43 protein-coding genes (1 of these 43 running past the window's edge) are annotated in these 57,671 nt (G+C 71.8%); 22 read left to right on the top strand and 21 right to left on the bottom strand.

The features are described 5' to 3' along the window. The 4 genes from VQ03_RS05970 to VQ03_RS05955 all read right to left on the bottom strand — a co-directional run. Positions 1 to 248: the start of an ABC transporter permease gene (locus VQ03_RS05970; RefSeq protein ID WP_048449949.1), read on the bottom strand. The gene continues 664 nt to the left of window position 1, outside the view; only the first 248 of its 912 coding nucleotides appear in the window; the start codon lies at positions 246 to 248; its stop codon lies off the left edge, out of view. Further along, positions 245 to 1,339: an ABC transporter ATP-binding protein gene (locus tag VQ03_RS05965; RefSeq protein WP_245291982.1), complete on the bottom strand. Its 1,095-nt coding sequence runs from the start codon at positions 1,337 to 1,339 to the stop codon at positions 245 to 247. The genes VQ03_RS05970 and VQ03_RS05965 overlap by 4 nt, the downstream gene beginning before the upstream one ends. Positions 1,340 to 1,710: 371 nt before the next feature. After that, positions 1,711 to 3,273 (bottom strand): DHA2 family efflux MFS transporter permease subunit, encoded by a 1,563-nt coding sequence (locus VQ03_RS05960; protein WP_048449947.1) that lies wholly within the window; start codon positions 3,271 to 3,273, stop codon positions 1,711 to 1,713. 344 nt (positions 3,274 to 3,617) lie between these two features. After that, positions 3,618 to 4,883: an HlyD family secretion protein gene (locus tag VQ03_RS05955; protein WP_048449946.1), complete on the bottom strand. Its 1,266-nt coding sequence runs from the start codon at positions 4,881 to 4,883 to the stop codon at positions 3,618 to 3,620. 199 nt (positions 4,884 to 5,082) lie between these two features. Here VQ03_RS05955 and VQ03_RS05950 point away from each other — a divergent pair, with 199 nt between their 5' ends. Next, a complete protein-coding gene (locus tag VQ03_RS05950; protein WP_048449964.1) occupies positions 5,083 to 5,715 on the top strand; it encodes a TetR/AcrR family transcriptional regulator in 633 nt (210 codons plus the stop codon). A 244-nt stretch (positions 5,716 to 5,959) separates the two neighbouring features. After that, entirely contained in the window at positions 5,960 to 6,697 is a 738-nt protein-coding gene (locus VQ03_RS31605) for an RDD family protein (RefSeq protein ID WP_083467804.1), read from the top strand. A 32-nt stretch (positions 6,698 to 6,729) separates the two neighbouring features. Here VQ03_RS31605 and VQ03_RS05945 read toward each other — a convergent pair whose 3' ends face one another. Continuing rightward, a complete protein-coding gene (locus tag VQ03_RS05945) occupies positions 6,730 to 7,647 on the bottom strand; it encodes a Rossmann-fold NAD(P)-binding domain-containing protein (protein ID WP_245291981.1) in 918 nt (305 codons plus the stop codon). A gap of 20 nt (positions 7,648 to 7,667) precedes the next feature. Further along, positions 7,668 to 8,123 carry an Lrp/AsnC family transcriptional regulator gene (locus tag VQ03_RS05940; RefSeq protein WP_048449945.1) on the bottom strand — a complete coding sequence of 152 codons (456 nt, stop codon included), beginning with the start codon at positions 8,121 to 8,123 and terminating at the stop codon, positions 7,668 to 7,670. An 84-nt stretch (positions 8,124 to 8,207) separates the two neighbouring features. Between VQ03_RS05940 and VQ03_RS05935 the strand changes: the two genes are divergently transcribed. The 4 genes from VQ03_RS05935 to VQ03_RS05920 all read left to right on the top strand — a co-directional run bounded on the left by VQ03_RS05935 (position 8,208) and on the right by VQ03_RS05920 (position 13,082). Further along, positions 8,208 to 9,284 (top strand): pyridoxal-phosphate dependent enzyme, encoded by a 1,077-nt coding sequence (locus VQ03_RS05935; protein WP_048449944.1) that lies wholly within the window; start codon positions 8,208 to 8,210, stop codon positions 9,282 to 9,284. Further along, the gene (locus VQ03_RS05930; protein WP_048449943.1) at positions 9,281 to 10,462 is read left to right on the top strand and encodes an amidohydrolase; all 1,182 of its coding nucleotides are present in this window, start codon (positions 9,281 to 9,283) and stop codon (positions 10,460 to 10,462) included. Before VQ03_RS05935 ends, VQ03_RS05930 begins: the two co-directional genes overlap by 4 nt. A 12-nt stretch (positions 10,463 to 10,474) precedes the next feature. Then, a complete protein-coding gene (locus VQ03_RS05925) occupies positions 10,475 to 11,701 on the top strand; it encodes a Zn-dependent hydrolase (protein WP_048449942.1) in 1,227 nt (408 codons plus the stop codon). Between the two features lie 163 nt (positions 11,702 to 11,864). Beyond that, positions 11,865 to 13,082: a CoA transferase gene (locus VQ03_RS05920; RefSeq protein ID WP_048449941.1), complete on the top strand. Its 1,218-nt coding sequence runs from the start codon at positions 11,865 to 11,867 to the stop codon at positions 13,080 to 13,082. A gap of 75 nt (positions 13,083 to 13,157) precedes the next feature. On the opposite strand, the gene VQ03_RS05915 is transcribed toward VQ03_RS05920, so the two are convergent. After that, complete coding sequence (locus VQ03_RS05915) at positions 13,158 to 13,844, bottom strand: Crp/Fnr family transcriptional regulator (RefSeq protein WP_048449940.1); 687 nt, start codon at positions 13,842 to 13,844, stop codon at positions 13,158 to 13,160. 128 nt (positions 13,845 to 13,972) lie between these two features. After that, complete coding sequence (locus VQ03_RS05910; RefSeq protein ID WP_048449939.1) at positions 13,973 to 15,316, bottom strand: nucleotide sugar dehydrogenase; 1,344 nt, start codon at positions 15,314 to 15,316, stop codon at positions 13,973 to 13,975. 151 nt (positions 15,317 to 15,467) lie between these two features. Between VQ03_RS05910 and VQ03_RS05905 the strand changes: the two genes are divergently transcribed. The 3 genes from VQ03_RS05905 (at position 15,468) to purU (ending at position 18,902) form a co-directional block, all read left to right on the top strand. After that, positions 15,468 to 17,336 carry an ABC-F family ATP-binding cassette domain-containing protein gene (locus VQ03_RS05905; protein ID WP_048449938.1) on the top strand — a complete coding sequence of 623 codons (1,869 nt, stop codon included), beginning with the start codon at positions 15,468 to 15,470 and terminating at the stop codon, positions 17,334 to 17,336. Then, positions 17,333 to 17,977: a class I SAM-dependent methyltransferase gene (locus VQ03_RS05900; RefSeq protein WP_048449937.1), complete on the top strand. Its 645-nt coding sequence runs from the start codon at positions 17,333 to 17,335 to the stop codon at positions 17,975 to 17,977. The genes VQ03_RS05905 and VQ03_RS05900 overlap by 4 nt, the downstream gene beginning before the upstream one ends. A gap of 61 nt (positions 17,978 to 18,038) precedes the next feature. After that, on the top strand, positions 18,039 to 18,902 hold the full coding sequence (gene purU, locus VQ03_RS05895) for a formyltetrahydrofolate deformylase (protein ID WP_048449936.1): 864 nt from the start codon (positions 18,039 to 18,041) through the stop codon (positions 18,900 to 18,902). Here purU and VQ03_RS33675 read toward each other — a convergent pair. Together VQ03_RS33675 and VQ03_RS33670 are read right to left on the bottom strand one after the other, a co-directional pair. Continuing rightward, the gene (locus VQ03_RS33675) at positions 18,892 to 19,836 is read right to left on the bottom strand and encodes an alginate O-acetyltransferase AlgX-related protein (RefSeq protein ID WP_053078421.1); all 945 of its coding nucleotides are present in this window, start codon (positions 19,834 to 19,836) and stop codon (positions 18,892 to 18,894) included. The two genes, purU and VQ03_RS33675, sit on opposite strands and share 11 nt — an antisense overlap. A 98-nt stretch (positions 19,837 to 19,934) precedes the next feature. Continuing rightward, positions 19,935 to 20,720, bottom strand: a complete 786-nt coding sequence (locus tag VQ03_RS33670) for a class I SAM-dependent methyltransferase (protein ID WP_053078420.1) — start codon at positions 20,718 to 20,720, stop codon at positions 19,935 to 19,937. 191 nt (positions 20,721 to 20,911) lie between these two features. Here VQ03_RS33670 and VQ03_RS05880 point away from each other — a divergent pair, with 191 nt between their 5' ends. The 8 genes from VQ03_RS05880 to VQ03_RS05845 all read left to right on the top strand — a co-directional run bounded on the left by VQ03_RS05880 (position 20,912) and on the right by VQ03_RS05845 (position 31,131). After that, a complete protein-coding gene (locus VQ03_RS05880) occupies positions 20,912 to 21,346 on the top strand; it encodes a GlcG/HbpS family heme-binding protein (RefSeq protein ID WP_048449934.1) in 435 nt (144 codons plus the stop codon). A gap of 8 nt (positions 21,347 to 21,354) precedes the next feature. Then, on the top strand, positions 21,355 to 22,941 hold the full coding sequence (locus tag VQ03_RS05875; protein ID WP_048449933.1) for a peptide ABC transporter substrate-binding protein: 1,587 nt from the start codon (positions 21,355 to 21,357) through the stop codon (positions 22,939 to 22,941). Positions 22,942 to 23,671: 730 nt separating this feature from the next. Beyond that, positions 23,672 to 25,762 carry a methyl-accepting chemotaxis protein gene (locus VQ03_RS05870; RefSeq protein WP_048449932.1) on the top strand — a complete coding sequence of 697 codons (2,091 nt, stop codon included), beginning with the start codon at positions 23,672 to 23,674 and terminating at the stop codon, positions 25,760 to 25,762. A 131-nt stretch (positions 25,763 to 25,893) separates the two neighbouring features. Continuing rightward, positions 25,894 to 26,817, top strand: a complete 924-nt coding sequence (locus VQ03_RS05865) for an ABC transporter permease (protein ID WP_048449962.1) — start codon at positions 25,894 to 25,896, stop codon at positions 26,815 to 26,817. 2 nt (positions 26,818 to 26,819) lie between these two features. Next, positions 26,820 to 27,941, top strand: a complete 1,122-nt coding sequence (locus tag VQ03_RS05860) for an ABC transporter permease (protein WP_048449931.1) — start codon at positions 26,820 to 26,822, stop codon at positions 27,939 to 27,941. Beyond that, a complete protein-coding gene (locus tag VQ03_RS05855; RefSeq protein WP_083467802.1) occupies positions 27,938 to 29,596 on the top strand; it encodes an ABC transporter ATP-binding protein in 1,659 nt (552 codons plus the stop codon). Before VQ03_RS05860 ends, VQ03_RS05855 begins: the two co-directional genes overlap by 4 nt. A gap of 82 nt (positions 29,597 to 29,678) precedes the next feature. Continuing rightward, positions 29,679 to 30,167, top strand: a complete 489-nt coding sequence (locus VQ03_RS05850; protein WP_048449930.1) for a hypothetical protein — start codon at positions 29,679 to 29,681, stop codon at positions 30,165 to 30,167. Between the two features lie 247 nt (positions 30,168 to 30,414). Further along, positions 30,415 to 31,131, top strand: coding sequence for a ribonuclease activity regulator RraA (locus VQ03_RS05845; RefSeq protein WP_157063973.1), 717 nt, complete (start codon positions 30,415 to 30,417; stop codon positions 31,129 to 31,131). Position 31,132: 1 nt separating this feature from the next. On the opposite strand, the gene VQ03_RS05840 is transcribed toward VQ03_RS05845, so the two are convergent. Continuing rightward, a complete protein-coding gene (locus tag VQ03_RS05840) occupies positions 31,133 to 31,348 on the bottom strand; it encodes a hypothetical protein (RefSeq protein WP_053078418.1) in 216 nt (71 codons plus the stop codon). 351 nt (positions 31,349 to 31,699) lie between these two features. Beyond that, a complete protein-coding gene (gene ada / locus VQ03_RS05835) occupies positions 31,700 to 32,794 on the bottom strand; it encodes a bifunctional DNA-binding transcriptional regulator/O6-methylguanine-DNA methyltransferase Ada (RefSeq protein ID WP_048449928.1) in 1,095 nt (364 codons plus the stop codon). A 463-nt stretch (positions 32,795 to 33,257) separates the two neighbouring features. Between ada and VQ03_RS05830 the strand changes: the two genes are divergently transcribed. The 3 genes from VQ03_RS05830 (at position 33,258) to VQ03_RS05820 (ending at position 36,800) form a co-directional block, all read left to right on the top strand. After that, a complete protein-coding gene (locus VQ03_RS05830; protein ID WP_048449927.1) occupies positions 33,258 to 34,151 on the top strand; it encodes a 3'-5' exonuclease in 894 nt (297 codons plus the stop codon). Positions 34,152 to 34,675: 524 nt separating this feature from the next. Continuing rightward, positions 34,676 to 35,719 (top strand): hypothetical protein, encoded by a 1,044-nt coding sequence (locus tag VQ03_RS05825; RefSeq protein WP_053078417.1) that lies wholly within the window; start codon positions 34,676 to 34,678, stop codon positions 35,717 to 35,719. 325 nt (positions 35,720 to 36,044) lie between these two features. Continuing rightward, positions 36,045 to 36,800, top strand: a complete 756-nt coding sequence (locus VQ03_RS05820; protein ID WP_048449926.1) for a phosphorylase — start codon at positions 36,045 to 36,047, stop codon at positions 36,798 to 36,800. Here VQ03_RS05820 and hpnH read toward each other — a convergent pair. Together hpnH and ispH are read right to left on the bottom strand one after the other, a co-directional pair. Next, a complete protein-coding gene (gene hpnH, locus VQ03_RS05815; protein WP_048449925.1) occupies positions 36,723 to 37,877 on the bottom strand; it encodes an adenosyl-hopene transferase HpnH in 1,155 nt (384 codons plus the stop codon). The genes VQ03_RS05820 and hpnH overlap by 78 nt on opposite strands. Positions 37,878 to 37,999: 122 nt before the next feature. Next, positions 38,000 to 38,956, bottom strand: a complete 957-nt coding sequence (ispH, locus tag VQ03_RS05810) for a 4-hydroxy-3-methylbut-2-enyl diphosphate reductase (protein WP_425350036.1) — start codon at positions 38,954 to 38,956, stop codon at positions 38,000 to 38,002. Between the two features lie 393 nt (positions 38,957 to 39,349). Between ispH and VQ03_RS05805 the strand changes: the two genes are divergently transcribed. Together VQ03_RS05805 and VQ03_RS05800 are read left to right on the top strand one after the other, a co-directional pair. Then, positions 39,350 to 41,992 carry an MMPL family transporter gene (locus VQ03_RS05805; RefSeq protein ID WP_048449924.1) on the top strand — a complete coding sequence of 881 codons (2,643 nt, stop codon included), beginning with the start codon at positions 39,350 to 39,352 and terminating at the stop codon, positions 41,990 to 41,992. Between the two features lie 524 nt (positions 41,993 to 42,516). Continuing rightward, positions 42,517 to 43,992, top strand: coding sequence for a SulP family inorganic anion transporter (locus VQ03_RS05800; RefSeq protein WP_048449923.1), 1,476 nt, complete (start codon positions 42,517 to 42,519; stop codon positions 43,990 to 43,992). A 4-nt stretch (positions 43,993 to 43,996) separates the two neighbouring features. Here the strand turns inward: VQ03_RS05800 and VQ03_RS05795 are convergent, their stop codons facing one another. The 7 genes from VQ03_RS05795 to VQ03_RS05765 all read right to left on the bottom strand — a co-directional run bounded on the left by VQ03_RS05795 (position 43,997) and on the right by VQ03_RS05765 (position 57,569). Beyond that, positions 43,997 to 44,638: a TetR/AcrR family transcriptional regulator gene (locus VQ03_RS05795; RefSeq protein WP_048449957.1), complete on the bottom strand. Its 642-nt coding sequence runs from the start codon at positions 44,636 to 44,638 to the stop codon at positions 43,997 to 43,999. Positions 44,639 to 44,715: 77 nt separating this feature from the next. After that, positions 44,716 to 46,098, bottom strand: coding sequence for a cytochrome P450 (locus VQ03_RS05790; protein ID WP_053078416.1), 1,383 nt, complete (start codon positions 46,096 to 46,098; stop codon positions 44,716 to 44,718). 40 nt (positions 46,099 to 46,138) lie between these two features. Beyond that, on the bottom strand, positions 46,139 to 47,362 hold the full coding sequence (locus VQ03_RS05785; protein WP_048449922.1) for a phosphopentomutase: 1,224 nt from the start codon (positions 47,360 to 47,362) through the stop codon (positions 46,139 to 46,141). Further along, on the bottom strand, positions 47,359 to 48,990 hold the full coding sequence (locus VQ03_RS05780) for an ABC transporter ATP-binding protein (protein WP_048449921.1): 1,632 nt from the start codon (positions 48,988 to 48,990) through the stop codon (positions 47,359 to 47,361). Before VQ03_RS05780 ends, VQ03_RS05785 begins: the two co-directional genes overlap by 4 nt. A gap of 194 nt (positions 48,991 to 49,184) precedes the next feature. Beyond that, positions 49,185 to 50,633 (bottom strand): efflux transporter outer membrane subunit, encoded by a 1,449-nt coding sequence (locus VQ03_RS05775; protein ID WP_048449955.1) that lies wholly within the window; start codon positions 50,631 to 50,633, stop codon positions 49,185 to 49,187. Positions 50,634 to 50,941: 308 nt separating this feature from the next. After that, positions 50,942 to 54,226 (bottom strand): efflux RND transporter permease subunit, encoded by a 3,285-nt coding sequence (locus VQ03_RS05770; protein WP_048449920.1) that lies wholly within the window; start codon positions 54,224 to 54,226, stop codon positions 50,942 to 50,944. A gap of 223 nt (positions 54,227 to 54,449) precedes the next feature. Continuing rightward, complete coding sequence (locus VQ03_RS05765; protein ID WP_048449919.1) at positions 54,450 to 57,569, bottom strand: MdtB/MuxB family multidrug efflux RND transporter permease subunit; 3,120 nt, start codon at positions 57,567 to 57,569, stop codon at positions 54,450 to 54,452. Between the last annotated feature and the right edge of the window lie 102 nt (positions 57,570 to 57,671).

Genomic DNA, 57,671 nt, shown 5'->3' with positions numbered 1-57,671 from the left:
AGATAGAGCGGGTCGGCGATCAGCGTGCGATAATTCTCGAAATCGAGGGCGGCGAGCACGTCGGCCCAAGCAGCGAGCCCGGCATCCCAGTCGAGCACCGGGGTATAGGGCGGCAGGGCCGTCGCCGGGTCCGACAGGCTGATCTTGACGACGACCAGGAACGGCAGGCCGAAGAAGGCGACGAGCCAGAGGAGCGGGACCGCCGGCAGGCGTAGGGACCGCAGGGCTTCGCGAGACGGCGCCCTCATGCGGAAGCCGCCGGCAGCAGCGAGGCGGCCTCTGGCGCGAAGGCGAGATGCACCGGAGTGCCGACGGCCGGGCCCGCCCCGGGGGCGCCAGCGGCGCGTAAGCTCCGCCCATCCGCCATCCCGACCCGGTAGAGGATTTTTTCCCCGAGATAGGTCGCGTCGAGGAGCGTGCCCGGCAGGCCTTCCCCGGCGAGGGTCAGGCGCTCGGGCCGCAGGGCGAGGAGGCCGGCTGCCCCGGCAGGACCGGCGCCGTGATGGTCGAGAGCCTTCAGAAGGCCGAGCGGCGTGTCGAGGCTCCGCATGGCTCCGGCACCACCCTCCCCGAGCCGGCCCTCGATCAGGTTCACGTCGCCGAGCAATCCCGCGACGTAGCGGGTGGCCGGGCGCTCGTAGAGCTCGGCCGCCGGCCCGACCTGGACCAGCCGGCCCGCCGCCATCACGCCGATGCGGTCGGCGAGCACCATCGCCTCGGCGGGGTCGTGGGTGACGACCATGAAGGTGGTACCGAGCCGGCGCTGCAAGGCCCGCAACTCGGCTTGCGTCTCCTCCCGCAAGGCACGGTCGAGGGCGCCGAGCGGCTCGTCGAGCAGCAGCACCCGGGGTCTCTTGGCGAGCGCCCGGGCCAGCGCCACCCGCTGGCGCTGGCCGCCGGAGAGCTGGTCGGGCCGGTGGTTGCCCAAGGGGTCGAGCTGGACCAGGCGCAGCATCTCGGCGACCCGGGCGGCGATCTCGGGTTTGCGCAGGCCCTCCCGCTCCAGCCCGTAGGCGACGTTCCCCGCCACGTCCCGGTGCGGGAACAGGGCGTAGGACTGGAACATCATGTTGACCGGCCGGCGGTGCGGCGGCACCCCGGCGAGGTTCTGCCCGTCGAGGAGGATCGTGCCGGCGCTCGGCTCCTCGAAGCCCGCGATCATGCGCAGCAGCGTGGACTTGCCGCAGCCGGACGGCCCGAGCAGGCAGAAGACCGCCCCGGGCTCAAGGTCGAGGTCGACGCCGTCGACCGCGAGATGGGAGCCGAAGCGCTTCGACACCGCCTCGAAGCGGAGGCGGCCGGTGGCGGGCGAGGTCGTGGAGGGGGCAGGTGTCGTCAAGTCGTCCGGGCGGCGCGGGCGGGGAGAGCCCGACATCTAGCCCGGGAAGGCCACCCTCGGGAAGGGCCTCTCCGGGGCGGGGCTGCGCGCCGGGCGAAGCCGGCCCGGCCGGGGCCGGATCGCGATCAGGACAATTATCTTAACGAAGGTGACCTGTTCGCCCGCAAGTCGTCATTGTACCAACGTCGATGACGCAGGGTCTTGTAAGCTATCGCCGATCACGTGTATTGTCCACGATGACACGCGTTGATTCCGTTCGCTGCGTCCTCGACCCGGACGGCATCCGCATCTCCTCCCGAGACGTGTCACAGACTTGGCGCCTCCCTCCGTCCGGGGGGAGGCGCTTTTCTCTCCGGCGGGCGCCACCGCCCTCAATGCGCATCTGCTCCCGCCCCGCCCGGGCGCGGCCGGCGGATCATCGGCGTGGCGCAGGCCATCAGCACGAACAGCACCGTCAGCATCAGGAACACGTCGGAGAAGCTCATCAGGAGCCCCTGCATCCTGACGGTGTTCATCATCGCCTTCAGCGCCATGGCGTCCGGGTTGCCGGCAAGCCCCGCAAAGCCCTTGGCCATGCTGTCGAGGCGTTCCAGCACCATCGGGTTGGTCCAGGTGAAGCGCTCGTGCAGGCGGGCGAGGTGCAGGTCCCAGCGGTCGTTGAGCGCGGTGTTGATGAGGGCCAGCCCGACCGCGCCGCCGAGGTTGCGGGTGAGGTTGTAGAGGCCCGACGCGTTCTTCATCCGGGCCGGCGGCAGGGTGCCGAGCGCGATGTTGTTGATCGGGATCATGCACAGCATCAGCGAGCAGCCGCGCAAAATCTGCGGCCACAGCAACTCGTAAAAGTCCCAGTCCTTGGTGATGCCGGTGACGATCCAGGTGCCGGCGGCGAACCCCGTGAACCCGATCGCCATCATGATCCGCGGATCGACCTTGGCCGAGAGGCGCCCGGCGATGGGAGCGGTGGCGAACATGCACAGGCCTGAGACGAACATCGTCTCGCCGATCTGGAGCGCCGAGTAGCCGCGCACCCGGCCGAGATAGACCGGATACAGGTAGGTCAGGCCGTAGAGGCCGATGCCCATGACGAAGCTGAACAGGCAGCCGGCGGCGAAGTTGCGGTCGGAGAAGGCGCGCAGGTCCACGATCGGCTGCTCGGCGGTGAGCGCCCGCCAGAAGAAGCCGATGCAGGCGACGCCGCAGACGATGGCCGCGACGAAGATCGCCTCCTCCTGGAACCAGTCGTGGGTCGGGCCCTCCTCCAGCACGTATTCGAGGCAACCGAGGAACGCCGCCATCAGGCCGAGGCCGGCCCAGTCGAAGCGCTTGAGCAGGTCGAGGTTCGGCTTGTCGAAATCGACCAGCAGGTAGGTCGAGACGGTGACGAAGATGCCCGGCACGATGTTGATGAGGAACAGCCAGTGCCAGTTGAACAGGTCGGTGAGGTAGCCGCCGACGGTCGGCCCGATGGTGGGGGCGAGCGTCGCGACGAGACCGATCATCGGCGAGACGATGCTGCGCTTCGACGCCGGGAAGATGGTGAAGGCGGAGGCGAACACCGTCGGGATCATGCCGCCGCCGATGAAGCCTTGCAGGGCGCGCCAGACGATCATCTCGCCGATCGTCGACGAGGTGGCGCACATCAGGCTCATCAGGGTGAAGCCGCCGGCCGAGATCACGAACATCCAGCGGGTCGAGAGCACCCGCGACAAGGTGCCGGAGAGCGGGATCGAGATCACCTCGGCGATGAGGTAGCTCGTCTGCACCCACGGGATCTCGTCGGCCGAGGCCGAGAGGCCGGCCTGGATCTCGGCGAGGGAGGCCGAGACGATCTGGATGTCCAGGATCGCCATGAACATCCCGAACACCATGCAGATGAACGCCACCATGCGGCGGCGGTCGATCGGCGCGTCGGCGGGCGCGGGGGTCGCGGCCATGTCGTAAAGCCTGCTGGATTGTAGATTGAGGAGAGTCCGTTTGACTCAACCTAAAAATGTAAGACACGTCTCCCCCCTCTCCCGTGCGGGAGAGGGGTCGGAGGTGAGGGTGGCTCGGGTTCCGCAATGATTCTGAACAGTTGATCTGCGCAGCTCGACGCTCGGCAGTCTATCCTGATGCCGAGCCACCCTCACCCCTCTCCCACATCTTGCAGCGATACCGGGCAAGGATCTCTGGCAAGGATCTCTGGCAAGGATCTCTGGCAAGGATCTCTGGCAAGGATCTCTGGCACGCCCGGCATCGCCGGGAGAGGGGATCCCGCGCTATGCGTGTCTTTCCTGGCTCACCGCCCCGCCGTGCGCAAAGCCGCCTTCCCCTCCGACACCGCCTGATGCGGCTCGATCGGGGCCGGCGGCCTGGTCTCGTCGAGGCCGCGGGTATCGACCCGCACCACCACCGAGAGGCCCGGCCGCAGCAGGCCCTCGCGGGCGACCGCCTCCGGCACCCGCACCCGGACGGGCAGGCGCTGGACGATCTTGGTGAAGTTGCCGGTCGCGTTGTCCGGCGGCAGCAGGCTGAACACCGAGCCGGAGGCCGGCGACAGGCTCTCGACGGTGCCGACGATGTCGCGGTCGGGCCAGGCATCGACCCGGATATGGACCGGCTGGCCGACCCGGACCCGGCCGAGCTGGGTCTCCTTGAAGTTGGCATCGACCCGGGCGCTCTGGAGCGGCACGAGCGCGGCGATCCGCGAGCCCGGCGCCACATACGCCCCCGCTTCCGTCGCCTTGTTGCCGATCACCCCGTCGAAGGGCGCCCGCAGCACGGTGAAGGACAGGTCGCGCTTCGCCCGCTCCACCGCGGTGCGCAGTTCGGCGGCCAGGCTCTCGGCCTCCCTGGTCTGCGCCTCCAGCACCGCGACGTTGGCCTTCAAGGCGATCAGGTTGGCCTCGGCCCCCTTCACGGTGGCGTCCGAGCGGTCGCGGTCGGCCCGCGACTGCTCCAGGCGCGCGCGGGCGGCGAACTCGGATTGCGCGAGTTGCTGCTGGCGCTGGTAATCGGCCGCTGCCCGGACCTGGTCGGCCTTGGCGGCGTCGATCTGGGCCTGGCCCTGGAGCACCTGGGCGCGGGCGGCCTCGGCCTGCCGGGCGATGCGGGCGATGACGCTGCCTTGCGTCGCCAGCTTGTCCTCGGCGGCCTTCAGCGCGAGGCGGTAATCGCCGTCCTCGATCCGCGCGATGACGTCGCCGGCCCTGACCGACTGGCCGTTCACCACCGGCACCGCCTCGAGATAGCCGGAGACCTTGGCGGCCAGCGTCGAGATGTCGGCCTGGACGTAGGCGTCGTCGGTCGTGACGAAGAAGCGGCCGGTCGTCCACCATTCGTGGCCCGCATAGGCGCCGTAGGCGCCGCCGCCGGCGACGAGCGCGAGCAGGACCAGGCGGCGCAACGGGCGCTTGCGCTTCACGGGCGCAGCGGCGGCCGGTGCGGTCGCAGCCGCCTGGGGTGCCGCCTTCTCGATCGCCGGTGCCGTCTTGATCGCCGGGGCCGTCTCGGCGGCCGTCTCGCCGGCCGGCCGGCCCTGCGCGTAATCGTCTCGGAACGCCATCGTCTGTCACCCGTCCTCGGGGATCGCCCCGGCGCCATCCCCCGAAGCGGTTGACGGCTCTCGAACGACCACGATACTACGTTGACCGAACCGTTCGGTCAATCGACCCTGTGTGCGCCGCACAAACCCGATCGCAGGTCCGATTGATCCGCGCTGCCCTGCCCCCCACATTGGCTCTCGATCCCGCTTGGCCCCGATGATGAGCGACGCTCCCGTAAGCCCTCCCCCCGCCGACACCGAGAAGCGCCGCCAGATCCTGGACGGGGCCCGCGAGGTCTTCCTCGCCAGCGGCTTCGACGGCGCCAGCATGGGGGCGATCGCCAAGGCAGCGGGCGTCTCGAAGGGCACGCTCTACGTGTATTTCGAGAGCAAGGAGGCGCTGTTCGAGGCGCTGACAGTCGAGGAGAAGCGGAGCCTCGCCGAGAACATCTGCCGCCTCGATCACGACGACCCCGATATCGCCGCCGTGCTGCGCCGCCTCGGCACCAGCCTGATGGAGGCGATGGTGCGGCCCGACCACGTCGCCTCGGTGCGGATGGTGATCGGCGCGGCGGAGAAGTTTCCGCGCTTCGGCCGGGCCTTCTACGAGGCCGGTCCCCTGCTCGGCCGCACGCGCCTGCGCGCCTATCTCGACGCCCAGGTCGCCGCCGGCCGCCTGCGCCCGATGGACACCGACCTCGCCGCCCGCCACTTCTTCGACCTCTGCGCCGCCACCACGATGCGGCGCCTGCTCTTCGCCGTCGGCGCCCCGCCGACCGAGGCCGAGACGACCTACTGGGTCGCGGAAGCGGTGCGGGTGTTCCTGGCGGGCTACGGGCCGGAGGGGCGGTAGGGGCGAACCACCCGTCATGTCGTCGGAGGGCTGTTTTCCGGTGGAAAGCGGACGGTCGAGTTCGCAGGGCGGCGGACTCCCTGATCCACCGCTTCTATCAACCCACCGCCTGCTTCGGGTGTCGGCCGGTTGCCAGGCACGCTCGTGTTCGACCAACCGCTCTTCGCAAACATAGCGGTTGAAGGCGAGATGGTTCGGACGCTATGCTGACCCAGCGTCGTGCCATTCCAACCGATCGAGAATCATGCCGGAACGTGCGGGCTTCTGGCGACGTGCTGCCGCCTTCGTCCTCGATGGTTTGATCGTCGGCCTCGCACTGCAATGCGTAGCGGTCATAGCTTTTCCGCTCTCGAACGCTCGCATTCAAGCCTCATCGGGCATCGAACACATTTCCTGCCGAAAGCTGCCGGCGCCGCCACCCGGCATTCCGATCCCTATCGACTTCGGCGCCAATTTCGCAACGGATTGCCGCTGGAGTATCCTGGGTTTCAATACGGCTCACACGATCACGGTAGGGCGATCGACGCGCGAAGGAAGCACGACCAAAACATTATCGGTTACGGTTCTTGCTGACGATCAGGGTTTGCCCATTCGGGGTCTGTCTCTCGATCTGTTGTTCGTCCCACTCTTTGTTCTGATGCGGTTGTTGTTCGATGGACAGCGGGGTAGTCCGGGGCGACGCTTGTGCGGAATACGTGTCCTGAAGCCTTCCGGAACTGAATTCGATCCGCCGCCGCGTGCGGCGCTGTATGTGCGGTATCTCGTTTTTGCCCTACCGAGCGTCCCGGTGTGGTTGTCAAGTATTTACGGCGGCCTCTTTCCAGGCTTTGCTCTCCTCGAAGGGCCGTTCGTCCCGATCGTGATCGGTAGCAGCGCTCTGTCCGGAGTGGCTATCATATGGGCGCTTATCGCGATCATCCGAGGGAGAGACGCGTTCTACGATGTCGCCGCAGCCACGGTGGTACGACGTACCGTGCCATAGCGTTGGACCGGACATGGCCCCCCGGTAGGAACCTAGCCCCGCTCCGCCTGCCACGCGGCGAGGAGCGCTTTTTCCTTGTCCGCCGTCAGCCCCGTGACCGGGCCGCCGGACTCCTCCAGCGGCCGCAGGGTCAGTCCCGCCGCGAGCGTCGCTGAAACGTCGCGCGACGCGTCACCGATCGTGTCGGGCAGCGGAAGCGGCAGGGAGTACGGCCCGGATTCGCGCCCGACCCCGTGGCGGTCGAGGAAGTCTTGGTCGGCCCAGACCAGGGTGGAGGACGACCCGAGCGCGGCCGCGCAAGCTGCGAGGAAGGCCCGCCGCGTGCAGGCCGGCGCGACCGCGTCGAACAGGCCGGTCAGACCGCGCTCCGCCGCGCACGATCCAGCCCGCGAGGTCGCGCCCGTCGATGAGCTGGACCGGATCCTCGGGCGCGGCCGGCGCCAGCACCTCGCCGCCCCGGGCGAGCCTGTCATCCAGGAGGCGAAGCGCCCGGTCGGGTCGCCCGGGCCGACGATCAGGCCCGCCCGGCCGATCAGGGCGGATCCGCCGAAGGCCCGCTCGCAGGCGACCTTGGCGGCGCCGTAGGGGCCGTCCTCCGCCGGTGCGAGGAGCGGCGCCGTGTCCGCCCGCTGCCCCGGCGTCTGCGTGTCGGCATAGACGCTCGTCGTCGACACGAAGGTCCAGTGCCCAACCCGGCCGTCGAGCGCCGCCAGCGCCCGCCGAACCCGGCCCGGCTCCCGCGCCACGTCCACGGCCGCATCGAACGTCTCCCGCCCGAGGGCGTTGAGCCCGTCCACCCGGTCGCGGTCGATCGCGACGAAGCGGGCGCCGGGCGGGCCTGAGCCCGACAGCCCCCGCGCGGCGCAGGTCACGGCATGGCCGAGCTCCACCGCGTGCGCCGCGATCGCCCGTCCGAGGAACTGCGTGCCGCCGAGCACCGGCAACCGCATGCGTCGCGCCCCCGATCCCGTCACGTCCCGATCACCTGCCGCATCGCCACCAGCGTGCGGAAGGCCTTCACGTTCGGGTCGTCGTGGAACACCGCCCGGGTGAAGGCCTCGTAATCCGCCATCGAGCCGAGGCGCAGCTCGATCACGAAATCGGCCTCGCCGGTGACGTACCACGCCGCCCGGACCTCGGGCCGCAGGCGCAAGCCGCGCACGAAGGCGTCGAGCCGGTCGGAGGTCTCGCGCTCCAGCGAGACCAGCACGTGCAGGCAGAGCGGCGTGCCGAGCACCGCCGGATGGACCACCGCCACGTCGGCGACGATGACGCCCTCCTGCCGCAGCCGCCGCAGGCGGCGCAAAACCGCGCTCTCGGACAGGCCGACCCGCTCGGCCAGGACCCGCGCCGGCGTCAGGTTGTCGGCCTGGACCTCGGCGAGCAGGGCGCGGTCGAACCGGTCGAGGGTGGCGCTTTCCGGCATGGATCGCTCGGGAATGGCGGAAACCGCCGCAGGTTAGCACCGTTTCGGCGCCAACAGTCGCGCGGATCCGGCACGCTTACGGTCATGACGCAATCCGCCCGCTCCCAGCCCGTTCCGGTCATCGCCGCCACCCTGCGGGCGCTCGACCCGGCCTACGCGCCGACGCCCCTCCTCCCGCTGCCGGCCCTGGCGCGGCGGCTCGGCGTCGCGCAGGTGCTCGCCAAGGACGAGGGGCGCCGCCGGCTCGGCAGCTTCAAGTCGCTGGGAGGCACCTATGCGGGCCTGACGGCGCTCGCCCGCGCCGCCGGGCTGGACCTTCCCGCGCTGCTGGCGGCCCGGCCGTCCGGGCAGCCGGCCCTGCTCTGCGCCAGCGACGGCAATCACGGCCTGGCGGTGGCCGCGGCGGCGCGGTTCGCCGGTGCGCCGGCGCGGGTCTTCCTGCATGCGGGCGTGCCGCCGGTGCGGGCGCGGCGCATCGTCGAGGAGGGGGCCGAGATCGTCCGGATCGCCGGCACCTACGACGACGCGGTCGAGGCCGCGGCGGCCGCGGCCCGGTCGGGCGCCGGCCTGCTCGTCGCCGACACCACCGACGATCCCGACGACGGAATCGTGCGCGACGTCATGGCCGGCTACGGCGTGATGGCGGCGGAGATCCGCGACCAGATCGAGGGCGACGCCCGCCCGACCCACCTCTTCGTGCAGGCCGGCGTCGGCGGCCTCGCCGCCGCGATGGCCGAGGGCCTGGCCGGCTGGCTCAGCCCGCCGGGCCTCGTCGTGGCGGTGGAGCCCGAGCGGGCGGCCTGCCTCGCCCCGGCGCTGGCCGCCGGCCGGCCCATCCGCGTACCGGGCGACCTCCACACGGCGGCCGAGATGCTGTCCTGCGGCGAGGCCAGCGCCCCGGCCTTGGCGGTCCTGCGGCGCCACGGCGCCCGGGTCGCGACCGTCACCGAGGCCGAGCTGATGCAGGCGCCGCAGGTCCTCGCCGAGGCGGGGGGCCCCGCGACGACGCCGTCGGGCGCCGCGGGCCTCGCCGGCGCCCTGGCGGTGCTGGCGGACCCGGTCCGGGCCGGGGCGTTGCGGCTCGACCGGGACAGCCGCCTCCTCGTCCTCGTCACCGAGGGGGCCCTGCCCGGGGGCGATCCGGAGGTGCTGCCACGATGACCGGTTCCGCTCTCCCGCCTTCCGCTTGCCCGCCCGCCCTCGTGCAGGACATGGTCGCCTGGCGGCGCGACCTCCACGCCCATCCCGAATTCGGCTTCGAGGAGCGGCGCACCAGCGCCTTCGTGGCGGGAAAGCTGCGGGAATTCGGCCTCGATGTCGCCGAGGGGATCGGCGGCACCGGCGTGGTCGGCACGCTCCGGCGCGGCAGCGGCACCCGGGTCATCGCGCTGCGCGCCGACATGGACGCCCTGCGCATCCGTGAGCAGGGCACCCACTCCCACCGCTCGCGCGTCGACGGCACCATGCATGCCTGCGGCCATGACGGCCACACGGCGATGCTGCTCGGGGCCGCCCGTCAGCTCGCCGCCGAGGGCGGCTTCGACGGGACGGTGCGGTTCCTGTTCCAGCCGGCCGAGGAATGGGGCCGCGGCGCCCTCGCGATGCTGGATGACGGACTGATGGAGCGGTTTCCCTTCGAGGAGATCCACGGCCTGCACACCATGCCCGGTCTGGCTCTCGGCCGTCTCGAGACCCGCCCGGGGCCGATCATGGCGGCGGAGGACGGGTTCGAGATCGTCCTCGAGGGTGTCGGCGGCCACGCCGCCAGTCCGCATGCGGGCAGCGAGGTCCTGGTCGCCGCCTGCGCCACCGTCCTGTCGCTGCAGACGATCGTGTCGCGCCGCCTCGACCCGACGGAGGTCGGCGTCGTCTCGGTGACGGAGCTGATCGCCGACGGCACCCGCAACGCCCTGCCCGGGCAGGCGCGGATCCTCGGCGACGCGCGCAGCTTCCGGCCGGAGGTCAGCGCCGAGATCGAGCGGCAGATGCGGGTGATCGCCGAGGGGACCGCCCGGGCCTACGGCGTCGAGGCCGCCATCGCCTATACCCGCGAATTCGTCCCGCTCCTCAACGATCCCGCCCTGGCGGAGGAGGCCCTGGCCGCCGCCGCCGCCGCGCTCGGGGATCGGCACGTCGCCGTCGCGCGGGCGCCGGTCGCCGCGTCGGAGGATTTCGCCCGCTTCCTCGCGCACGTGCCCGGCTGCTTCGTCTTCCTCGGCAACGGCGAGGACTCGGCGCCGCTCCACAACCCGACCTACGATTTCGACGATGCCGCCCTGCCCTCCGGCGCGGCGTACCACGTCGCCCTGGTCCGCCGCCGCCTGCCCGTCCCCGCGTGAGGCCCGACCCCGATGCTCTCGATCGATGCCGCCCGCTTCCTCGGCCGCCTCGCCGCCCTCGCGCAGGTCGGCCGCGACGAGCAGGGCCGGCTGACCCGCCTCGCCGGGTCGGAGGCCGACGGCGCCGGGCGCGACAGGGTCGCGGGCTGGATGCGCGAGGCCGGGCTCGACGTCCGGGTCGACCGGATCGGCAACCTGATCGGGCTGTGGGACCCGTCCGGCACCGGCGCGGCGCCGGTGATGATGGGCTCGCATATCGACACGGTGATCGATGCGGGGGCCTATGACGGCTGCACCGGGGTGCTGGCCGGCCTCGCGGTGATCGAGGCCCTGCGGGAGGCGGGACAGGCGCCGCGGCGTCCCCTGGCGCTCGCCGCCTTCACCAACGAGGAGGGCGTGCGCTACGCCCCCGACATGATGGGTTCGCTCGTCTATGCCGGCGGCCTCCCCATCGAGGCGGCGCTCGCGACGGTCGGCACCGACGGCACCGTGCTCGGGACGGAGCTGGCGCGGATCGGCTATGCCGGCCCCGAGCAGCCGGGCTTCCGGCGGCCGCACGCCTATGTCGAGCTGCATGTCGAGCAGGGGCCGGTGCTGGAGCGGGAAGGAATCGCGATCGGCGCGGTCGAGGACCTGCAGGGCATCTCGTGGCAGGAGGTCACGATCGAGGGCGCGGCCAACCATGCCGGCACCACCCCGATGGCCCTGCGCCGGGATGCCGGCGTCGCGGCGGCGCTCCTGGTGACGTGGCTGCGCGAGCGGGCGCGCGCCGGCAACGGCCGCAGCGTCGCCACCGTCGGGCGCCTGCGCCTGGAGCCGGACGCGATCAACGTGATCCCGGCCCGGGCCACCCTCACAATCGACCTGCGCGATCCGGAGGCGGACCGCCTCGCGGCCTTCGAGGCCGACCTCGCCGGGCGCCTCGACGCCCTCGCGCGGGAGGAGGACGTGACGGTCGCGGTCCGGCGGCTCGCCCGGTTCGATCCGGTGACCTTCGATCCCAGGCTCGTCCGGGCGATCGAGGCGGCCGCTCAGGCGCGCGGCCTCTCGGTCCGGCGCATGACCTCGGGCGCCGGTCACGACGCCCAGATGATGGCCCGGCTCTGCCCCGCCGCGATGATCTTCGTGCCGAGCGTCGGGGGCCTCAGCCACAACCCGGCCGAGCATACGAAGGAGGCCGACCTCGTGGCCGGCGCCGACGTGCTGCTCGACGTGGTGTGGGGCCTGAGCGGCGCCTGACCCGGCGCGCCAGCGACTCCCCGACGATCCGCGAGACCGGACCCGCGCGCCCGGCCGGGCGATCATCCCCGGCCTTTACCGCAGCGTCCGCTCCCGTAAGCTCGGGCGCCAGAACGCCCATAAAGATGCATCGCGCCTGGCAGCGGTGCGCCGGGAGGATCGCATGGTCAAGATCTTAGCGGGGCTGCGCATCGTCGAGGGGTCGGCCTTCGTCGCGGCGCCCCTGGCCGGCATGACGCTCGCGCAGATGGGCGCGGACGTGATCCGCTTCGACCGCATCCGCGGCGGGCTCGACCACGCGCGCTGGCCCGTGACCGACCAGGGCCGCAGCCTGTTCTGGGCAGGGTTGAACAAGGGCAAGCGCAGCCTCGCGGTCGACATGTCCACGCCGCGCGGCCAGGAGGTGGTGACCCGCCTCATCTGCCAGCCGGGCGAGGGCAACGGCATCTTTCTCACCAACCTGCGCGTGCGCGGCTGGATGGACTACGACGCGCTCCGCAAGCACCGCGACGACCTGATCATGATGTCGATCACCGGCGACCGCCACGGCGGACCGCAGGTGGATTACACGGTCAACCCCGCGGTGGGCTTTCCCGGCGCCACCGGGCCGGAGGGCTCGTCCGAGCCGGTCGGGCACGTGCTGCCGGCCTGGGACTGCATCACCGGCCAGCAGGCGGCCCTCGGCATCCTCGCGGCGGAACGTCACCGCCGCCTCACCGGCCGCGGCCAGGTGGTCGAGCTCGCGCTCAAGGACATGGCCCTGGCCATGCTGGGCAACCTCGGCATCATCGGCGAGGTGATGGTGAACGGCGTCGACCGCCCCAAGGTCGGCAATGCGCTCTACGGTGCCTACGCCCAGGATTTCACCTGCCGCGACGGCGAGCGGGTGATGGTGGTGGCCCTGACGCAGCGGCAGTGGGACAACCTGCAGGCGGCCACCGGCACCAAGGCCGAGATGGATGCGCTCGCCCTGCGGCTCGGCGCCGACCTGCGGCGCGAGGGGGAGCGTTACCGCCACCGCCACAGCATCACGGCGGTGCTGGCCCCCTTCTTCGCCGCGCGGCGGCTGGACGACTTCGCGGGGGACTTCCAGGCCGGGAGCGTCACCTGGTCCCGCTATCGCTCCTTCCGGCAGGTGATCGAGGAGGATCCGGACTGCTCGACCGAGAACCCGATGTTCTCCCGCCTGGAGCATCCGGGGATCGGCTCGTACCTGACCCCCGGCAACCCCATCGTCTTCTCGGACGTGGAGCGCGTCCCGCCGGCGCGCGCGCCGAGCCTGGGGGAGAACACCGACGAGATCCTGGCCGAGATCGGCTACAGCGACGCGGAGGTTGCCCACCTGCACGACGACGGGGTGGTGGCCGGGCCACGCCCGTGACCGCGGCGCTGCCGGATCGCTCCGGAGGCCGTGAACCGGTATCCGCGTCGTCGGACATTCGCCGCGGGCAGGCGCTCACGCGTCCTCCCGCAGCGCCTCCGCCACCCGGGCCTCCAGGATGTCCGGCCGGCGCAGGATGAGCGCGCCGCGCGTGCGGTCGACGAGGCCCTCCTGGGCCATCACGGTGAATTCCCGCGTCACCTGCTCGCGGCGGCAGCCGATGCGGGCGGCGAGCACGTGGTGGTAGGGGGGCGGGCTCACCGCGCGCTCGCCGTCGGTGCCGGGCCGCGGCGCGGACAGGCGCAGGAGCTCGGCGTAGAGGCGGTGGCGCAGGTCGAGGACCGCGTGCTCCATCAGCCGGGCGTTGAGCATCCGCACCCGTTTGGCGAGGAGGCGCAGCAGCCGGTCGGCGATCGGGGGCGCGGCGAACACGATCTCGCGGAAGACCGCCGCCGGCACCACGCAGAGCTCGCCCCGGGTGAGCGCCGTGACGTTGGCCGAGCGGCTGACCCCGTCGATGGCGGCCAGCTCGCCGAAGAACTCGCCGGCCCGCATCTCGCCCAGGATCACCTCCTTGCCCGATTGCGTCCGGTTGAGGATCCGCACCTCGCCGGAGGCGAGCAGGTAGACGTCGGTCGAGGCGTCGTCGAAGTCGACCAGGATCTCGTTCGCGTCGAACCGCCGCCAGATGCAGCGTGATTCGTACGAAGTCAGGTCGATGCCCGCGTCCTTGAAGAACGGAAAAACTGCGAGCCGACCCATCTGCTGCCCTCGAACCCGCGGATGCGCGGCGCTGCCCCGCGTTCTTAGCCCGGTGCGGCTCCGCTCGCCAGGGCGCGACGACCTCACAACCGGGTTATGGGCCGACCGGTGCGCCGTTTTCTCGGCGTTTACGCCTTCACGATCGTCGCACCTGTTAGTCCAAGCCCCAGCCCGTGCCGGGCCATCACGTTGCGGGTATCGACGACCAGCCGGGCCTGCGCCGCCACCAGCGCGTAATCGACGCCGTCATGGTCGGTGGCGATCAGCACCGCGTCGACGGCCCGCAGGGTCTCGCGGGTCAGGGGCTCCGAGCGCCGCCCGGCGAGTTCCGGATGCTCCCGGGTCGCCGGCAGGACCGGCACCAGGGGGTCGTGGTAGAGGGCCGTCGCCCCTCGCCCCTCGATCAGCCGGATCAGCTTCAGGGCCGGGCTCTCGCGGGTGTCCTCGACGTTGCGCTTGTAGGCCAGCCCCAGCACCAGCACCGTCGCGCCCGAGAAGGCGCGGCCGGTCCGGTCCACGGCCGCCGCCAGGCGCTCGACCACGTGGTAGGGCATGCGCGTGTTGACCTCGCCGGCCAGTTCCACGAAGCGGGCCGGCACGTCGAATTCCCGCGCCTTCCAGGCGAGGTAGAACGGGTCGATCGGGATGCAGTGGCCGCCTAAGCCCGGCCCGGGCTGGAACGGCATGAAGCCGAACGGCTTGGTGGCCGCCGCCTGGATCACTTCCCACACGTCGATCCCCATCGCGTCGTAGACGAGCTTCAGCTCGTTCACGAGGGCGATGTTGACCGACCGGAAGATGTTCTCGGTGAGCTTCACGGCTTCCGCCGCCGCCGCCGAGGAGACCGGCACGGTGCGCACCACCAAGGCGCCGTAGAGTGCCTCCGCCAGCCTGCGGGCGTCGTCGTCGTCCGCTCCGACCACCTTGGGGATGCGGGCGGTGTCGAACTCGCCGTTGCCCGGATCCTCGCGCTCCGGCGAGTAGGCGAGGAAGAAGTCGGTGCCCGAGCGCAGGCCTCCGGCCTCCAGGATCGGCCGCATCACCTCGTCGGTGGTGCCCGGATAGGTGGTGGATTCGAGCACCACGATCTGGCCCGGACGCAGGGCGGCGGCGATGGCGCGGGCCGTGGCCTCGACGTAGGACAGGTCCGGCTCGCGGTGGCGGGTGAGCGGCGTCGGCACGCAGATCAGCACCGCGTCGGGCTCCGCCAGCCGCGCCATGTCGCCGGTGGCCGCGAAGGTGCCGGCGGCGAGCGCCGGGCCGAGGGCGTCCCCCGGGATGTGGTGGAACGCCCCCTCGCCCCGGTTCAAGGCCGCGACCCGGCCGGGATCGACGTCGAAGCCGAGCACCGGGAAGCCGGCCCGGAGCGCGGCGAGCGCCAGGGGCAGCCCGACATAGCCGAGGCCGACGATGCCGATCAGGGCCCGGCGCTCGGAGAGGAGCTGGCCCAAGGTCTCGGAGGGAAGCGTCATCGCGGGTCCGGGCTCGTCGGTCGTGGTTCCGCTTACACGGTGCGGGGGCCCGCGCTGTCAACACGGGGCCTCTCACCGAACCTCCCCTCGCCGATCCACCTCTCGCCTCCCACCCCTTGCCTCCGGTGCCCGCCGCCCCCACAACGCGGCCATGCTCCGCGTGAACGACCTCACCTACCGGATCGGCGACCGCCTGATCCTCGACCAAGCCGGCTTCGCCCTGCCCGAGCGGGCGCGGGTCGGGATCGTCGGGCGCAACGGCGCCGGCAAGACCACCCTGTTCCGGATCATCCAGGGCGAAATCCCCACCGAGGGCGGTACGATCGGCCTGCCGAAGGGCACCCGGATCGGCGGGGTGGCGCAGGAGGCGCCGGCCGGCCCTGAGACCCTGCACGCGGTGGTGCTCGCCGCCGACACCGAGCGCACGCGCCTCATGCAGGAGGCCGAGACCGCGGACGGCTTGCGCCGGGCCGAGATCGAGACGCGGCTCGTCGACATCGACGCCCATTCGGCCCCGGCCCGGGCCGCCGCGATCCTGCACGGCCTCGGCTTCGACGCGGAGGCTCAAGCTAGGCCCTGCTCCGACTTCTCCGGCGGCTGGCGGATGCGGGTCGCGCTCGCCGCGGTGCTGTTCTCCGAGCCGGACCTGCTGCTCCTCGACGAGCCGACCAACTACCTCGACATCGAGGGCACGCTCTGGCTCTACGACTACCTGGAGCGCTATCCCCGCACCGCGCTGATCATCAGCCACGACCGGGATCTCCTCGACACCTCGGTCGACCACATCCTCCACCTCGATCGCGGCAAGCTCACGCTCTATCGCGGCGGCTACACCTCGTTTGCCCGCCAGCTCGCCGAGAAGCGGACGCTCCAGGCCAAGGCCCGCGTCAAGCAGGAGGCCGAGCGCGCCCATCTCCAGAGCTTCGTCGACCGCTTCAAGGCCAAGGCGACCAAGGCGCGCCAGGCCCAGTCGCGGATGAAGCGGCTGGCCAAGATGGAGCCGATCGCGGCGCTCATCGAGGACGACGTGCCGGTGATCCACCTGCCGAGCCCGGAGCGCGCCCTCTCGCCGCCGCTCGTCGCGATGGAGCGGGTCCAGGCCGGCTATCCCGATCGCACGGTGCTGACGGGCCTCAACCTGACGCTCGCCCCCGACGACCGGGTGGCGTTGCTCGGCGCCAACGGCAACGGCAAGTCGACCTTCTGCAAGCTCATCGGCGGGCGGCTCGAGCCGCTCTCGGGCGAGGTGCGGCGCTGGGGCAAGATGAACGTCGCCTATTTCGCCCAGCACCAGCTCGACGAGTTGCGCCCGGCCGAGAGCGCCTACGCCCATGTCCGCGACCTGATGCCGGACGTGCCGGAGGCGAAGGCGCGGGCGGCGGCGGCGCGCCTCGGATTCCCCGGCCACAAGGCCGACACCCCGGTCTCGCAGCTCTCCGGCGGCGAGAAGGCCAGGCTCCTGATGGGGCTTTCCGCCTTCAACGGCCCGCACCTGCTGATCCTCGACGAGCCGACCAACCACCTCGACATCGAGAGCCGCCAAGCCCTCGTCGAGGCGATCAACGACTACGAGGGCGCGGTGATCCTGGTGAGCCACGACCGCTTCCTGGTCGAGGCCTGCGCCGACCGGCTGTGGCTCGTCCGCAACGGCACCGTGAAGCCCTTCGACGGCGACATGGACGATTACCGCCGCCTCGTGCTCGCCGGCCCGGAGACGGACACCGCGAAGACCCAGGAATCCACCGGCGGGATGAAGGCGGTCGAGCGCCGCTCCAACGCCGAGCGCCGGGCGGCCCTGGCGCCGTTGCGCCGCAAGCTCGAGGCGGTGGAGGCGCGGATGGCCAAGCTCTCGGCCGCCATCGCCAAGATCGACGCGGCGCTCGCCGACGGCACCGCCTTCCGCACCGACGCCGCCAAGGCCGGCGAGCTCGCCCGCATGCGCGCCGAGGCCGCCTCGGCTCTGGGCAGCGCCGAGGAGGAGTGGCTGATGGTGAGCGGGGAACTGGAGGCGGAGGGGTGACGGGCGCGAGCAGCAATGCGGGCTACGCTGCCGAGGCCGAGGCGCTGGTCTCGCAATACGAGAGCATCGCCTTCTCCGAGATCCACGCGGCGATCCTGCCGCTCCTGCCCCCTCCGCCGGCGCACGTCCTCGATATCGGTGCCGGGACCGGGCGCGATGCGGCGGGCTTCGCCGCCCTCGGCTACCGCGTCACCGCCGTGGAGCCGACGGCCGAGCTGCGGCGGCGGGCGGCCGCCTTGCACCCGTCCCCGCGGATCGACTGGCGGGATGACGGGTTGCCGGACCTCGCCGCCTTCGCCGGGCACGGCGAGGCCTTCGACGTCGTGATGCTCACTGCCGTCTGGATGCATCTCGACGAGGCCGAGCGCCGCCGCGCCATGCCGCGCCTCGCCGCCCTGCTGCGGGTCGGCGGCGTGATGGCGCTGTCGCTGCGCCACGGTCCGGTGCCGCCCGGGCGCCGGATGTTCGACGTGTCCGCGGCCGAGACGATCGACCTAGCGCGGGAGCACGGCTTGCGCTGCATCCTGTGCCGGACGGACGAGGATGCCCAGCTCGGCCGTCCCGGCGTGACCTGGGACCGGATCGCCTTCGTCAGGGAAGCGGGCGCAGGGGAAGCGGGCATAGGGGCTTCACGCGACTGAGGCGATCGCCTAGGGCGGGGGCCGGCATCGTCTGAAGTCCCGCATCCCATCCGAGTCCGCCATGACCACCCCCTCCTACGTCCTCTCCCTCTCCTGCACCAACGTCCCGGGGATCGTGGCCGGCGTGTCGGCCTACCTGTTCGAGGCCGGCTGCAACATCCTCGACGCGCAGCAATTCGACGACGTCGAGACCGGCCGCTTCTTCATGCGCATCGTGTTCAACCCCGTGCAGGGCGCATCGGGGCGGGACGCGCTGGCCGCGGGCTTCGAGGCGGTCGCGGCGCGGTTCGGCATGGACTGGACCTTGCGCGACCGGGCCGAGCGGCGGCGCGTGATGCTGCTCGTCTCCCGCTTCGACCATTGCCTCAACGACCTCCTCTACCGCTGGCGCATCGGCGAGCTGCCGATGGACATCTGCGCCGTGGTCTCGAACTACCCGCGCGAGATCTACGGCGCGGCCGACCTCGCCGGCGTCCCGTTCCACCACCTGCCGATCACGCCCGAGACCAAGCCGCAGCAGGAGGCCACCCTGTGGCGCCTCGTCGAGGAGACCGGGGCGGAACTCGTGGTGCTCGCCCGCTACATGCAGATCCTGTCGGACGACCTCTCGCGGAAGCTCGCGGGCCGCTGCATCAACATCCACCACTCGTTCCTGCCCGGCTTCAAGGGCGCCCGGCCCTACCACCAGGCGCATGAGCGCGGCGTGAAGCTGATCGGCGCCACCTCGCACCTCGTCACCGGCGACCTCGACGAGGGGCCGATCATCGAGCAGGACGTGGAGCGCATCTCGCACCGCGACACCCCCGACGACCTCGTGCGCAAGGGCCGCGACATCGAGCGCCGGGTGCTGGCCCGCGCCGTCCGCTACGTGCTGGAGGACCGGGTGATCGCCAACGGCCGCAAGACGGTGGTGTTCACGGACTGATTGCCGCGAGCCCCGGATTCTCCGCCAGGATCCGGGCGATGGCCTCGTCCTGGCAGCGCTCGAAATCGAATCCGTCGTCGTCGGGCAGCCGCGTCATGAAGCGCTCGGCGGATTCGGTCAGGACGATGTCGGGGGCCAGGCGGGCGACGAGGGCCCAGTCGACCGCGGCCGACCAGACGAAGTGCACGCAGCGGAAGGTCTCGGCCAGCATGCTGGTCAGGCCGACGGGGCCGTAGCTGGAATAGGACGACCCGAACAGCACCAGCATGCGCGGATCCGCCGCCGGATCGTCGTTCCGATAGGCGACGTGGACGCCGGTATGGACGACGAGGCCCGGACGACGCTCGGCCAGGGCGTAGAGCCGGCCGCGCTCCACGATCCGCGCCCGGAGCGGGATCTGGTGGTCGGTGCAGACCTCCCGGACGGGGAATTGCAGCTTCTCGCCGAGATCCATGAGCCGCGTGTCGCTGCGGGTCGGGCGGGTCGACAGCAGGTCCGCGATCGGCGCGGCGCCGCAGGCGTCGCAGACGGCACGATAGGCGACGAAGGTGCCGTGCGAGGTCCAGTGCGTGTCGGTCCGGTAATACAGGTCCGCCTCGTCGCGTTGGCGGCGCAGCGGCGTGAGGGCGTCGACCCACAGGCCGCGCCCCGCCGCCGAGAGGCTCAAGGCCCATCCCAGCCGCCCCGCCGGCGAGCGCGCCGCCCGGACCGGGCCGTCGCCGAAGAACTTGTGGTCGTAGACGCTCAGCTTCTCGGGAGCGGACAGGTGCAGGTAGCGGGCGCCGAGCCGCCCGGCCTTCGCCGCCCGCGCCAGCAGCAGCCGGCGCCAGCTTCGGAGCATGCGCCAGACCAGGCGGGAATTCGCGTAGAGATCCGCCGCGCGGTTGGTGCCGGTGGTCAGGAAAAGCCAGCCGTCCTGCCCGATATGGAACATCGCCTCCTCCCGGTTCGTGTCATCGCGCCTTGCCATCGACGCCGCGATGGCGAGGCGTCCGGCGCATCGGCGCCGCGCCCGATCGAAGGCGTGGGGTATCAGACCTCGCTGCGGTTCGCCTGCGTCCGGCGCCCGACCACCGCGTAGAGCGTGCCGGTCCGGTCGCCGGACGGACAGCGACGATACGCGATCCGCGTCTCGCCGAAGCCGAGGATCCGGAGCCAGCGCACGACCGTCCGCGGCGGGATCCGCCACAAGGGCCCGGACGGGTGGGTGCGGCTGGTCCGGGGCAGGAACGCCAGCGGCGCGTCCCCGCGCAGGTCGTCGAGCCGCGCGAGCCACGAAGGCCGTGGCAGCAGGCCGACGATCACCGCGGTCTCCTGGACGAGGCGCAGGGCGCCGTGCAGCGCCCGGAGCGGATCGCGCAGATGAGGAAGCGATCCGATCAGGGCGGCGTCGACCGGGCCGATCGCCGCGGGGATGCTGTAGAGGTCGCCCTCGATCCGCTCGGCTCGGGAGCCGAAAGCCGCGTGGGAGAACCGGTAGGCGCGGGAGATCCGGGCCTGGTGCGCGTCGAGCAGGGACACGAGCTGCGGGGCGGGCGCGCCGGTGCAGAACGGCACGAGGTCCCAGTGCCGGCCCCCCGCCCGGTCGTAGGACACCACCTCGGCGCCGAGCGCCTCCAGGGCGAAGCTGGTGAAGCCGCTGAGCGCCCCCACGTCGAGGACCCGCTTGCCGTGCAGCGGGACGCCGGCGAGGCAGGAGGCGAAGGCGCCGCGCAGGTCGATCTCCCCGCGGACCGTGCCGTGGCCCGGGATGTCGATCGCATGCGTGAAGTGTAGATCCTCGGAGGGGCCCGCGCCAGCGGGATCGCGGTCGGGCATGTCCGTCCAGGCGTCGATGCGGCTCGGGCAGGTACCATGGCGCCCCCCGCAGCGGCAAACCGCGGGAGCCGGCCACCCGTTCCCCCGCGCTGGCGCCGCCCGCCCCGTCGGGGTAAGCCCCGGGGATCGAACGTCCCTTAGAAGCCGATCCGTGCGGGCGCCGCACGGACGGCGACCCGGAGCCTGCCACGATGTCCGACCTCACCCTCGATGCCGCCTCGACCATCGTGACCGCCGCCCTCAAGGCCGGCCGCGAGCTCGGGCTGAAGCCCCTGGCGGTGGTCGTGCTCGACGCCCGCGGCGCCCTCAAGGCGGCGGGCGTGGAGGACGGCACCAGCCTCAAGCGGTCCGAGATCGCCACCGGCAAGGCCAACGGCGCGCTGGCGCTCGGCATCGGCTCGCGGGCCATCGCCAAGCGGGCCGAGGAGCAGGCCTATTTCGTCGCCGCCGTGACCCATGTGGCGGGTCCGGCCGGCCTCATCCCGGTCCCGGGCGGCGTGCTGATCAAGCGCGACGGCACGCTTCTGGGCGCCGTCGGCATCTCGGGCGACACCTCCGACAACGACGAGAAGGCCGCGCTCGCCGGGATCGCGGCCGCCGGGCTCCAGGGCGAGACCGGCGCCTGAGGCCGGCGATGCGGCGCCGCGACCTCCTGGCGGGCCTCGGCGCCGCGAGCCTGGTGCGGCCCGCCCGGGCCGCCGGCCCCGCCGCCTACCGGCGGGGCAACGGTGCCGATCCCGAGACCCTCGACCCGCACAAGACCTCGACCCTGGCCGAGGCGACGATCCTCCTCGACCTCTACGAGGGCCTGAGCGCCTACGGCCCCGACGGCACCCTGGGGCCGGGCGCCGCCGCGCGCTGGACCACCTCCGCCGACGGCCTGACCTGGACCTTCTCGTTGCGCCCGGACGGGCGCTGGTCGAACGGCGACGCGGTCGTCGCCGACGATTTCGTGCACGGCTTCCGGCGCATGCTCGACCCGGCGACGGGGGCGAAATACGCGAGCGTCCTGGCGCCGATCCGCCATGCCGAAGCCGTCAATCGCGGCGCGATGCCGGTGGAGGCCGTCGGGGTCGCGGCGCCGGATCCCGGCACGGTGGTGATCCAGCTCGCGCAGCCGACCCCCTACTTCGTCGAGCTGATGACCCACCAGGCGAGCACGCCTCTCCACCGGCCCTCGCTGGCGCGCCACGGCGAGGCCTTCACCCGGCCGGGCAACCTCGTCTCGAACGGCGCCTACCTCCTCAAGGACTTCTCCCCCAACGACCGCATCACGGCGGTTCGCAACCCGCATTTTCGGGAGGCTGCCCGGGTCGCGATCCCCCAGGTCGAGTACATCCCGACGCCGGACCTCGCCGCCGCGGTGCGCCGCTTCGCCGCCGGCGAGATCGATTCCCTCGAGGACCTGCCCGCCGACCAGGTGCGCGCTCTCAAGGCCCGCTTCGGCGAGCGGGTGATCCTCAACCCCGCCCTCGGCGTGCTCGCCCTGATGGTGAACGTGAGGAAGGCTCCCCTCGGCGACGAGCGGGTGCGCCGCGCCCTGTCCCTCGCCCTCGACCGGGAGTTCCTGGCCGAGGCGGTGTGGGGCGAGACGATGCTGCCGGCCTATTCCCTGACCCCCGCCGGCCTCGACAACGCGCTGCCGCCGCCCACGATGCCGGGCCGGGACCTCTCGCCGCTGGAACGCGAGGATGCGGCGGTCGCGCTCCTGCGCGAGGCCGGCTACGGCCCGGGAGGCAAGGCGCTCGCGGTCGAGCTGCGCTACAACATCACCGACAACAACCGGAACACCATGGTGGCGGTCGCCGACATGTGGCGGCCGCTCAACGTCGCCACGTCCTTCGCCGCCACCGACGCCAAGACCCATTTCGCCTATCTGCGCGACGGCGGGCCGTTCGACCTCGCCCGGACGAGCTGGATCGCCGACTACGCCGATCCGCAGAACTTCCTGTTCCTGGTCGAGAGCGACAATGACGGCTTCAATTCCGGCCGCTACGCCAACCCGGCCTACGACGCCCTGATGCGCGAGGCGGCCCGCGAGACCGACCTCGAGGCCCGGGCCCGGATCCTCTACCGGGCGGAAGAGCTCTTCCTCGCCGACCTGCCCTGGATCCCGCTGCTGCATTACCGGCACAAGCACCTGATCGGGCCCCGCCTGCGCGGTTTCGTGCCCAACCTGCGCGGCGTCTCGCCGACGCGCTGGCTGTCCCTGTCCCCCTGACACCGCAGCGCCTTCGAACAGGCTTGTTCGAAGGCGCTGGCCAAGCCCGAATGGGTCTGCGCCACAGGCGCTGATGCGCCGAACGCTGACGCATCGACGTGGCGATGCATCAGCGCGCTGGCATGACACCAACGGTCGAAAGACAACGACCTTTGGTTCCGTTCTCGAATTGTCGTCAAGCCCAAGGTCCCGGACCTCTGGGCTTGGCATCGACAATTCGAGATGGGTCAACGGCCCCGTCGATCTCGGGCCTGCCCGAGATCGAGGTTGATGCTCGGGCCTGCCCGAGATCGAGGTTGATGCTCGGGCCTGCCCGAGATCGAATCGATGCGTCGGCATCCTGGGCCGATGGTATGACTCGGCCGTCGGGCGTGCGCCTGGTCGACACGGCTCGCGCGGGCCGACGCGCCCGAATCGAGTGCGCGAAGGTTGCATGTCGGGAATCTACACCTCGCCTTAGGCTTTCGCAGGGTAAAAGACTGCGAAGGCACGTCGTCGACGCCCGGGCACGGGTCGAGATACATGAAGACGGTGCAGTTATAAAGGAATGCATTCCTCAAATCGCTCGGGATCCAGATGGCCCAGCAATGGCGTGATGTCATCGGTTGCGTGACGGCCGATGCGACGGCACGGGGCGCACCTGATTTCAGGTGATCGAAGGAACGTATCGCGGGACATCTTGCCGGGGAGGCTCGCCGTGAGCGGCACCGCCCCGAAGGGGCGGGGAAACATGGTTCGATCGATTCGATCACGGCTGACGATACTGGTCCTGGCCCTCAGCCTGATCGGGCTGGGGGTGAGCGGCTGGGGCCTGAACACGGCCTGGACGAACTGGCGGATCGCCGGCGACGTGTCCCGGCTCGCCGCCGTCGACCAGCTCCTGCTGAAGATCCTGGTGAATGCGCGCTTCGAGCGCAACGCCACCGCCGCCGCCCTGGTGCTCGACGGCGCCGCGGCCGAGGCATCCCAGGCGATGGTCGCGGGCTACCGGAATGCCCTCGACGAGGTCCTGCCGGCGGCGTTGTCGCGGATGGACGGGTTCGATGCCGGCCGGTTCGACGACCTGACGAAGGCCGTGCGCACGGCCTCCGACGGGGTGCGGGCGACGCGGCAGGCCGTCGACGCGCAGATGCGCAAGCCCGCCGCCGAGCGCGACCGGGCCGTCGCCAAGCGGTCGATGGCCGACCTCACGGCGCTCATCGCCGCCGTCGAGGCGATGGCCGCCGCCATCGAGAGGCACGTCCAGGCCTCCGACCCGAGCCTGTCCGACTACGTCTCCGCCCGGGTTTCCTCCTGGACCTCCCGCACCCTGGTGGGCAACGCCGACGTCAACATCACCAACGTGCTGGCCCAGAACCGCCTCGCCACCCCGCAGGAGATCCGCGACATCCTGGTGTTCCGTGCCCAGGCCGAGCAGGCACTGACCTTCGTGCGCACCCTCGTGCAGCGCGATTCCAGCCTCGTGGGGCTGCGGGCCGCCCTCGCCCGGGCCGACGAGGGCTATTTCGGCGGTGCCTTCGCCGAGAAGCGCAAGGCCGTCATCGCATCCCTCTCCGACCTCGCCCTGCCCCGGCCGCCGGTCGTGGACTGGCGCAAGGATATCGGCGTCGCCCTCGAACCGGTCACCGGCGTCTCCGAGGAGGCCGTGGCGCTCCTGAGCCGGTCGGCCGATGCCCGCGCCGCGGCGGCGCGCGAGGGCCTCGTCGGCAACCTGGTGCTCGTCGCCCTGGCCGTCGCCCTCACGGCGGCCGGACTCGCGGTGATCGCCCGCGTCACCGGGACGCTCGCCCGCATGACCGACGTCATGGGCCGGCTCGCGGGCGGCGACCAGGACGCGGCGATCCCGGGCGGGGATCGCCGCGACGAGATCGGCGCCATGGCCCGGGCCCTGGCCGTGTTCAAGGAGAGCCTGGCCCGCAACCAGGCCCTGGAGGCGGAGGCCGCCCTGTCCCGGGCTGGCGCCGAGGCGCAGCGCCGGGCCGCCCTGGCCGAGATGGCCGGGACCTTCGAGGGCCGCATCGGCGGCCTCGTCGACGCCTTGTCCGGCGCCGCTTCCCGGCTCGGCGGCAATGCGGGCACCATGGCGAATGCCGTGCAGGAGACCGGGCGCCAAGCCGCTTCCGTGGCGGCGACCGCCCGCCAGACCTCGTCCAACGTGCAGATGGTGGCGGCCTCCGCCGAGGAGATGAGCCTGACCGCCCGCGAGATCGCCGGCCAGGTCGCCGGCTCGGCCGACCTCGTCGCCACGGCCGCGTCGGACGCCAAGGGCACCGGCGCGACGGTGCAGGCGCTGGAGGCCGGGGCGCAGAAGGTCGGCGAGGTGGTGGCGCTGATCTCCTCGATCGCCGCGCAGACCAATCTCCTAGCGCTGAACGCCACGATCGAGGCCGCCCGGGCCGGCGAGGCGGGACGCGGCTTCGCGGTCGTCGCCGCCGAGGTCAAGGAACTGGCGAGCCAGACGGCGCGGGCGACCGACGACATCGGCGAGCAGGTGGCGCAGATCCGCGAGGCGACGCGGCGGGCCGTGGCGGCGGTGGGCGGCATCGGCGGCACGCTGGACCGGGCGAATGAAGGCTCGACGGCGGTGGCGGCGGCGGTGGAGGAGCAGCAGGTGACGATGCGCGACGTGGCGCGCAACGTGACCGAGATGGCGCAGGGCGCTGCTGCCGTCTCGGCGAGCATCGCGCAGGTCCAGGCCCATGCCGGCGAGGCCGGGACGGCGGCGGACGAGGTGGCGACGGCGGCACGCCGCCTGTCGGCGGATGCCGAGACGCTGCGGGGCGAGGTGGACGCCTTCCTGTCCGGGTTGCGGGCCGCCTGAGGCGCGCGGCACCGGCGCGAAAAGGGTCGTTCCATCCCGGGCCGATGGTCTATCCTGCGGTCCGGGACGGGGGCCGGCGCGATCCGGCGCCCCGGCCCCATAAGACCCGCCCGCCCAAGCCGTCCGGTCCCGTGCCCGCCACCATCCTGCGCCGCCTGGCCCAGAGCGTCCCGACGCTCTTCATCGTCGTCACCCTGTCGTTCTTCCTGGTGCGGCTCGCCCCCGGCGGGCCGTTCGACCTGGAACGGCCGCTGCCGGCCGCCGCGATGGAGAACCTGCGCCGGGTCTACGGCCTCGATCAGCCGCTGCTGGTCCAGTACGGCCGCTACCTCGCGGCCCTGGTGCGGGGCGATCTCGGGCCCTCCTTCTCGGTCCGCGACCTCTCGGTGGCGGAGCTGTTCGCCCGCGGCCTGCCGGTCTCGATGACGCTGGGCGGGCTCGCGCTCCTGGTCGCGCTCCTTCTCGGCACGGGCCTCGGCGTGCTCTCGGCCCTGCGGCGGGGCTCGTGGCTGGACCATGCCGTGACCACGCTCGGCACCTTCGCGCTCACCGTGCCGGGCTTCGTGGTGGCCCCGCTCCTGCAGATCGCCTTCGGGCTGTCCTTGCGCTGGCTGCCCGTCGGCGGCTGGGACGACGGGGCGCCGAGAAACCTCGTCCTGCCGGTCGCCACCCTGGCGCTGCCGCAGGTGGCGGTGATCGCCCGCCTCGCCCGGGCCGGCCTCGTCGAGGTGTTCGACCGGCCGCATTGGCGCACCCTGCGGGCGCTCGGCCTGCCGCCCCGGATCCTGGCGCTCCATGCCCTGCGGGGGGCCGCCCTGCCGGTCGTGTCCTATCTCGGGCCCGCGGCGGCGGGGCTCCTCACCGGCTCGGTGGTGGTCGAGACGGTGTTCGGCCTGCCCGGAATCGGGCGCTACTTCGTCGACGGCGCGATCAACCGCGACTACACGCTGGTGCTGGGCACCGTGGTGCTGATCGCGGTCTTCGTCCTCGTGCTCAACCTCGTCGCCGATCTCGCCTGCGCCCTCATCGACCCGCGATCGAGGGATGTCGGGTGAGCATGTCCGCGGCAAGCCCCCCGGCCGCCTTCGCGGAGGCCTCGCTCCTCGCCCGCGCCCGGCGGCGCCTCGTCGGCGACGGCGTCGCACGGACCTGCGCGGCGATCCTGGCCCTCGTCACCCTCGCCTGCCTCGTCGGCCCCTTCGTCACCGGCCACCCCTACGACCGGCTCTATTACGATTATCCCGGCACCCCGCCCTCGCTCGCGCTCACCCCGAAGCCGGAGGCGGTCCGCCCCGCCCTCGACCGGCTCGCCTTCCGCATGCGGGTGCGGGCCGAGGACGTCGCGGTCGCCGGCGACGCGGTCCGCCTGACGCTCGCCGCCGACAAGCCGGTGGACAGCCGGGTGCTGACCTTCTTCTCCCGCTCCGACACGTTCGGGGAGGCCCGCATCCTCGGCCGCTCCGACGATGGGCGGCGGCTGACCGTCGAGGCGCCGTTGCGACGGCTCCGGTTCCTGGCCGGCACCGACACGCTGGGCCGCGACCTCCTCACCCGCACGCTGGTGGCGGGACGCCTGTCGCTGGCGCTCGGCCTGATGGCGACCGCGGTGGCGCTCGGCATCGGGGTCGCCTACGGGGCGCTCGCCGGGACGCTCGGCGGTCGGATCGACGCGGCGATGATGCGCCTCGTCGACATCCTGTATTCCCTGCCCTTCGTGTTCTTCGTCATCATGCTGGTGGTGTTCTTCGGCCGCTCGGTGGCGCTGATCTTCGTCGCGGTCGGTGCAGTGGAATGGCTCGACATGGCCCGCATCGTCCGGTCCGAGGCGCAGGCGATCCGTCGGCGCGACTACGTGCGGGCGGCGGAGGCGCTCGGGCTCACCACCGCGGCGATCCTGCGCCGGCACGTGGTGCCGAACCTGCTCGGGCCGGTCGTCGCCTTCGCGGCCCTGATGGTGCCGCGGGTGATCCTGCTCGAGAGCTTCCTGTCGTTCCTGGGGCTCGGCGTGCAGGAGCCGGCGACGAGCTGGGGCGTGCTGATCGCCGACGGCGCCCGCAGCCTCGAGAGCGCGCCCTGGATGCTGGTCGTGCCGGCCGGGTTCCTGGTCGCCACCCTGCTCGCCCTGACGCTGCTGGCCGAGCGCCTGCGCGACGCCCTCGACCCGCGGGGGAGCGCATGAAGCCAAGTCCCATCGGTCCCGGGCTCATCGGTCCCGGGCCCATCGGTCCGGGGCCTGCCAGCCTCCTGTCCCTGCGCGGCCTCACGGTGCGCTACCCCGAAGCGGGCGTGACGGCGCTCGACGCCCTCGGCCTCGACCTCGCCCGGGGCGAGACCCTGGCCCTCGTCGGCGAATCGGGCTCGGGCAAGAGCCAGGTCGCGCTCGCCGTGATGGGCCTGCTGCCGCCGGAGGCGCGAGTCACGGGCTCCGTGCGCTTCGACGGGACCGAGCTGACCGGGCTGAGGCGCCCCGCCCTCGACCGGATCCGCGGCGCCCGCATCGGCCTGGTGTTCCAGGAACCGATGACCGCCCTCGATCCGCTCTTCGCGATCGGGCATCAGATCGCCCTGCCGCTCCGCGCCCATCGCGGCATGAGCCGGCGCCAGGCGGTGGCGCGGGCGCGCGAGCTGCTCGGTCTCGTCGGCATCCGCGACGGTGCCGCGCGCCTGTCCGCCTATCCGCACGAGCTCTCCGGCGGGGAGCGCCAGCGGGTGATGATCGCGATGGCGCTCGCCTGCGAGCCGGACCTCCTCATCGCCGACGAGCCGACCACGGCCCTCGACGTCACCGTCCAGGCGCAGATCCTGGCGCTGCTCGCCGACCTCAAGGACCGCCTCGGGCTGGCGCTCCTGTTCATCACCCACGACCTGCGGCTGGTGCGGCGGATCGCCGAGCGCACCGCCGTCTTGCGCGCGGGCCGCCTCGTCGAGGCCGGCCCGACCGGGCAGCTGTTTCGCGCGCCCCAGGCGCCCGAGACCCGCGACCTCCTCGCCGCCGAGCCCGCCGGCCGGAAGGACCCGGTGCCGGCGAGCGCCCCCCCGGTGCTGGAGGCCCGGGGCGTGTCGGTCGCCTATCCGGGCCGGCGGCTCTGGCTGCGGGCGGAGCCCCCGCGCCTCGCGGTCGCAGGCATCGACCTCACCTTGCGGGCGGGCCAGACGGTCGGGGTCGTCGGCGAATCGGGCTCGGGCAAGTCGAGCCTCGGCCGGGCGCTGCTGCGCCTCGAACCCGCCGCCCACGGCCTGGTGCGGTTCGAGGACCGCGACCTCACCCGCCTCGACCGCGCCGCCCTGCGCCCCCTGCGCCGGGGCTTCCAGCCGGTCTTCCAGGACCCGATGGGCTCGCTCTCGCCCCGCCTCACCGCCGGCGAGATCGTGTCCGAGGGCCTGCGGGTCCACGAGCCCCGGCTGACCGCCGCCGATCGCGACGCCCGCGCGGCCGAGGCGTTCTGCGAGGTGCGCCTCGATCCCGCCTGGCGCCACCGCTTCCCGCACGCCTTCTCGGGCGGCCAGCGCCAGCGCATCGCCATCGCCCGGGCGATGATCCTGCGGCCCCGCCTCGTCGTCCTCGACGAGCCGACCTCCGCCCTCGACCGCACGGTGCAGCGCGACATCGTCGCCCTGCTGCGCGACCTGCAGGCGGCGCACGGCCTCGCCTACCTGTTCATCTCCCACGACCTCGCGGTGGTCCGCGCGCTCGCCGACACGGTGCTGGTCCTGCGGGGCGGCCGCGAGGTCGAGCGCGGGCCGACCGATGCGGTGCTGGAGCGCCCGCGCGAGGCCTATACGCGGGCGCTGGTGGCGGCGGCCGACCTCGATGGCGGCCTCGCGCAGGCGTGAGCCGCCCCGGGGCTTGAACGTCCCACGCGGGCGCGCCACTTCGCGGCCTTTCGGTCGAGCACATCTTCAGGAGACGAGACCTTTGGAGCCGAGAACCCTGCGCCCCGCACTCGCCCTCGCGCTGCTCGCCCTCGCCGCCCCGGCGGCGGCCCAGCCCGCCCCGAAAGGCCCGGCCCCGAAGGCACCGCCGAAGGAGGCGCCCGCGCCGCAACCCGACCCGGTCGCCGCGATGCTCTTTCCGTGCCGGACGCCGGAGGAGACCTGCTACGTCGGCGTGGTCAAGGGCGGCAAGGTGACGGTCCTGTTCACCAACGACCGCAAGGCCGACGAGATCGCCGGCAAGCCGGTGGCCGTGTCCGGTGATGGTCTCGACCTCGCCAAGACCGAGAACCGGACCGTGATGCTCGTCGGCAGCTACGATCCGAAGGAGGGCCTGACGAAGGCCGAGGTGGTCGACGTCGCGAGCCCGCTCGTCGCCTTCGCGCTCAAGTCGACCATCGGCGGCGGCGAGGCCGACGAGGGCGGCGACGAGCCCCCGACGCCTCCGCCGCCGGCTCCGCGCAAGAAGTGATCAAAGCGCCGGATCGGACCCTTCCCCGCAGGGCGGGGAAGGGTCCGATCGTAGGCCGAGTCCTGACAACATGGTTGATGTACTAAAACATTAGTGCTTCAATGGCTCGTCACAGGCTGCCTCATGGGTGGCCGCGGAGCGGCGAAGCCGTCCGGGCGACGGGGAGGATCGGTAGCGGGTGGGGCGGTCTTGCGCCCGTGCCGCGGGCTCCCTCGCCCCGGCGGCCGCCCTCGACCGGAGAGCCCCGATGCCCCTGAGCCCCGAGACCCGCGCGACGCTGAAGTCCGTCAGCACCGCGACCCTGGCCACCGCCCTGTTCAAGCGCGGCCTGCGCAACCAGTTCATCCAGGACGTGCGCCCCCTCAACCCGCAGGCCGGGACGATGGTCGGCGAGGCCTACACCCTGCGCTACATCCCGGCCCGGGAGGACCTGAACACGCTGGCGGTGTTCCGCGACCCCACCCATCCGCAGCGCGTCGCCGTCGATCAATGCCCGGAGGGCGCGGTGCTGGTGATGGACAGCCGCAAGAACCCGCGCGCGGCCTCCGCCGGCGCGATCCTGGTCACCCGGCTGATGAAGCGGGGCGCGGCGGGCGTCGTCACCGACGGCGGCTTTCGCGATTCGCCCGAGATCGGCGCCCTGCCCTTCCCGGCCTACCACAACCGCCCGTCGGCCCCGACCAACCTGACCCTGCACCAGGCCCTCGACATCAACGTGCCGATCGGCTGCGGCGACGTCGCGGTCTTCCCGGGCGACGTGATGGTGGGCGACGCCGAGGGGGTGATCGTCATCCCGGCGGACCTCGCCGACGAGATCGCCGCGGAGGCCGCCGAGATGACGGTGTTCGAGGATTTCGTGCTGGAGGAGGTCCAGAACGGCCGCGCCGTGATCGGCCTCTACCCGCTGGTCGACGATCAGGCCAAGGCCGACTTCGCCGCCTGGCGCCGCAAGACCGGGCGCTGAGTCACACCAGCATCCCGACGATCAGCACCGCCACCATCGTGGCGGTGGCCCCCAGGGCGGCGGCCCACAGGCCGGCCTCGGCGGTGCTGCCGGGGCGGACATTGTCGTTGGCCGGCTGCGGCAACGTCCGTGGAAAGCGGCGCCACTTGCGCAGGTGCGACGGCGCCGTCGCGATCATGTGCGGCAGGGGAGCGACGGCGTTGTGGCGGCACGACATGGTTTTGCGCTCCAAGGGGGAGGCTCGCGCTTTGGGTGTTCCTCTCGACCCCGGCCGCAACCTTTGCGGCAGGGATCAATGACAGAACGCCGATCCCGGCCCGTCGATCCGTGCCCGATGCAAATTCCGCTTCGTGTTCCTTAAAGGAATGCTTCGGCCGCTCCTCGATCCGGACGGGAGACGAGTCCCGCCCGGCTCGAAGCCCGGCCGATCGGAGACGGCGAGCCGCCATCCGCGTCCCGGCTCGCCGGGCGACCGGCCGCGCCGGCCCCGTTGTGCGGCAGACGCGTCGCCTGGCCGGCGCCGCCGGCGGGTTGCCGGCGCGACGGTTCCGCCGGGGGGCGTGCTCCGTCAGGTCCTGTCCGCCTGCTCCCGGTCGAGCAGCGCCCGCTTGCGGGCGACGCCCCAGCGATACCCCGAGAGGCTGCCATCCTGGCGCACCACCCGGTGGCACGGGATCGCCACCGCGAGCGGGTTGGCGCCGCAGGCCAGCGCCACCGCCCGAGCCGCCGAGGGCGCGCCGATCGCCTGGGCGATCTCCGCATAGGTCGCGGTGCGCCCGGGCGGGATCGCCCGCAGGGCCTGCCACACCCGCTGCTGGAAGGCGGTGCCGCCGATGTCGAGGGGCAGGCTGGCGATCCGGCCGGGGGCTTCGACGAGGCCGACGACCTGCGCCACCACCGCCTCGAAGTCGCGGTCGCCCCCGGTCAGCGCCGCCCTCGGGAAGCGGTCCTCGAGGTCGCGCAGCAGGGCGTCCGGATCGTCCCCGAGCAGGATCGCGCAGAGTCCGGTCTCCGTCGCCGCCACCAGGACGTGGCCGAGCGAGCAGGCGCCGACCGCGAAGCGGATCGCCGCGCCCTCCCCGCCCCGGCGATAGGCCGTGGGCGTCATGCCGAGGCGCGCCGGGGCCGCGGCGTAGAACCGGCTCGCCGCGCCGTAGCCGGCGTCGAAGATCGCCTCGGTCACCGTCCCGGCCTGCCGCAGCCCCTCCGCCGCCCGCGCCGCGCGGTGGGCCGCCGCATAGGCCCGCGGCGTCACCCCGGTGACCTGCTTGAACACCCGGTGGAAGTGGTACGGGCTCGAGCCCGCCGCCGCCGCGAGGTCGGCCAGTGCCGGCGGGGTTTCCGCCGCCTCGATCCGCCGGCAGGCCCGGGCCACCGCCTCGGCCTGGCGCTCGGCCAGGCTCGCTTCGTTCGGACGGCAGCGCCGGCAGGCCCGGAAGCCCGCCGCCTCGGCGGCCGCGCAGGTCGGGTGGAAGCTGACATTCTCCGGCCGGGCCGGCCGGGCGGCGCAGCTCGGCCGGCAATACACGCCGGTCGTGCGCACCGCGTAGACGAACCGGCCGTCCGCCGCCCGGTCGCGGCGGGCGATGGCGGCGAAGCGCGCGGCCTCGTCGAGGGGCGGGACGCCGCCCGCGACCGCGACATCGGAATCCGGGTTGCGCATGATCGTGGTGCTCCCTGTGGGGCGATGGCGCCATCCTCGCCCCGCCCGCCGCCTCGCGCATCCCGGCGCTTGCTGCCGAATTCGGGCCTCGGCTTGCCCCAGGTTTACTCCGGATGCGTTTTCGCCGTCGCCCCCGAAACCGGGCCAGCGGCGGAAGGTTGGGCTGACATCGGACGGCATGGGAGCCGCTCCGGTGCACCCGCCGGCCCTTTCCTCCCCCTGCCGGCGCGGCGCTCGTCTCTCGGATCTCCTCGACTTCCCCGCCGCCGAACGCCTCCGGGCTCTCGACGGCGGGGCTTTGTCGTGCGCGGGGCCGGAGGGCTGCGTGGGACGGGCACGCGATTGCGGTGGAGCGTGGCGGCCGGGCTCTTGGCCCGGCGGTCGCGGCGGGATTATGCCTGCGGTCAAGAAACGACACGCGCCGCCTCCGCGCGGCCGCTTCAGGCCCAAGGTGACACGCCGCTTGACCGACGCGCTCGACGACATCGCCGCCATCCTGGAGCGCACCGGCGACTACCGGGTGCTGCGCCGTCTCGGCCCCTTCGTGCCCCCGGCCGAGGAGCCCGAGGAGCCGACCTTCGTCGGGCTGATCCTCGACACCGAGACCACCGGCATCGACGTCACCGCCGACGAGGTGATCGAGCTCGGCATCGTCAAGTTCGAGTACGGCGCGAGCGGTCGGATCTACCGGGTGCTGGAGCGGTTCAACCAACTCCACCAGCCCTCCGGCCCGATCCCCGAGGCGGTGGTGCGCCTCACCGGCATCACCGATGCGGACGTCGCCGGGCAGCGCATCGACGACGAGGCGGTGGCGGCGCTCGCCGCCGAGGCGCGGGTCGTCATCGCCCACAATGCCCGCTTCGACCGGCAGATGTGCGAGCGCCGCTGGCCGATCTTCGTCTCGCGCAACTGGGCCTGCTCCTGCCACCAGATCCCCTGGCGGGCGGAGGGGCACGAGGGGATGCGGCTCGGCCACCTGCTCGCCGATCACGGCCATTTCCACAACGGCCACCGGGCGATCGACGATTGCGAGGCGCTGCTGGCGATCCTCGCCCGGCCCTTGCGCGCCTCGGGGCGCCTGGCGCTTGCCGCCCTCCTCGAGGCGGCGCGGCGGCCGACCGTGCGGCTCTGGGCCTCCGACGCCCCGATCGCCCTCAAGGACCGGCTCAAGGACCGCAACTACCGCTGGTCGCCCCGGCGCCGCTGCTGGTACGTCGACCTCGACGAGGAGCAGATCGAGATCGAGCGCTCGTTCCTCTCGCGGGAGATCTACCGCGGCATCCTGCCCTCCGGCCTGCCGGCCGACCGCTTCACCGCCCGCGACCGCTTCTCGACCCGGGCCGATCCGGAGGCATAAGGCGGCGCGGCCGCATCGTGGCCCGAGCCGGGACCGCCGCAGCGCAGGCCGGAAACGATGCGCTCGGCGAATTCCTCGGTGAATCCCATCCTTGCCGGTTCATCCGGGGCAGGCCTGGTCCGCCCGGGATGGGACGATGCGGCCGCCACCCGGGCCGTGACGGGGCTCGCTGGCGCCCCCCGTCGATCGCGACCGCCACGTCGGCCCGACGCTCCGTCCGGGCCTCGGAATCTTCCCCAGGGGAGACGGCGCGTGCCGTCGAGGCCGAAATCCACTGGCAGGGAGGCCCAACCGGTCTTCGAGCGGACCGGCCGCAGGTCGGTGCCAGAACCAAGTGCTCCGGCAGTCGGCCGCAATCCGGGGCGGCGGGCTCGGCCGCGAAACACTTCGTTCATCGACCGCGACGTTGCCGATCGACTGCGGCCGCGATCGATCGTATGCCGATGACGGTCTGATGATTGACCGCGGTGTCCGACCATTCCGGGCGACACGCTGACGACGACACTCCGTGGAGCCCAACCCTCATGACGATCCGATCCGCGTCGGCGGCGATCACGCTCGCGCTCCTGTGCACCGCCCTCGCGCCCGCGGCCCAGGCCGGTGAGCGCAAGCTGTTCGAGAACGTCCGCGGCTGGGAAGTCGAGCGCAATGTCGGCGCCCCGGGGCCGAACGCCTGCCAGATGGCCTATTCGTACAGGGACAAGGACGACAAGAACGCCGAGAACGCCATCGTCGTCACGCTGAAGGGCGACAAGCTGGTCCTCATCCTCGGCTACGAGAACTGGGAGTGGGACAAGGACGAGGCCGTCCAGGCGCCGATGTCGATCGACAAGCAGGTCGTCTACGCCAAGCAGGGCTGGACCGGCGACGGCAAGCTGCTCTCGACCGAGCTGCCCGGGGCCGTGATCCCGAAGCTGCTCAAGGGCAAGCAGATCGTCCTCAAGTTCGACAACGGCGAGGCCGATTTCCGTATCCCTGGCTTCGCCGACGCGTTCGACGGCCTCAAGCGGTGCGACGCGGCGGCAGCGGCGCCCGCTCCCGCCGCGGCGCAGGCCGCTCCGGCCCCGCTCACGAGCCGGATCGAGGCTTACATGTTCGGTCTTCTCCTCCAGCGCACGGTCGCATCCTGCGACGTGAGCACCACTGGCATGCAGCGCACCGCCCTCGACGCAAAGGTTGCCGCTCTGCGGCCGGAGATGGCACCGGTCGAGGCGGCGGTGCAGGAGCAGATGAAGGCTCCGGACGTGCCGGGCTGCCCGAAGACGGGGACGGAGAAGGGGCAGTTCGAGATCGAGCTGAGCGCGTATCTCACGCAGAGCCCGGAGGATTACGTCGCCTCGGCCGGCAAGCGCAGCGCGGAGCGCAAGGCCGCCGCGGAGACCGCGAAGGCCGAAGCCGAGATGCGGGCGAAGATCGAGGCGCAGATGCGGGCCGAGGCCGAGACGAAGCGCAAGGCCGAGGCGGATGCGCAGGCGAAGGCCGAGATGGAGGCGCGCATCCGCGCGGAGGTCGAGGCGAAGCTGAGGGCGGAGGCGGCGGCGTCCGCGACCCAGGCGCCGAAGCCCTGAGCGGATGTCGCAAACGCGGCTGCCGGTGTTGCGACGATCATCTGCGGCAGACCAAAAACCACGGCAGACGAAGCGTCGGCCTGCCGACGCGACTCCGCTCGGAGGATGGTCCGCTCGGAGGTCGGCCCGACGACGTGGAGGCCGGTTCGTCGTAGGACGACTCGCCGGGGCTTGGGAGCGGCGCGCGACCGCAACGCGATCGGGCGCTGCCCGCGAGTCGGTCCGGGCCGGCCCCCCGTGTCACCGACGCCACATGCTCGCCGCACACGCTCTGGTATGAGGGGTGCTTCATTGCTCTTCCCCCATCAAGCCTGCCGAGCCCCGCATGATCGTCGTCGAGGACACCACCGGTCCGAACGGGCCTCATCCCGTCCTGGCCGTGACCGGCCTGGCCCGCGAGGCGCGGCTCGCCGCCGGGCCGGGCGTGGCGACGGTGGGAGCCGGGGGCAATCCAGAGCGGCTGCGGGATCTCCTGAAGGGGCGCAGCGGCCCGGGCTGCCGGGCGGTGATGAGCATCGGCATCGCCGGCGGGCTCGATCCCGACCTGGTGCCGGGCGACGTCGTGGTGGCGACCGGGGTCGTCGTGACCGGGACTCGGGCGGCCGGGCAGCGCCTCGCGGCGCATCCGGAGGTCGTCGCGGCGCTCGCCCGACGGCTGGCGGACGCGCCGGTCCGGGTGATCCAGGCCGATGTCGCGGGGGTGGAGGCGGCGGTGCTGTCGCCGCACGCCAAGGCCCTGCTCCGGGCCGAGACCGGCGCCGCGGCGGTCGACATGGAATCGCAGGTCGCGGCGGCCTTCGCGCAGGCGCACGGCCTGCCCTTCTGCGCCGTCAGGGTGGTGTGCGACCCGGCCGACCGCGCCCTGCCGGCGGCGATCGCCAAGGCCCTCAAGCCGGACGGCGAGCCCGATATCCTCGCCGTCCTGTCGGCTCTGGCGCGCCGCTCGGCGAGCGTGGGCGGGCTCGTGCGCCTCGCCCGCGACTCGTCGGCGGCCTTCGCCTCGTTAGGCCGCTGTCGCGCGCTTCTTGGCGTCGGCCTTGGCGTCCCGGATCTCGGAGAGCTTCTGCGCGACGTTGCGTGAGAACACGAACTCGGCCGGGCGCTGGTTCTCGAGGGAGATCTCGGGAGCCATCTCGCCCTCGGTCTTGATCCCGCGGAGCGCATAGATCACCGGCTTCCACGGCTTCTTCACCGAGTCGACCACCGAGGAGGCCTCGTAGCCCGAATGCACCATGCAGTCGGCGCACTTCTCGTAGTTGCCGGTGCCGTAGGCGTCCCAGTCCGTGGTCTCCATCAGCTCCTTGAAGGTCTTGGCGTAGCCCTCGCCGAGCAGGTAGCACGGCTTCTGCCAGCCGAAGACCGTCCGCGTCGGGTTGCCCCACGGCGTGCAGTGGTAGGTCTGGTTGCCGGCCAGGAAGTCCAGGAACAGGCCCGACTGCTGGAAGGTCCACTTCTCGCGGCCCTTCTCCTTGCCGAGGCGGAACACGCCGCGGAACAGGTCCTTGGTCGCCCGGCGGTTGAGGAAGTGCTGCTGGTCGGGGGCGCGCTCGTAGGCGTAGCCGGGGGAGACGGTGATGCCGTCGATGCCCATCCGGGTCACGCTGTCGAAGAAGTCGGCGATCTTGTCGGCCGAGGAGTTGTTGAAGAAGGTGCAGTTGATCGTGACCCGGAAGCCCATCTCCTTGGCCTTCTGGATCGCCGCCACCGCCTTGTCGTAGACGCCGCGCTGGCACACCGACTGGTCGTGCATCTCCTTGTCGCCATCGAGATGGATCGACCAGGTGAAATACGGGCTCGGCTTGTACTGCGCGATCTTCTTCTCGAGGAGCAGCGCGTTGGTGCAGACGATCGCGAACTTCTTCTGCGCGATGATGCCCTCGACGATCTGCGGCAGGTCCTTGTGCAGCAGCGGCTCGCCGCCCGCGATGACGACCACGGGTGCACCGCATTCGCGGACCGACTCGAGTGCTTCGTCGACCGGCAGGCGCTTGTTGAGGATCTCGTCCGGATAGTCGATCTTGCCGCAGCCTGCGCAGGCGAGATTGCACCGGAACAACGGCTCCATCATCATGACAAGCGGGTAACGCTTGCGGCCGGTGAGGTGCTGCTTGAGGATGTAGCCGCCGATCTTCGCGACGTACCGGAGAGGAATGCCCAAGACCAAGGCTCCTTGTGTCGTGGTTCGTGTCGAGTGCTGTGCCAAGCGGGCTGATTAGCCCGAAAAGTGGCGGATTTCCAGCAAGCTAGGTTCGAAACGGTCCAAGCTTGGTTCGGAACGGCCTAAGTGTGGCCCAAACTCGACGGGAGCGGGAAGCTCGCGCTCTCGACAACGCCCGGAAGCGTGGAAATCCGCAGGGGGGTGCGACGCTGCAGCGCAGCAATCACCTCCGCGATCACCACCTCGGGGGTCGAGGCGCCGGCGGTGAGGCCGATCGTGCGGGCCGCGCCGAAATCGAGCGTCGCCAGGTCCGCTTCCCCCTCGACGAGGTGGCTCGGCCGGCCGGCCTCGGCGGCGATCTCGCGCAGGCGGTTGCAGTTCGAGGAGTTGCGCGCGCCCACCACCAGGATCACGTCGGCGACCTCCGCGAGCGCCCGCACGGCGGCCTGACGGTTCTGGGTCGCGTAGCAGATGTCCCGGGTCTCAGGGCCGACGAGGTCGCGGAAGCGCCGGCTCAGGACCGCGATGATCGCCCGGGTGTCGTCGACGCTCAGCGTCGTCTGGGTGATGTAGGCGAGCTTCGCGTCGGCCGGCAGGTCGAGGCTTTGCGCCTCCGCGACGCTGCCGACGAGGTGGACCTCGCCGTCGATCTGCCCGAGCGTGCCCTCGACCTCGGCGTGGCCGGCATGGCCGACCAGGATCACGGTGCGCCCTTGGGCGGCGTAGCGGCGGCCTTGCGCGTGCACCTTGGCGACCAGCGGGCAGGTGGCGTCGACGACCGGGAGCCCCCTTCGCGCGGCCTCAACCTCGACCGCCCGCGACACGCCGTGGGCCGAGAAGATCGTGGTGGCGCCGTCCGGCACCTCGTCGAGGCTCTCGACGAAGCGGGCGCCCTTGGCCTCGAGGTCGGCGACGACGCGGCCGTTATGGACGATCTCGTGGCGCACGTAGACCGGGTGATCGCCCCGGGCGAGCACCCGCTCGACGATGTCGACCGCCCGCACCACCCCGGCGCAGAACCCTCTCGGCTGGGCCAGCACGAGGTCGAGCCCGTTCTCCTGCCTTCCCGCCACCGGCACCCCGTTCCTCTCGCGGCGACTCCCCGGGCCCGCCCTGCCGGGCAGACCCCTCCCGGATGCGAGGTGTAAGGCGCGGGTGGCGACGGCGTAAAGCCGAGCTTGCCCGAAGGATGTGGGCGGCGGGGGCCGGCCCGATCGGGGATCCGTTTCGGGCCAACGCGTTGCAATCGGGCCTGCGGGTCATTACCTAGCGCGCCACGGACGTCCCCCGGGGCGTTGCCGCGACGCCGATGCTCACCGTGACCATGGGCGCCGCTGCCCCGCGCGCTATACTGGCCCCGGCCGGTGTGGGTCTTGCTAGGGGCATCGCCGTCCCGGCGAGGCCGTCGGGCCGATCATCAGGATTTCACCGGGCCGCCGCGTGGCCCGCGAGCTAGAGGCAGGCTTCGCATCGTGATCGAACGGCTCGTGGCGTTTTCCGTACACCGGCGCTGGCTCGTCCTCGTGGCCGCGCTGCTGCTCACCGTCGCGAGCGCCGTCACGGCGGCGCACCTCTTCCGCATCAACACCGATGTCGAGCGCCTGATCACGCCGGACGTGCCCTGGCGCCAGGACGAGATCCAGTTCGAGAAGACCTTCCCGCAGCGCAGCAACCTGCTCGTCATGGTGATCGACGGGCAGACGCCGGAACAGGCCGAGGAGGCGGCGAACCGCCTGACCCAGGCCCTCTCCAGCCACAAGGACCTGCTGCCGATCGTCTACCGTCCCGATGGCGGGCCGTTCTTCGACAAGAACGGCCTCCTGCTGATGCCCCAGAAGGAGCTGGACCAGACCACGGAGCGGCTGATCCAGCAGCAGGGCCTGCTCGGGCCGCTCGCCGCCGACCCGTCCTTGCGCGGCATCATGCAGGCCATGGTGATGGGCGCTCAAGGCGTGAAGGCCGGCCAGGCCAAGCCCGAGGACCTCGTCGGCCCGATGGGCCAGATGAAGGATGTCTTCGATCGTGTCCTGAAGGGCGAGCGGGCGCAGCTCTCGTGGCAGCTGCTGCTCTCCGGCGGCAAGGTGGAGCCGAGCGACCTGCGCCGCTTCGTCATCGCCCAGCCCGTCCTCGACTACGACGCCCTCCAGCCCGGCGAGAAGGCGAGCCAGCTGATCCGCGAGACCGCCCGCGGCCTCGGCCTGACCGAGGCCAACGGGGTGCGGGTGCGCCTCACCGGCCAGGTCGCGGTGGCGGACGACGAATTCGCGACGCTGGCCGACGACGCGGCGCTGAACTACTCGGTCACCGGCGGCGCCATCGTGCTGTTCCTGTGGCTGGCGCTGCGTTCCGGCAGCCTCGTCGTCGCCGTCCTCATCACCACCTTCGCGGGCCTGATCGTCACGGCGGCCCTCGGCCTCGCGATGGTCGGCGAGCTGAACCCGATCTCGGTCGCCTTCGCGGCCCTGTTCGTCGGCCTCGGCATCGATTTCGGCATCCAGTTCGCCGTACGCTACCGCGCCGACCGCTTCGCCGAGGCGGACCTCGAACGGGCGATCCGCTCGGCCGCCCGCGGCGTCGGCTGGTCGCTGACCCTGGCGGCGGTGTCGCTGCTCGCCGGCTTCTTCTCGTTCCTGCCGACCGACTTTCGCGGCGTGTCCGAGCTCGGCCTGATCGCCGGCGTCGGCATGATCGTCGCCTATCTCTTCTCCCTCACCCTGCTGCCGGCGCTGATCGCCGTGCTGCGGCCGCCGGGCGAGAAGCAGGAGGTCGGCACCGCCAGCATGGCCTCGGTCGACCACTGGATCCTCGCCAACCGCAAGCTGGTCCTGGTGCTCACCGGCCTCGTCACGGTGGCGGGCCTGCCCTTGCTCTACTGGCTGCCCTTCGACTCGAACCCGATGCACCTGCGCAGCGCGAAGGTGGAATCGGTCGCGACCTATCTCGACCTCGCCAAGGACCCGAAGACCAGCCCCAACTCGATCGACGTGGTGGTCCCCAACCGCGACGCGATCGGCCCGATGGTCAAGAAGCTCACGGCCCTGCCGAGCGTCGCCGGGGTGATCGACATCGACACCTTCGTGCCCGCCGACCAGGACCAGAAGCTCGCCACGATCGAGGACGCGGCGCAGGTGCTCGGCCCGGTGCTCAGCCCGCCCCGCGTCGCGCCGGCGCCGGCCGACCGCGAGGTGGTGACGGCGATCCGCAACGCGGTCACGGCCCTGCGCGGCATCGCGCAGGCAGGCCAGGGAGGGAACGCCTCCGGCCCGCTCGCCACCATCCAGGGCTTCACCGACACCCTCGATCGCCTGGCCAATGCCGAGCCCCCGGTGCGCGAGGCCGCCGCCGCCGCGGTGGTGCCGAACCTCAAGGCCTTGCTCACCCGCCTGCGCAGCCTGCTCGCGCCGGAGAAGATCACGCTGGAGAACCTGCCCAGGCAGATCCGCTCCGAGTGGATCGCCGCCGACGGCAAGGCCCGGATCGAGGTGCAGCCCAAGGGCAACTCGAACGACAACACGGTGCTGCGGCGCTTCTCGAAGGAGGTCCTGAGCGTGGCCCCGCACGCCACCGGCGCGCCGGTCGCCACCACCCGGTCGAGCCACACCATCCTCGGCGCCTTCATCGAGGCGGGCCTGCTCGCGCTCCTCTCGATCTTCATCATCCTGTCGGTGGCCCTGCGCCGGCCCTGGGACGTCGCCATGGCGCTCGGGCCGCTGGTGCTCGCCACCCTGTGGACGCTCGAGGCGCTCTACCTCATCGGCATGCCGCTGAACTTCGCCAACATCATCGCGCTGCCCTTGATGCTGGCAGTGGGCGTGGCCTTCCACATCTACTACGTGATCGCCTGGCGCGCCGGCGTCGCCGACATGCTGGCGTCCAGCCTGACCCGGGCGATCTTCTTCTCGGCGCTCACCACCGGCACCGCCTTCGGCTCGCTGGTTCTGTCGAGCCATCCGGGCACCGCCAGCATGGGCAAGCTGCTCGCCCTGTCGCTGTTCTTCACGCTGGTGGCCGCCTTCTTCATCGTGCCGGCCTTCCTCGGCCCGCCGCCGAAGCAGAAGGCCAAGGAAGGGGCGCCGGAAACGGCGGCCCGGCGGGACCCGCTGATCCCGGCCTGACGGCCGGGCGACACTCCGTAACGACGAGGCCCGCCCCTTCGCCGAGGGGCGGGCTTTTTTCATGATGTCGCGACGCCCGAACCCTCCCCCCTCTGCGGGGGAGGGTGGCGAGCGGAGCGAGCCGGGAGAGGGGCGGCGCGACGCTGATCAAGTGAAGCGCCCTTCAGAACGGTTCAGTCTTTTCCGGAAGCGTCGTCCCCTCTCCCGCCCCACTCCGTGGGGCACCCTCCCCCGCAGAGGGGGGAGGGAAAACCCGCGCTCGTCTCGTCTCGGTTGCTTTCCCGGATCATGCTGCACCCAGCAGTCGGGACTTTAATCCCTCCGTCCCGTTGCGCCGCAGCGAAGACCCGTGTACGCACGGGCCATGATGCAGGATCGAGCCATTCCGGTCTCGCGGCCCACGCCGCCGTAGCGCCCCGCTCTCCCGCGTCCTCTCTCCACGCCTGTTCTCCCTACCCGTCCGCCCCGCGCGGCGGATCGTCCTCGCGCGCCCCGTTGCGCCTCGCCTCGAAAGCTCACTCTCCATGAACCTCGTCCGCCTGCGGCGCGAATGGGCGCCCGACGTCACGCGCGAAATCCTGTCCGGTACCGTCGTGGCGCTCGCCCTCATCCCGGAGGCGATCGCCTTCTCGATCATCGCCGGGGTCGACCCGAAGGTCGGGCTCTACGCCTCGTTCTGCATCGCGGTCGTCACCGCGATCGCCGGCGGGCGCCCGGCGATGATCTCGGCCGCCACCGGCGCGATGGCGCTGGTGATGACGACGCTCGTCAAGGATCACGGAATCGGCCACCTCTTCGCCGCCACGATCCTGACCGGCCTGATCCAGATCGCCGCGGGGTTCCTCCGCCTCGGCAACCTGATGCGCTTCGTCTCGCGCTCGGTCGTCACCGGCTTCGTCAATGCGCTGGCGATCCTGATCTTCCTCGCGCAGATGCCGGAACTGATCGGCCGCGGGCCGGTCGTCTACGCGATGACCGCCGCCGGCCTCGCGCTGATCTACGGCCTGCCGTACCTGACGAGGGCCGTGCCCTCGGCGCTGGTCACCATCGTGCTGTTCACCGCCCTGTCGATGAGCCTCGGCCTCGGCATCCGCACCGTCGGCGACATGGGGGCGCTGCCGAGCGAGCTGCCGAGCTTCGCCCTGCCGCAGGTCCCCCTCACCTTCGAGACCCTGCGGATCATCCTGCCCTACGCGCTCACCCTCGCGATGGTCGGCCTGCTGGAGAGCCTGATGACCGCGGCGATCGTCGACGAGCGCACCGACACCTCCTCGAACAAGAACCGCGAATGCGCCGGCCAGGGCCTGGCCAACGTCACCGCCGGCCTGTTCGGCGGCATGGCCGGCTGCGCGATGATCGGCCAGTCGGTGATCAACGTCTCGTCGGGCGGCCGCGGCCGGCTCTCGACGCTGTGGGCCGGCGCCTTCCTGCTGTTCCTGATCGTGGTGCTCGGGCCCTACGTGGCGCAGATCCCGATGGCGGCCCTGGTCGCCGTGATGATCATGGTATCGATCAACACCTTCCAATGGCGCTCGATCCGCACCCTGGTCACCCACCCGACCACGTCGAGCATCGTGATGCTCGGCACCGTCGCGGTCGTGGTCGCGACCCACGACCTCGCCAAGGGCGTGCTGTTCGGCGTGGTCCTGAGCGGGCTGTTCTTCGCCCACAAGGTCACCCGGTTCTTCGCCGTCGCGTCGTCGCGCGCGGGCCGCACCCGCACCTACCGGGTCACCGGCCAGATCTTCTTCGCCACGGCGGAGGCCTTCCATGCCGGGTTCGATTTCCGCGAGGAGGACCTGGAGCGCGTGGTGATCGACCTGACCGAGGCCCATTTCTGGGACCTCACCGCCGTCAACGCCCTCGACCGCGTGGTGCTGAAGTTCCGCCACCACGATGTGCCGGTGGAAGTCACCGGCCTCAACGCGGCCTCCGCCACCCTGGTCGAGAGGCTCGGCACCCACGACAAGCCGGGTGCGGCGCTCGCCTCGGGGCATTGAGCCCCTATCCGGGGGCCCGCGCCGTCGCCCCGTGCACCATGGCCAGCACGCCGGCCCGCAGGAGGTCGTACTTGGTCGGCAGGCCGGGGCCGGTCGGCAGCCGGCCGGCGGCGGCCAGCGTCGCGATGCCGTGGGAGAGCGCCCAGACCTCCAGGGCGACGAAGCGCGGATCGACGCCCGCCGAGAAGCCGTCCGGGAAGGTGTTCCGCAGGGCCTCGACCAGGAGGCCGAAGGCGTCGCGGTCGCGCGGCGCCTGGACCGGCGGACAGCCGTCGGGCCCGAGGGGCCGGGCCTCGAAGATCGCCGCGTAGTAGCCCGGCTCCTCCTCGGCGAAGGTCAGGTAGGCTTCGCCCATCCGGGTGAAGCGCTCCAGCGGCGTGCCGGGGCCGCGCAAGGCCCGGGCGAGGCGGGCGGCGAGCTCGGTGAAGCCGCGCTCGGCCACCTCCTCCAGCAGGGCCTCGCGGCCGCGGAAGTGGCGGTAGAGCGCCGCCGGCGAGACGCCGACGAGGCGCGCCGCATCGACCAGGGTGAAGCCGCCGATGCCGCGCTCCGCGATGAAGCGGCGCGCGGCCTCGATCAGGGCCTCCTTGAGGTTGCCGTGATGGTAGCCGCGCCGGTCGGACGGGCCGCTGCGCCAGGGTCGCACCGTGTCTTTCTGTCTCTTCGCGGGGCCGGACCGGCCGCTCCGCAAGCCCATAGAGCATTTTCGCGCCGACGGCAGGCTCAACCGGTGCGGCTTTCCAGATGGAAGCGCGGCACGTGGTCCGGCCGCAGCGTCGTGGTCGCCACTGGCAGCACCGGCCGGTCGTCGGCAAGGGAGAGGCGCATGTCGCGCATCAGGCGCGCCAGGACCAGGGTCGCCTCGGCCAGCGCCAGCTGCGCGCCGATGCAGATCCGCGGGCCGGCGCCGAACGGCAGGTAGGCGAAGCGGTCCGGTTCCGGGCGATCGAGGAAGCGGTGCGGGTCGAAGACCTCCGGCCGGTCCCACCAGCGCGGATCGCGGTGGAGCACCCAGGTCGGGATCATCACGATGCCGCCGGCCGGGATCTCGGTGCCCTCGACCGCGCCCGCCCGCGCGGCGCGGCGGGGGATGACGTAGACCGGGGGATAGAGCCGCAGGGTCTCCTGCACCACCGACCGGGCCAGCCGCAGATGGGCCAGGGACGCGGCGGCGCCCTCCTCCGACAGGTCGAGCCCGGCCGCTTCCGCGGCCAGGGCGTCCTGCACGGCCGGGTCCCGGGCGAGCAGCGTGCAGGCCCAGAACAGGGTCGAGGCGGTGGTCTCGTGGCCGGCGACGATCAGGGTGCCGACCTCGTCGGCGAGGAGCCCGCCGGGTGCCTCGCCATGGGCCTCGACGAGGAGGTCGAACAGGTCCCGGGCCGAGCCCGCTGCCCCCTGCTCGCGCCGCGCCGCCAGCACCGCCTGCACGACCTTCAGCCAGCGGCGGCGAAACAGCGCCCGGCGCGGGCTCGACGGGGTCGGCCAGCCGGCCGGCAGCAGGAAATCGGCGACGGTCGGCTTACCCAGCCGGTCGAGATAGCCGGAAACGAGGGCCCGGATCTCCGTGCCCAGAGCCCCGGTCTCGAGGGAGAACATCGAGGTGGTGGCGATGTCGAGGGCGACGCGCTGCATCTCGGAGCGCAGGTCGGCCGGGGCGCCGAGGCCCGCCGCCAGCCGGCGGCAGGACTCGTCCGCGCTGCGGGCGACGAAGCGCAGCATCAAGGGCAGGGTACGGGGCGTGAAGGCGGGGGCCAGCACCTTGCGCTGGTGGCGCCAGGCCTCGCCGTCGGCGAGCACCAGGCCGTTTCCGGCGATCGGCCCGAGCGCCCGCCGGCCGGCGGGCAGGCGCGTGAAATCCTGGGTGGCCGAGAGCAGGACGTGGCGGGCGCCGGCCGGTGTGGCGAGCAGGACGATCCGGCCGCCCCCGGGCAGCGGGATCGTCACCGCCGGCGCGTCGAGGCAGGCCCGGGGCAAGGCCTCCAGGGTGTTGCGCCGGAACGCCCCCAGCAGCTTGAGCCAGCCGACCCGCTCGGCGAGGGCCGGTGCCGGCGGCGCGTAGGACCCCGGCGCTTGCGCAGCGATGGAGAGCCTGCCGGAAGCCGTCATGGACAAGGCGAAAGGTCTCCGGTGGCGCGATCCTCCTGCTTTACGCGAGCGGTTCGGGCTCCGCCAAGCTTCGATCCGTCAAGCCGAGATGCCGCGCCACCATCCGGCCGATCGCCGCGAAGCCGAGCGGCCCGAGGGGGCCGGGAGGAACGTCCGGCCCGAAGGCCAGGACCGGCACCTGCTCGCGGGTGTGGTCGGTGCCGGTCCAGGTCGGGTCGTTGCCGTGGTCGGCGGTGACGAGGCAGAGATCGCCGGGCCTCAAGGCCGCCCGGATCTCCGGCACCCGGGCGTCGAAGCGCTCCAGGGACGCGGCATAGCCCGGCACGTCGCGGCGGTGGCCGTACTCGGTGTCGAACTCGACGAGGTTGGCGAAGACGAGGCCGCCATCGGGCAGGTCGGCGAGCGCGTCGAGGGCTGCCGTCAGGCAGGCATCGTTGCCGCCGGGCTTGACCTCGCGGCCGGTCGAGCGATGGGCGAAGATGTCGCCGATCTTGCCGACGCTCACCACCGGCCGGCCGGCGGCGGCGAGGCGGTCGAGGAGGGTGTCGCCGGGGGGCGGCACGGCATAGTCGCGCCGGTGGGCGGTGCGGGTGAAGCCCCGTCCTTCCTCGCCGGTGAAGGGCCGGGCGATGACCCGGCCGATGCGGTAGGGGTCGCAGAGCCGGCGGGCGATGGTGCACAGCGCGTAGAGCCGGTCGAGCCCGAACGCCTCCTCGTGGGCGGCGATCTGGAACACGCTGTCGACCGAGGTGTAGCAGATCGGCTTGCCCGTCCGGACGTGTTCCGCCCCCAGCTCCTCGATGATCGCGGTGCCGGAGGCGTGGCAATCGCCGAGGATCCCCGGCAGCCCGGCTTCCCCGATCAGGGCTTGCGTGAGTGCGGGCGGGAAGGCCGGCCGCGTCGCCGGGAAGTGGCCCCAGGAAAAGTCCACCGGTACCCCGGCGATCTCCCAGTGGCCCGACACCGTGTCCTTGCCCTGGGCGCTCTCGACCGCGTGGCCGAAGGCGCCCGCGACCGGCCCCGTCGGCGCGAGGCCGGGCGGCATCCGGCCGCTCGCTCCTTCCGCCGCCAGCCCGAGGCCGAGACCGGCGAGGTGAGGCAGGCGCAACGGGCCGGAGCGGAGGGAGGCCCGGTCGCCCCTCCCCGCGGCACAGGCCTCCGCGATGTGGCCGAGCGTGTCGGCGCCCCGGTCGCCGAACGCGTCCGCATCCGGCGCGCCGCCGATGCCGACGGAATCCAGCACGATGAGGAGCGCCCGGCTCATTCGTTGACCGCCCCGGTGGGTGCCGCCGCGAGGTCGAAGGCGGCGGCGAACAGGGCCTGGGTATAGGCGGTGCGGGGCCGGGAGAAGATCTCCTCGGCGGCGCCCTCCTCGACCACCTGCCCGCCCTGCATCACCATCACCCGGTTGGCGAGCGCCCGCACCACCTTCAGGTCGTGGCTGATGAACAGGTAGCCGAGGCCGCGCCGGGCTTGCAGCTCGCGCAGGAGTTCGACGATCTGGGCCTGGACCGACATGTCGAGGGCCGAGGTCGGCTCGTCGAGGACGACGAAGCGCGGATCGAGCGCCATGGCCCGGGCGATGGCGATGCGCTGGCGCTGGCCGCCGGAGAATTCGTGCGGGTAGCGGTCCATGGCCGCCGGATCGAGCCCGACATCGGTCAGCGCCCGGGCGACGATCTCCCGGCGCTCGGCCTCGCTGCGTCCCTTGCCCTGCACCTCCAGCCCCTCGGCGACGATCTCGGCCACCGACATCCGGGGCGAGAGCGAGCCGTAGGGGTCCTGGAACACCACCTGCATCTCGCGCCGCAGGGGCCGCATGGCGCTGGCCGACAGCCCGTCGATGCGCCGGCCGAGATAGACCACCGGGCCCTGCGAGGCGGTGAGGCGCAGGATGGCGAGGCCGAGCGTGGTTTTCCCTGAGCCCGATTCGCCCACCACCCCGACCGTCTCGCCCTCGCGGACGCTGAGCGCGACCCCGTCCACCGCCTTGACGTGGCCGGTGGTGCGCCGGAGCAGGCCGGTCTTGATCGGGAAATGGACCCGGATCGGCCCGGCCTCGACCAGGATCGGCGCAGCCTCCGGAACCGGGTTGCCGCGGCCCCGCGGCTCGGCGGCGAGCAGGCGGCGGGTATAGTCGTGCTGCGGGTTCGAGAAGACCTCGGCGACCGGGCCGGCCTCGACGATGCGGCCCTGCAGCATCACGCAGACCCGGTCGGCGACCCGGCGGACGATGCCGAGATCGTGGGTGATGAACAGCATCGCCATGCCGAGCCGCGCCTTGAGGTCGGCGAGGAGCGACAGGATCTGGGCCTGGACGGTGACGTCGAGGGCGGTCGTCGGCTCGTCGGCCACCAGCAGGTCGGGCTCGCAGGCGAGCGCCATCGCGATCATCACCCGCTGGCGCTGCCCGCCGGAGAGTTCGTGCGGATAGGCGCCGAGCCGCCGTTCGGCGTCGCGGATGCCGACGAGGTTCAGGAGCTCCAGGGTGCGGGCGCGGGCCGCCTCGCCGCTCATTGGCTGATCCTTGCCCTTGTGCAGCCGCAGCACCTCGCCGACCTGGTCGGCGATGCGGTGCAGCGGGTTCAGGGAGGTCATCGGCTCCTGGAACACCATGGTGATGTCGGCGCCGCGGATCTCGCGCATCTGCGGCTCGGACAGCGTCAGCAGGTCGCGGCCCTTGAAGCGGATGCGCCCCTCCGGCGTCGCGCCGTCGACGAGGCGCAGGATCGAGAGCGCCGTCACCGACTTGCCGGAGCCCGATTCGCCGACGAGGGCCACGGTCTCCCCCGGCGCGATGGCGAAGGAGACGCGATCGACGGCGCGGGTCTCGCGCCCGCCCTGGCGGAAGGCGACGGAGAGGTCCTGGACGGAGAGGAGCGGGTCGGTCATCGGATCGGAACTAGGGCGGCAGCGCGCCGATGGACCGGTGTAGGTCATTCCCCGGCGGGCGGGAACCGGGGCTTGCGGTTGGGGGCTGGTCGGGCAGATGAAAGTCGTGGCGCGGGTTCTCTCCTCTCCCCGCCCGCGAGGAGAGGGGAAACCCGCTTTCTACTGGTCTCGACACCGATCAGGCGGACACTGCCTCACTCGTCCACCCGCGGCGCCTGGCCGCGATCGATCGGCAGCGGTGCGAACTGCTTCAGCGCGTCTCCGCTCGGCAGGCTGCTGGTGTCCCAGCCGCCGCCGATGGCGCCGATCAGCGCCACCGCGTTGGCGAAGCGGTTGAGCCGGACCTGCAGCGCCGTGACCTCGTTGTTGAGCTCCAGCGCCTGGGCGGTGACGACGGTGGTGTAGTTCTGGGTGCCGGCCCGGTACTCGTTGAGCGCGATCTCCACCGCCCGGCGCGAGGATTGCACCGCGAGTTCCTGCGCCGCCTGCTGGCGGGCGAGGATGCGCTGGCCGGCCAGCCCGTTCTCGACCTGCTGGAAGGCGGTGAGCACCGTCTGGCGATAGTTGGCGACCGCCGCGTCGTAGGCGGCCTCGACGGCCTGGAGCGCCGCCGTGCGGGCGCCGCCGTCGAACAGCACCTGAGACCCCGAGGCCGCCACCGACCAGAACGAGTTCGCGGCGGCGAAGAAGTTGCGGGCCGGATCGCCCGCGATGCCGCCATTCGCCGACAGGGTGACGGTCGGGAAGAACGCCGCCACGGCGACGCCGATCTGGGCGCTCTGGGATTGCACGGTGCGCTCGGCCAGCGCGACGTCGGGGCGGCGCTCCAGGAGGTCGGAGGGCAGGCTGACCGGAACATTGGGCGGGCGCGCCGGCAGGCTGCCGCGGGCGAGCGACACCTCGGAGGGCGGCCGGCCGATCAGCGTCGCGATGGCGTGTTCCAGGTTCGCCCGCTGCAGCCCGACCGCGATGGCGTTGGCCTGGGTGGTCTGGAGCTGGGTCTGGGCGGTGATGACGTCGGAGCGGGCGGCGACGCCGGCATTGTACTGGTTCTGCGCGATGGTGAGCGAGCGCTGATAGGCCTGCACCGTCCGTTCCAGCAGGCTCTGCAGCGATTCCTGGTAGCGCAACTGGTAATAGGCGGTGGCGAGTTGCGTCTGGAGCGCCAGGCGCACCGAGGCGAGATCGGCGGCGCTGGCCTGGGCGGCGGCGACGTCGCTCTCGATCAGGCGGCGGATGCGGCCGAACAGGTCGAGTTCCCAAGTCGCCGAGCCCTGGAGCGTGACGGTGGTGCGCTCGACCCCGCCGGTGCTGGACCGGCTGATCGAGGGGGCGCCCAGCGCGGTCGGGAACAGCTGGGCGCGGGCCTCCTGCACCAGGGCGCGGGCCTGCCGGTAGGCGGCGACCTGGGCGCGCAGGGTCTGGTTGTCGACGTCGATCAGGCGGATCAGCCGGTCGAGGGCCGGATCGCGAAACACCCGCCACCAGTCGCCGCGCTCCGCCTCGTCGAGGGGCCGCACCGGCCGCCAGTGGCGCGGCGGCATCGGCCGGGCGCCGCCCTCCTTGAAGGCGGCAGGTGTCTCGACGGTGGGGCGGGAATAATCGGGGCCGACGAGGCAGCCGGCGAGGGCCAGGGGTAGGATGGCCGTCGCGGCGAGTCGGAATGGCGCCTGCGGAACCCTCCCCCCACGGAACTCGGGCTTGCCCGAGTTCCGCACCCAAGTGCCCAAGTCGGGCAAGCCCGACTTGGGACGGTGGAGGGTGGCGAACGCAGCGAGCCGGGAGAGGGGCAGCGCGACGCTGATCCAGAGGGCGCCCGTCAGAACGGTGCCGTCATATCCGGAAGCGTGGTTCCCCTCTCCCGCCCCGCTCCGCCGGGCACCCTCTCCCGCAGAGGGGGGAGGGTTCGGCGCTGCGGCATCGGTTTGGACAATGAAATCGGTGGAAAAGGTCATTCGGCCGGCAGCGCCCGCGTGGCGGAGCCCCGGCGGCGGCCGACCCAGAGCCGGAACCGGTCGAGGTACAGGTAGACGACGGGGGTGGTGTAGAGGGTCAGGACCTGGCTCACGATGAGGCCGCCGACGATGGCGATGCCGAGGGGACGGCGCAGCTCGGAGCCCTCGCCGCTGTCGAGAATCAGCGGCAGCGCCCCCAGCAAGGCGGCCAAGGTTGTCATCATGATCGGGCGGAAGCGCAAGAGGCAGGCCTCGCGGATCGACTCCCGCGGGCTCAAGGACCGCGTGCGCTCGGCGTCGAGCGCGAAGTCGATCATCATGATGGCGTTCTTCTTCACGATGCCGATCAGCAGGATTACGGCGATCAGCGCGATCACCCCGAACTCCTCCCCGGCCAGCATCAGCGCCAGGATCGCCCCGATGCCGGCCGAGGGCAGGGTGGAGAGGATGGTCAGCGGGTGGACCCAGCTCTCGTAGAGGATGCCGAGCACCGCGTAGACCGCGAGCAGGGCCGCCAGGATCAGCAGCGGCTGGCGCGAGGACGAGGACTGGAAGCTCTTCGCCGCACCGGCGAATTCGCCGTGGATGGTGGCGGGCAGGCGCAGGTCGCGCATGTGGCCGTCGATCGCCGCGGTGGCGTCGCTCAGGCTCTTGCCCGGCGCCAGATTGAACGACAGCGTGGTGGCGACGAACAGGCCCTGATGGCTGACCTGGACCGGGGTCGAGCCGGTCTCGAAGCGGGCGAAGGCGGAGAGCGGCACCATCGTCTCCTTGCTGCTGCTGACCGCGGCGCTCGACGAGGCGCTCGACCGCCCGGCCGCCGCGATGGAATTGGTGGCGGCGTTGCGGGCCGAATCGGTCGCGACCGCAGCCGCGGCGGCGTTCGCGTCGGTCGGGGCGGTGGCGGCGCTCGCCACCGTGCCGGCGACCGCGTTGGTGGTGGCCGAGCCGCGGGCCCGCGCCCCCGAGGTCGAGACGTAGATCATCTTCAGAGTCTCGGGGTTGTCGAGGTAGCGCGGCGCGATCTCCATCACGACGTGGTACTGGTTCAACGGGTTGTAGATCGTCGAGACCTGGCGCTGGCCGAAGGCGTCGTAGAGGGTGTTGTCGATCTGGTCCGGCGTCAGGCCGTAGCGGAAGGCGGTCGGCCGGTCGATGACGAGGCGCGTTTCCAGGCCGCCCTGCTGCTGGTCGGAGGTGACGTCGGTGAAGGTCGGGTCCTTCTGGAGCGCCTCCAGCAGCTTCGGGGTCCAGGTATAGAGCTCCTCGCTGGTGTCGCCCTGCAGCGTGTACTGGTATTGCGAGAAGCTCTGGCGCCCGCCGACGGAGAGATCCTGGCGCGGAAACAGGTAGAGCCGGGCGCCCGGGATGGCGGCGAGCTTCGGCCGCAGCCGGGTCATCACCTCGCCGATCGGGTCGCGCTGGCCCAAAGGCTTCAGGCCGACGAAGACGTTGGCCGAGTTGGTCCCGCGCCCGCCGGTGAAGCCGACCACGCTCTCCACCGCCGGGTCGGCCTGGACGATGGCGGTGGCGCGCCTGAGCTTCGCGCTCATCGCCTGGAACGAGATGCGCTGGTCGGCCTGGATGCCGCCGATCATCTGGCCGGTATCCTGCTGGGGAAAGAACCCCTTCGGCACGATCACGTAGAGGTAGACGTTGAGCACCACCGCCGCGAGCAGCACCAGCATCACGGTCACGCCGTGGCGGAGCGCCCAGTCGAGGGTGACGCGGTAGAAGCCGAGCAGCCCCGAGAACGCGGCCTCCAGCCCCCGCGCCAGGGGGCCCGGCCGGGCGCCGTGCCTCTCGGGCTTGAGGAGCCGGGCGCACATCATCGGCGTGGTGGTGAGCGAGACGACGAGCGAGATCAGGATCGCCAGCGACAGGACGACGGCGAATTCCTGGAAGAACCGCCCGACGATGCCGCCGGCGAGCAGGATCGGCAGGAACACCGCGATCAGCGACAGGCTCATCGACAGGACCGTGAACCCGACCTCGCGGGCGCCGAGCAACGCCGCCTCGACCCGCGAGCGCCCGTCCTCGATGTGGCGCTGGATGTTCTCCAGCACCACGATCGCGTCGTCGACCACGAAGCCGGCCGCGATGATGAGGGCCATCAGGGAGATGTTGTCGAGGCTGTAGTCGCACAGCCACATGGCGGCGAAGGTGCCGACCAGCGAGATCGGCACCGCCACCGCCGGGATCAGGGTGGCGGGGCCCGAGCGCAGGAAGCCGAACACCACCAGGATCACGAGACCGACCGAGATCAGCAGCGTGCGCTCTGCCTCCGCCAGCGACGCCCGGATGGTGAGCGAGCGGTCGCCGGTGACGATCAGCTCGGTGTCGCCCGGGAGCGCCGCCTTGAGCTGCGGCAGCGCCTCCTTCAACCGGTCGATTGTCTCGACGACGTTGCCGCCGGGCTGCTTGTAGACGATCAGGAGCACGCCGCGCTGGCCGTTGACGAGGCCGAGATTGCGCCGGTCCTCGACGCCGTCGACCACCTGGCCGACATCGCGCAGGCGCACGCCCGCGCCGTTGCGGTAGGCGACGACGATGTCCTGGTAGTCGGCGGCCTTGCGGCCCTGGTCGTTGGCGTAGAGCTGGTAGCGCCGCTCGCCGGCCTCGATTGCGCCTTTCGGCGAGTTGGCGTTGGCGCTGGCGAGCGCGGCGCGAATGCCTTCCAGGCCGATGCCGTAATGGAACAGGGCGTTGGGATCGAGCTCGACCCGCACCGCCGGCAGCGACGAGCCGCCGATCTCGACGTTGCCGATGCCCTCGAGCTGCGACAGCTTCTGGGCCAGCACGGTCGCGGCCGAATCGTAGAGCGCGCCGGGGCTCAGGGTCTTCGAGGTCAGGCCGAGGATCAGGATCGGCGCGTCGGCCGGGTTGAACTTGCGGTAGGTGGGATTCTGGCGGAGCGCCGTCGGCAGGTCGGCCCGCGCGGCGTTGATCGCCGCCTGCACGTCGCGGGCGGCGCCGTTGATGTCGCGGTCGAGCCCGAATTGCAGCACGATCCGGGTCTGCCCGACGGAACTCGTCGAGGTCATCTGGTCGACATCGGCGATCTGGCCGAGGCGCCGTTCCAGGGGCGCGGCGACGGTGGTCGCCATGGTGTCGGGGCTGGCGCCGGGCATCGAGGCCTGGACCAGGATGGTCGGGAAGTCGATCTGCGGCAGCGGCGCCACCGGCAGCCGCACGAAGGCGAACAGGCCGGCAAGCAGCACGCCGAGGGTGAGCAGAGTGGTGGCGACCGGGCGCAGGATGAAGGGGGCGGAGAGGTTCACCCGGTTCTCCCACGCGCGCGCCGCCGAACCCTCCCCCCTCTGCGGGGGAGGGTGGTCCCTGCGTCAGCAGGGGCCGGGAGAGGGGACGCCGCTTCCGGAGAGGTCGCGCGCGTCATGAAAGGCGCCACCTGAATCAGCGTCGCGGTCCCCTCTCCCGCCCCGCTCCGCGGGGCACCCTCCCCCGCAGAGGGGGGAGGGTTCATGCGCGCGGTCGTCGCGACGCTCACGGCACCGCCTCCCCGGGCGCCAGCCCGCTGCCCCGCCGGCCGGAGAGGCGCCGCCCGAGACGGTCGAAGGCGAGGTAGATCACCGGCGTGGTGTAGAGCGTCAGGATCTGGCTCACGATCAGCCCGCCGGCGATCGAGATGCCGAGCGGCTGGCGCAGCTCCGAGCCGGTGCCCGTCCCGAGGATCAGCGGGATCGCCGCGAAGAGCGCCGCGAAGGTGGTCATCAGGATCGGGCGGAAGCGCAGGATGCAGGCCTCAAAGATCGCGTCCCGCGGGGTCATCCCCTCCTCGCGCTCGGCCTGGAGCGCGAAGTCGATCATCATGATGGCGTTCTTCTTCACGATGCCGATCAACAGCACGATGCCGATGATGCCGATGATGTCGAGGTCGTGCCCGAACAGCATCAGGCCGGCCAGCGCCCCGATGCCGGCCGAGGGCAGCGTCGAGAGGATCGTGATCGGGTGGACGAAGCTCTCGTAGAGGACACCGAGCACGATGTAGACCGTCACGATGGCGGCGAGCACCAGGAACAGGGTGTTGTCGAGCGAGGCCTGGAAGGCGAGCGCCGAGCCCTGGAAGATCAGCCGGAAGCTGTCGGGCATGCCGAGCTCCGCTTCCGCCGCCTTGATCGCGGCCACGGCCGGCCCGAGCGAGGCGCCCGGCGCCAGGTTGAACGAGATCGTGGTCGCCGGGAACTGGCCGAGATGGCTGATGAGGAGCGGGGCGCGGCGCTCGCTCACCTGGGCGATGGCGGTGAGCGGCACCTGGCCGTTGGTGGCGGTGGAGGACGGCAGGTAGATCCGCTGGAGCGAGTCCAGCGTCCGGTGCAGGTCCGGATCGGCCTCCAGGATCACCCGGTACTGGTTCGACTGGGTGAAGATGGTCGAGATGATGCGCTGGCCGAAGGCGTCGTAGAGGGCATTGTCGACCGAGGCCGGGGTGATGCCGTAGCGGCCGGCCGTGGCCCGGTCGATGGTGATGTAGGCCGAGAGCCCGCTCGCCTGCCGGTCGCTCGCCACGTCGGCGAGGTCGGGGATTGCTTTGAGGCGGTCGACGAGGCGCGGGACCCAGGTGTCGAAGGCGTTCGGGTCCGGGTTCTCCAGGATGAACTGGTATTGGGTGGCGCTCACCGCCGTGTCGATGGTGAGGTCCTGGACCGGCTGCATGAACAGCGCGATGCCCGGCACGTCGGCCACCCGGGCGTTGATCCGCCGGATGATCGCGCTGGCATTCTCCGTCCGCTCCTCGCGCGGGCGCAGGTTGATGAGGAAGCGGCCCGAGTTCAGCGTCACGTTCTGGCCGTCGACGCCGATGAACGACGACAGGCTGACCACGTCCGGATCCTTCAGGATCGCTTCGGCCAGGCGCTGCTGGCGCTCGGCCATGGCGCCGTAGGAGACGGTCTGGTCGGCCTGGGTGATGCCCTGGATGAGGCCCGTATCCTGGACCGGGAAGAAGCCCTTCGGGATCACGACGTAGAGGTAGACGGTGAGGACGAGCGTGCCGATCGCGACCAGCAGCGTCAGCCATTGATGGGCGAGCACGCCGCGCAGGGTCCGGCCGTAGAAGGCGATCCCACCCTCCATCAGCCGGCGCCCGGCCTGCGACAGGCGCCCGGCGGCACGGGCCTGCGGGGCCTCGTGGCGCAGGAGCCGGGCGCACAGCATCGGCACCAGGGTCAGCGAGACCACGCCGGAGATGACGATGGTGGCGGCCAGCGTGATGGCGAATTCGTGGAACAGCCGCCCGACCACCTCGCCCATGAACAGGAGCGGGATCAGCACCGCCAAGAGCGACACGGTGAGCGAGATGATGGTGAAGCCGATCTCGCGCGAGCCCTTGAGGGCCGCCTCCATCGGGCTGTCGCCCTCCTCGACGTGGCGGGCGATGTTCTCGATCACCACGATCGCGTCGTCGACCACGAAGCCGGTCGCGATGGTGAGCGCCATCAAGGACAGGTTGTCGAGGGAGAAGCCCCACAGGTCCATCACCGCCAGCGCGCCGACGAGGGAGAGCGGCACCGACAGGCTCGGGATCAGGGTGGCGGGCAGCGAGCGCAGGAACAGGAAGATCACCAGCACCACCAGGGCGATGGCGAGCAGCAGCTCGAACTGCACGTCTTCGACCGAGGCACGGATCGTCACCGTGCGGTCGGTGAGCGGGGTCACCTGGATCGCCGCGGGCAGCGTCGCCTGGAGCTGCGGCAGCAGCGCCTTGATCCGGTCCACCACCGCGATGACGTTGGCCCCGGGCTGGCGCTGGATGTTGAGGATCACCGCTGGGGTGGTGTCCATCCAGGCGCCGAGCTGGGTGTTCTCCGCGCCCTCCACCACCTCGGCCACCGCAGAGAGCCGCACCGGCGCGCCGTTGCGGTAGGCGATCACCGCGTCGCGATAGGCGCTGGGATCGCGGATCTGGTCGTTGGCGTTGATGGTGAAGGACTGGGTCGGCCCGTCGATCGAGCCCTTCGGGGTGTTGACGTTGAGGTTGTTGATGGTGGTGCGCAGGTCGTCGATGTTGAGGCCGTAGGCCGCGAGCGCCGTCGCGTTGAACCGCACCCGCACCGCCGGCCGCTGCCCGCCCGCCATCGAGACGAGGCCGACCCCCGAGACCTGGCTGATCTTCTGCGCCAGCCGCGTCTCGGCGAGGTCGCGGACCTGCGTCAGCGCCAGGGTCTTCGAGGTGAGCGCCAGCGTGAGGATCGGCGCATCGGCGGGGTTGACCTTGGCGTAGATGGGCGGCGCCGGCAGGTCGCTCGGCAGCAGGTTGCCGGCGGCATTGATGGCGGCCTGGACTTCCTGGGTGGCGATGTCGATGCCGAGATCGAGGTTGAACTGGAGCGTGATGACGGAAGCCCCGGCCGAGGATTGCGACGTCATCTGGTTGAGGTTGGCGAGCTGGCCGAATTGCCGCTCCAGCGGCGCCGTCACCGCCGAGGTCATCACCTCGGGGCTGGCGCCGGGATAGAAGGTCTGCACCTGGATCGTCGGATAATCGACCGAGGGCAGGGCCGAGAGCGGCAGGTTGAAGTAGGAGATCATGCCGACGAGCAGGATCGCCAGCATCAGGAGCGTGGTCGCGACCGGGCGCAGGATGAACAGGCGGGAGGGGTTCATCGGGCGGCTCGATCGTTTGTCACTGACGAACGCGCGCGACTCACCCTCCCCCCTCTGCGGGGGAGGGTGGCGAGCGGAGCGAGCCGGGAGAGGGGCAGCGCG

Origin of the sequence: Methylobacterium tarhaniae (assembly GCF_001043955.1) — a bacterium.
Taxonomy (GTDB): Bacteria; Pseudomonadota; Alphaproteobacteria; order Rhizobiales; family Beijerinckiaceae; genus Methylobacterium; species Methylobacterium tarhaniae.
This window is presented reverse-complemented; position numbering and strand designations above follow the sequence as displayed.

What these genes read in the sequence shown, in the direction of transcription:
- purU (WP_048449936.1), top strand. Translation starts at nt 18,039, where the DNA reads ATGACCACCCCCTCCTACGTCCTCTCCCTCTCCTGCACCAACGTCCCG.
- VQ03_RS33675 (WP_053078421.1), bottom strand. Translation starts at nt 19,836, where the DNA reads ATGTTCCATATCGGGCAGGACGGCTGGCTTTTCCTGACCACCGGCACC.
- VQ03_RS05840 (WP_053078418.1), bottom strand. Translation starts at nt 31,348, where the DNA reads ATGTCGTGCCGCCACAACGCCGTCGCTCCCCTGCCGCACATGATCGCG.
- VQ03_RS05960 (WP_048449947.1), bottom strand. Translation starts at nt 3,273, where the DNA reads ATGGCCGCGACCCCCGCGCCCGCCGACGCGCCGATCGACCGCCGCCGC.
- VQ03_RS05860 (WP_048449931.1), top strand. Translation starts at nt 26,820, where the DNA reads ATGTCCGCGGCAAGCCCCCCGGCCGCCTTCGCGGAGGCCTCGCTCCTC.
- VQ03_RS05950 (WP_048449964.1), top strand. Translation starts at nt 5,083, where the DNA reads ATGAGCGACGCTCCCGTAAGCCCTCCCCCCGCCGACACCGAGAAGCGC.
- VQ03_RS05910 (WP_048449939.1), bottom strand. Translation starts at nt 15,316, where the DNA reads ATGACGCTTCCCTCCGAGACCTTGGGCCAGCTCCTCTCCGAGCGCCGG.
- VQ03_RS05940 (WP_048449945.1), bottom strand. Translation starts at nt 8,123, where the DNA reads ATGCCGGAAAGCGCCACCCTCGACCGGTTCGACCGCGCCCTGCTCGCC.
- VQ03_RS05790 (WP_053078416.1), bottom strand. Translation starts at nt 46,098, where the DNA reads ATGACGGCTTCCGGCAGGCTCTCCATCGCTGCGCAAGCGCCGGGGTCC.
- VQ03_RS33670 (WP_053078420.1), bottom strand. Translation starts at nt 20,720, where the DNA reads ATGCCCGACCGCGATCCCGCTGGCGCGGGCCCCTCCGAGGATCTACAC.
- VQ03_RS05875 (WP_048449933.1), top strand. Translation starts at nt 21,355, where the DNA reads ATGCGGCGCCGCGACCTCCTGGCGGGCCTCGGCGCCGCGAGCCTGGTG.
- VQ03_RS05935 (WP_048449944.1), top strand. Translation starts at nt 8,208, where the DNA reads ATGACGCAATCCGCCCGCTCCCAGCCCGTTCCGGTCATCGCCGCCACC.
- VQ03_RS05825 (WP_053078417.1), top strand. Translation starts at nt 34,676, where the DNA reads ATGACGATCCGATCCGCGTCGGCGGCGATCACGCTCGCGCTCCTGTGC.
- VQ03_RS05855 (WP_083467802.1), top strand. Translation starts at nt 27,938, where the DNA reads ATGAAGCCAAGTCCCATCGGTCCCGGGCTCATCGGTCCCGGGCCCATC.
- VQ03_RS05780 (WP_048449921.1), bottom strand. Translation starts at nt 48,990, where the DNA reads ATGACCGACCCGCTCCTCTCCGTCCAGGACCTCTCCGTCGCCTTCCGC.
- VQ03_RS05765 (WP_048449919.1), bottom strand. Translation starts at nt 57,569, where the DNA reads ATGAACCCCTCCCGCCTGTTCATCCTGCGCCCGGTCGCGACCACGCTC.
- VQ03_RS05925 (WP_048449942.1), top strand. Translation starts at nt 10,475, where the DNA reads ATGCTCTCGATCGATGCCGCCCGCTTCCTCGGCCGCCTCGCCGCCCTC.
- VQ03_RS05920 (WP_048449941.1), top strand. Translation starts at nt 11,865, where the DNA reads ATGGTCAAGATCTTAGCGGGGCTGCGCATCGTCGAGGGGTCGGCCTTC.
- VQ03_RS31605 (WP_083467804.1), top strand. Translation starts at nt 5,960, where the DNA reads ATGCCGGAACGTGCGGGCTTCTGGCGACGTGCTGCCGCCTTCGTCCTC.
- VQ03_RS05870 (WP_048449932.1), top strand. Translation starts at nt 23,672, where the DNA reads ATGGTTCGATCGATTCGATCACGGCTGACGATACTGGTCCTGGCCCTC.
- VQ03_RS05785 (WP_048449922.1), bottom strand. Translation starts at nt 47,362, where the DNA reads ATGAGCCGGGCGCTCCTCATCGTGCTGGATTCCGTCGGCATCGGCGGC.
- VQ03_RS05880 (WP_048449934.1), top strand. Translation starts at nt 20,912, where the DNA reads ATGTCCGACCTCACCCTCGATGCCGCCTCGACCATCGTGACCGCCGCC.
- VQ03_RS05905 (WP_048449938.1), top strand. Translation starts at nt 15,468, where the DNA reads ATGCTCCGCGTGAACGACCTCACCTACCGGATCGGCGACCGCCTGATC.
- VQ03_RS05915 (WP_048449940.1), bottom strand. Translation starts at nt 13,844, where the DNA reads ATGGGTCGGCTCGCAGTTTTTCCGTTCTTCAAGGACGCGGGCATCGAC.
- VQ03_RS05820 (WP_048449926.1), top strand. Translation starts at nt 36,045, where the DNA reads ATGATCGTCGTCGAGGACACCACCGGTCCGAACGGGCCTCATCCCGTC.
- VQ03_RS05945 (WP_245291981.1), bottom strand. Translation starts at nt 7,647, where the DNA reads ATGCGGTTGCCGGTGCTCGGCGGCACGCAGTTCCTCGGACGGGCGATC.
- VQ03_RS05955 (WP_048449946.1), bottom strand. Translation starts at nt 4,883, where the DNA reads ATGGCGTTCCGAGACGATTACGCGCAGGGCCGGCCGGCCGGCGAGACG.
- ada (WP_048449928.1), bottom strand. Translation starts at nt 32,794, where the DNA reads ATGCGCAACCCGGATTCCGATGTCGCGGTCGCGGGCGGCGTCCCGCCC.
- VQ03_RS05800 (WP_048449923.1), top strand. Translation starts at nt 42,517, where the DNA reads ATGAACCTCGTCCGCCTGCGGCGCGAATGGGCGCCCGACGTCACGCGC.
- VQ03_RS05845 (WP_157063973.1), top strand. Translation starts at nt 30,415, where the DNA reads ATGCCCCTGAGCCCCGAGACCCGCGCGACGCTGAAGTCCGTCAGCACC.
- VQ03_RS05930 (WP_048449943.1), top strand. Translation starts at nt 9,281, where the DNA reads ATGACCGGTTCCGCTCTCCCGCCTTCCGCTTGCCCGCCCGCCCTCGTG.